At 72.1% G+C, this 56,101-nt stretch carries 47 protein-coding genes and 5 pseudogenes (1 of these 52 cut by a window edge); 23 read left to right on the plus strand and 29 right to left on the minus strand.

Going from position 1 to position 56,101, the window contains the following annotated elements; all coding sequences use genetic code 11:
- Positions 1-122: 122 nt before the first annotated feature.
- Complete coding sequence (locus tag ACIBJF_RS12295) at positions 123-1,043, minus strand: IS3 family transposase (protein ID WP_399173629.1); 921 nt, start codon at positions 1,041-1,043, stop codon at positions 123-125.
- On the minus strand, positions 1,031-1,318 hold the full coding sequence (locus ACIBJF_RS12300; protein WP_365335795.1) for a transposase: 288 nt from the start codon (positions 1,316-1,318) through the stop codon (positions 1,031-1,033). The genes ACIBJF_RS12295 and ACIBJF_RS12300 overlap by 13 nt, the downstream gene beginning before the upstream one ends.
- A 62-nt stretch (positions 1,319-1,380) precedes the next feature.
- On the opposite strand from ACIBJF_RS12300, the pseudogene ACIBJF_RS12305 reads away from it, so the two are divergent.
- A pseudogene (locus tag ACIBJF_RS12305) lies at positions 1,381-2,502 on the plus strand (serine/threonine-protein kinase); the annotation flags it as partial.
- 468 nt (positions 2,503-2,970) lie between these two features.
- Here the strand turns inward: ACIBJF_RS12305 and ACIBJF_RS12310 are convergent.
- The gene (locus tag ACIBJF_RS12310) at positions 2,971-4,008 is read right to left on the minus strand and encodes a rod shape-determining protein (protein WP_399173631.1); all 1,038 of its coding nucleotides are present in this window, start codon (positions 4,006-4,008) and stop codon (positions 2,971-2,973) included.
- 733 nt (positions 4,009-4,741) lie between these two features.
- On the opposite strand from ACIBJF_RS12310, the gene ACIBJF_RS12315 reads away from it, so the two are divergent.
- Complete coding sequence (locus tag ACIBJF_RS12315) at positions 4,742-8,377, plus strand: S8 family serine peptidase (protein WP_399173632.1); 3,636 nt, start codon at positions 4,742-4,744, stop codon at positions 8,375-8,377.
- Here ACIBJF_RS12315 and ACIBJF_RS12320 read toward each other — a convergent pair.
- The 4 genes from ACIBJF_RS12320 to ACIBJF_RS12335 are packed head-to-tail and all read right to left on the minus strand — an operon-like array spanning position 8,352 to position 12,848.
- Entirely contained in the window at positions 8,352-9,722 is a 1,371-nt protein-coding gene (locus tag ACIBJF_RS12320) for a carboxyl transferase domain-containing protein (protein ID WP_399173633.1), read from the minus strand. The genes ACIBJF_RS12315 and ACIBJF_RS12320 overlap by 26 nt on opposite strands.
- Positions 9,715-11,163: an acyl-CoA synthetase gene (locus ACIBJF_RS12325; protein WP_399173635.1), complete on the minus strand. Its 1,449-nt coding sequence runs from the start codon at positions 11,161-11,163 to the stop codon at positions 9,715-9,717. The genes ACIBJF_RS12320 and ACIBJF_RS12325 overlap by 8 nt, the downstream gene beginning before the upstream one ends.
- Positions 11,164-11,204: 41 nt before the next feature.
- Positions 11,205-11,810 (minus strand): O-methyltransferase, encoded by a 606-nt coding sequence (locus ACIBJF_RS12330; RefSeq protein WP_399173636.1) that lies wholly within the window; start codon positions 11,808-11,810, stop codon positions 11,205-11,207.
- A 21-nt stretch (positions 11,811-11,831) separates the two neighbouring features.
- The gene (locus tag ACIBJF_RS12335; RefSeq protein WP_399173815.1) at positions 11,832-12,848 is read right to left on the minus strand and encodes a MerR family transcriptional regulator; all 1,017 of its coding nucleotides are present in this window, start codon (positions 12,846-12,848) and stop codon (positions 11,832-11,834) included.
- Between the two features lie 136 nt (positions 12,849-12,984).
- Between ACIBJF_RS12335 and ACIBJF_RS12340 the strand changes: the two genes are divergently transcribed.
- The gene (locus ACIBJF_RS12340) at positions 12,985-13,854 is read left to right on the plus strand and encodes a RimK family alpha-L-glutamate ligase (RefSeq protein ID WP_399173637.1); all 870 of its coding nucleotides are present in this window, start codon (positions 12,985-12,987) and stop codon (positions 13,852-13,854) included.
- 24 nt (positions 13,855-13,878) lie between these two features.
- Here ACIBJF_RS12340 and ACIBJF_RS12345 read toward each other — a convergent pair whose 3' ends face one another.
- Positions 13,879-14,778 carry a LysR family transcriptional regulator gene (locus ACIBJF_RS12345; protein WP_399173638.1) on the minus strand — a complete coding sequence of 300 codons (900 nt, stop codon included), beginning with the start codon at positions 14,776-14,778 and terminating at the stop codon, positions 13,879-13,881.
- Between the two features lie 93 nt (positions 14,779-14,871).
- Between ACIBJF_RS12345 and ACIBJF_RS12350 the strand changes: the two genes are divergently transcribed.
- Positions 14,872-15,702, plus strand: a complete 831-nt coding sequence (locus tag ACIBJF_RS12350; protein ID WP_399173639.1) for an SDR family NAD(P)-dependent oxidoreductase — start codon at positions 14,872-14,874, stop codon at positions 15,700-15,702.
- Position 15,703: 1 nt separating this feature from the next.
- On the opposite strand, the gene ACIBJF_RS12355 is transcribed toward ACIBJF_RS12350, so the two are convergent.
- On the minus strand, positions 15,704-16,261 hold the full coding sequence (locus ACIBJF_RS12355; RefSeq protein ID WP_399173640.1) for a hypothetical protein: 558 nt from the start codon (positions 16,259-16,261) through the stop codon (positions 15,704-15,706).
- A 164-nt stretch (positions 16,262-16,425) separates the two neighbouring features.
- On the opposite strand from ACIBJF_RS12355, the gene ACIBJF_RS12360 reads away from it, so the two are divergent.
- From ACIBJF_RS12360 to ACIBJF_RS12370, 3 genes are read left to right on the plus strand one after another with little or no spacing between them, the layout of a single operon-like run.
- Positions 16,426-17,199 carry an IclR family transcriptional regulator gene (locus ACIBJF_RS12360; RefSeq protein WP_399173641.1) on the plus strand — a complete coding sequence of 258 codons (774 nt, stop codon included), beginning with the start codon at positions 16,426-16,428 and terminating at the stop codon, positions 17,197-17,199.
- Complete coding sequence (locus ACIBJF_RS12365; protein ID WP_399173642.1) at positions 17,196-18,044, plus strand: SMP-30/gluconolactonase/LRE family protein; 849 nt, start codon at positions 17,196-17,198, stop codon at positions 18,042-18,044. The genes ACIBJF_RS12360 and ACIBJF_RS12365 overlap by 4 nt, the downstream gene beginning before the upstream one ends.
- A gap of 19 nt (positions 18,045-18,063) precedes the next feature.
- Entirely contained in the window at positions 18,064-18,363 is a 300-nt protein-coding gene (locus tag ACIBJF_RS12370; RefSeq protein WP_399173643.1) for a hypothetical protein, read from the plus strand.
- Positions 18,364-18,434: 71 nt separating this feature from the next.
- Here ACIBJF_RS12370 and ACIBJF_RS12375 read toward each other — a convergent pair whose 3' ends face one another.
- From ACIBJF_RS12375 to ACIBJF_RS12385, 3 genes are read right to left on the minus strand one after another with little or no spacing between them, the layout of a single operon-like run.
- Positions 18,435-19,838: an FAD-dependent oxidoreductase gene (locus tag ACIBJF_RS12375; RefSeq protein ID WP_399173644.1), complete on the minus strand. Its 1,404-nt coding sequence runs from the start codon at positions 19,836-19,838 to the stop codon at positions 18,435-18,437.
- The gene (locus ACIBJF_RS12380; RefSeq protein WP_399173646.1) at positions 19,831-21,057 is read right to left on the minus strand and encodes an MAB_1171c family putative transporter; all 1,227 of its coding nucleotides are present in this window, start codon (positions 21,055-21,057) and stop codon (positions 19,831-19,833) included. Before ACIBJF_RS12380 ends, ACIBJF_RS12375 begins: the two co-directional genes overlap by 8 nt.
- Positions 21,054-21,701, minus strand: a complete 648-nt coding sequence (locus tag ACIBJF_RS12385) for a toxin-antitoxin system, toxin component family protein (protein ID WP_399173648.1) — start codon at positions 21,699-21,701, stop codon at positions 21,054-21,056. Before ACIBJF_RS12385 ends, ACIBJF_RS12380 begins: the two co-directional genes overlap by 4 nt.
- 209 nt (positions 21,702-21,910) lie before the next feature.
- On the opposite strand from ACIBJF_RS12385, the pseudogene ACIBJF_RS12390 reads away from it, so the two are divergent.
- From ACIBJF_RS12390 to ACIBJF_RS12400, 3 genes and pseudogenes are all read left to right on the plus strand, one after another.
- Positions 21,911-22,045: pseudogene (locus tag ACIBJF_RS12390) on the plus strand (sugar transporter); the annotation flags it as partial.
- 74 nt (positions 22,046-22,119) lie between these two features.
- Complete coding sequence (locus tag ACIBJF_RS12395) at positions 22,120-22,584, plus strand: arabinan endo-1,5-alpha-L-arabinosidase (RefSeq protein ID WP_399173649.1); 465 nt, start codon at positions 22,120-22,122, stop codon at positions 22,582-22,584.
- Between the two features lie 14 nt (positions 22,585-22,598).
- Positions 22,599-24,118, plus strand: a pseudogene (locus tag ACIBJF_RS12400) (alpha-N-arabinofuranosidase).
- 42 nt (positions 24,119-24,160) lie between these two features.
- On the opposite strand, the gene ACIBJF_RS12405 reads toward ACIBJF_RS12400, so the two are convergent.
- Positions 24,161-27,115, minus strand: coding sequence for a beta-galactosidase (locus ACIBJF_RS12405; protein ID WP_399173650.1), 2,955 nt, complete (start codon positions 27,113-27,115; stop codon positions 24,161-24,163).
- Between the two features lie 76 nt (positions 27,116-27,191).
- Here ACIBJF_RS12405 and ACIBJF_RS12410 point away from each other — a divergent pair, with 76 nt between their 5' ends.
- From ACIBJF_RS12410 to ACIBJF_RS12420, 3 genes and pseudogenes are all read left to right on the plus strand, one after another.
- Complete coding sequence (locus ACIBJF_RS12410) at positions 27,192-27,650, plus strand: Rrf2 family transcriptional regulator (RefSeq protein ID WP_356302865.1); 459 nt, start codon at positions 27,192-27,194, stop codon at positions 27,648-27,650.
- A gap of 128 nt (positions 27,651-27,778) precedes the next feature.
- Complete coding sequence (locus ACIBJF_RS12415) at positions 27,779-28,429, plus strand: DUF4360 domain-containing protein (protein WP_399173651.1); 651 nt, start codon at positions 27,779-27,781, stop codon at positions 28,427-28,429.
- Positions 28,430-28,548: 119 nt separating this feature from the next.
- Positions 28,549-28,967: pseudogene (locus ACIBJF_RS12420) on the plus strand (ATP-binding protein).
- On the opposite strand, the gene ACIBJF_RS12425 reads toward ACIBJF_RS12420, so the two are convergent.
- Genes ACIBJF_RS12425 through ACIBJF_RS12435 form a run of 3 tightly spaced genes read right to left on the minus strand, consistent with a single transcriptional unit; the run spans position 28,952 to position 31,974 of the window.
- A complete protein-coding gene (locus ACIBJF_RS12425; RefSeq protein ID WP_399173652.1) occupies positions 28,952-29,839 on the minus strand; it encodes a hypothetical protein in 888 nt (295 codons plus the stop codon). The pseudogene ACIBJF_RS12420 and the gene ACIBJF_RS12425 sit on opposite strands and share 16 nt — an antisense overlap.
- A gap of 7 nt (positions 29,840-29,846) precedes the next feature.
- Positions 29,847-30,224 (minus strand): hypothetical protein, encoded by a 378-nt coding sequence (locus ACIBJF_RS12430; protein ID WP_399173653.1) that lies wholly within the window; start codon positions 30,222-30,224, stop codon positions 29,847-29,849.
- On the minus strand, positions 30,217-31,974 hold the full coding sequence (locus tag ACIBJF_RS12435) for a hypothetical protein (RefSeq protein ID WP_399173654.1): 1,758 nt from the start codon (positions 31,972-31,974) through the stop codon (positions 30,217-30,219). The genes ACIBJF_RS12430 and ACIBJF_RS12435 overlap by 8 nt, the downstream gene beginning before the upstream one ends.
- Positions 31,975-32,165: 191 nt before the next feature.
- On the opposite strand from ACIBJF_RS12435, the pseudogene ACIBJF_RS12440 reads away from it, so the two are divergent.
- A pseudogene (locus tag ACIBJF_RS12440) lies at positions 32,166-32,870 on the plus strand (arabinan endo-1,5-alpha-L-arabinosidase).
- Positions 32,871-32,895: 25 nt separating this feature from the next.
- Here the strand turns inward: ACIBJF_RS12440 and ACIBJF_RS12445 are convergent.
- The 8 genes from ACIBJF_RS12445 to ACIBJF_RS12480 all read right to left on the minus strand — a co-directional run bounded on the left by ACIBJF_RS12445 (position 32,896) and on the right by ACIBJF_RS12480 (position 43,116).
- Positions 32,896-34,518, minus strand: a complete 1,623-nt coding sequence (locus tag ACIBJF_RS12445) for a pyridoxal phosphate-dependent aminotransferase (RefSeq protein WP_399173655.1) — start codon at positions 34,516-34,518, stop codon at positions 32,896-32,898.
- 120 nt (positions 34,519-34,638) lie between these two features.
- Complete coding sequence (locus ACIBJF_RS12450) at positions 34,639-35,802, minus strand: aldose epimerase family protein (protein WP_399173656.1); 1,164 nt, start codon at positions 35,800-35,802, stop codon at positions 34,639-34,641.
- 57 nt (positions 35,803-35,859) lie between these two features.
- Positions 35,860-37,104, minus strand: a complete 1,245-nt coding sequence (gene mmsB / locus ACIBJF_RS12455; RefSeq protein ID WP_351798066.1) for a multiple monosaccharide ABC transporter permease — start codon at positions 37,102-37,104, stop codon at positions 35,860-35,862.
- Positions 37,101-38,651 (minus strand): multiple monosaccharide ABC transporter ATP-binding protein, encoded by a 1,551-nt coding sequence (gene mmsA, locus ACIBJF_RS12460; protein WP_399173657.1) that lies wholly within the window; start codon positions 38,649-38,651, stop codon positions 37,101-37,103. Before mmsA ends, mmsB begins: the two co-directional genes overlap by 4 nt.
- 46 nt (positions 38,652-38,697) lie before the next feature.
- The gene (chvE, locus tag ACIBJF_RS12465) at positions 38,698-39,807 is read right to left on the minus strand and encodes a multiple monosaccharide ABC transporter substrate-binding protein (RefSeq protein WP_399173658.1); all 1,110 of its coding nucleotides are present in this window, start codon (positions 39,805-39,807) and stop codon (positions 38,698-38,700) included.
- Between the two features lie 37 nt (positions 39,808-39,844).
- Positions 39,845-40,816, minus strand: coding sequence for a hypothetical protein (locus ACIBJF_RS12470; protein ID WP_399173659.1), 972 nt, complete (start codon positions 40,814-40,816; stop codon positions 39,845-39,847).
- 141 nt (positions 40,817-40,957) lie between these two features.
- The gene (locus ACIBJF_RS12475; RefSeq protein WP_399173661.1) at positions 40,958-41,962 is read right to left on the minus strand and encodes a zinc-binding dehydrogenase; all 1,005 of its coding nucleotides are present in this window, start codon (positions 41,960-41,962) and stop codon (positions 40,958-40,960) included.
- Entirely contained in the window at positions 41,959-43,116 is a 1,158-nt protein-coding gene (locus tag ACIBJF_RS12480) for a mandelate racemase/muconate lactonizing enzyme family protein (RefSeq protein WP_399173662.1), read from the minus strand. The genes ACIBJF_RS12475 and ACIBJF_RS12480 overlap by 4 nt, the downstream gene beginning before the upstream one ends.
- A gap of 200 nt (positions 43,117-43,316) precedes the next feature.
- Here ACIBJF_RS12480 and ACIBJF_RS12485 point away from each other — a divergent pair, with 200 nt between their 5' ends.
- Both ACIBJF_RS12485 and ACIBJF_RS12490 read left to right on the plus strand, forming a co-directional pair.
- On the plus strand, positions 43,317-44,282 hold the full coding sequence (locus tag ACIBJF_RS12485; RefSeq protein ID WP_399173663.1) for a hypothetical protein: 966 nt from the start codon (positions 43,317-43,319) through the stop codon (positions 44,280-44,282).
- A gap of 188 nt (positions 44,283-44,470) precedes the next feature.
- Positions 44,471-45,625: a serine hydrolase domain-containing protein gene (locus tag ACIBJF_RS12490; RefSeq protein ID WP_399173664.1), complete on the plus strand. Its 1,155-nt coding sequence runs from the start codon at positions 44,471-44,473 to the stop codon at positions 45,623-45,625.
- 89 nt (positions 45,626-45,714) lie between these two features.
- On the opposite strand, the gene ACIBJF_RS12495 is transcribed toward ACIBJF_RS12490, so the two are convergent.
- Both ACIBJF_RS12495 and ACIBJF_RS12500 read right to left on the minus strand, forming a co-directional pair.
- Positions 45,715-46,134, minus strand: coding sequence for an organic hydroperoxide resistance protein (locus tag ACIBJF_RS12495; protein ID WP_399173665.1), 420 nt, complete (start codon positions 46,132-46,134; stop codon positions 45,715-45,717).
- 109 nt (positions 46,135-46,243) lie between these two features.
- The gene (locus ACIBJF_RS12500; protein ID WP_399173666.1) at positions 46,244-47,242 is read right to left on the minus strand and encodes an NADP-dependent oxidoreductase; all 999 of its coding nucleotides are present in this window, start codon (positions 47,240-47,242) and stop codon (positions 46,244-46,246) included.
- 89 nt (positions 47,243-47,331) lie between these two features.
- On the opposite strand from ACIBJF_RS12500, the gene ACIBJF_RS12505 reads away from it, so the two are divergent.
- From ACIBJF_RS12505 to ACIBJF_RS12515, 3 genes are read left to right on the plus strand one after another with little or no spacing between them, the layout of a single operon-like run.
- On the plus strand, positions 47,332-47,769 hold the full coding sequence (locus ACIBJF_RS12505; protein WP_399173667.1) for a MarR family winged helix-turn-helix transcriptional regulator: 438 nt from the start codon (positions 47,332-47,334) through the stop codon (positions 47,767-47,769).
- 43 nt (positions 47,770-47,812) lie between these two features.
- Positions 47,813-48,640 carry an EI24 domain-containing protein gene (locus ACIBJF_RS12510; RefSeq protein ID WP_399173668.1) on the plus strand — a complete coding sequence of 276 codons (828 nt, stop codon included), beginning with the start codon at positions 47,813-47,815 and terminating at the stop codon, positions 48,638-48,640.
- The gene (locus tag ACIBJF_RS12515; RefSeq protein ID WP_399173669.1) at positions 48,637-49,251 is read left to right on the plus strand and encodes a LysE family translocator; all 615 of its coding nucleotides are present in this window, start codon (positions 48,637-48,639) and stop codon (positions 49,249-49,251) included. Before ACIBJF_RS12510 ends, ACIBJF_RS12515 begins: the two co-directional genes overlap by 4 nt.
- Positions 49,252-49,272: 21 nt before the next feature.
- Here ACIBJF_RS12515 and ACIBJF_RS12520 read toward each other — a convergent pair whose 3' ends face one another.
- Positions 49,273-50,208, minus strand: a complete 936-nt coding sequence (locus ACIBJF_RS12520) for a LysR family transcriptional regulator (RefSeq protein ID WP_399173670.1) — start codon at positions 50,206-50,208, stop codon at positions 49,273-49,275.
- Positions 50,209-50,266: 58 nt separating this feature from the next.
- On the opposite strand from ACIBJF_RS12520, the gene ACIBJF_RS12525 reads away from it, so the two are divergent.
- Together ACIBJF_RS12525 and ACIBJF_RS12530 are read left to right on the plus strand one after the other, a co-directional pair.
- Positions 50,267-51,079 (plus strand): NAD(P)-dependent oxidoreductase, encoded by an 813-nt coding sequence (locus ACIBJF_RS12525; RefSeq protein ID WP_399173671.1) that lies wholly within the window; start codon positions 50,267-50,269, stop codon positions 51,077-51,079.
- A gap of 10 nt (positions 51,080-51,089) precedes the next feature.
- The gene (locus ACIBJF_RS12530) at positions 51,090-51,476 is read left to right on the plus strand and encodes a RidA family protein (RefSeq protein ID WP_399173672.1); all 387 of its coding nucleotides are present in this window, start codon (positions 51,090-51,092) and stop codon (positions 51,474-51,476) included.
- Positions 51,477-51,488: 12 nt separating this feature from the next.
- Here ACIBJF_RS12530 and ACIBJF_RS12535 read toward each other — a convergent pair whose 3' ends face one another.
- Positions 51,489-52,070, minus strand: coding sequence for a TetR/AcrR family transcriptional regulator (locus ACIBJF_RS12535; protein ID WP_399173673.1), 582 nt, complete (start codon positions 52,068-52,070; stop codon positions 51,489-51,491).
- 105 nt (positions 52,071-52,175) lie between these two features.
- Here ACIBJF_RS12535 and ACIBJF_RS12540 point away from each other — a divergent pair, with 105 nt between their 5' ends.
- Together ACIBJF_RS12540 and ACIBJF_RS12545 are read left to right on the plus strand one after the other, a co-directional pair.
- A complete protein-coding gene (locus ACIBJF_RS12540; protein WP_399173674.1) occupies positions 52,176-54,617 on the plus strand; it encodes a beta-glucosidase in 2,442 nt (813 codons plus the stop codon).
- 139 nt (positions 54,618-54,756) lie between these two features.
- Positions 54,757-55,677 (plus strand): hypothetical protein, encoded by a 921-nt coding sequence (locus ACIBJF_RS12545; protein ID WP_399173675.1) that lies wholly within the window; start codon positions 54,757-54,759, stop codon positions 55,675-55,677.
- 21 nt (positions 55,678-55,698) lie between these two features.
- Here the strand turns inward: ACIBJF_RS12545 and ACIBJF_RS12550 are convergent, their stop codons facing one another.
- Positions 55,699-56,101, minus strand: partial view of an aldose epimerase family protein gene (locus ACIBJF_RS12550; RefSeq protein WP_399173676.1) — the 3' portion only. 569 nt of this gene lie beyond the right edge of the window; the window shows 403 of its 972 coding nt (coding positions 570-972); the start codon falls outside the window, past its right edge; its stop codon occupies positions 55,699-55,701.

Here is a 56,101-nt window from a genome sequence, read left to right on the forward strand (position 1 = left end):
CCGACAGCATCGATGACATGCACCGGCTACGGCACGGCGCGATGAGCCGCCTGTTTGCCGGTGTGCGGGCCCCGTCCACGCTGGGGTCGTTTCTGTCAATCCCCTCCGAACGTGGAGACCTTCTATGCAGCCAGCTCTTCGGTGAGGCCGGCTCGGTGGTCGTGTTCGTAGTCGATCGGGCTCTTGAAGCCGCACACGCTGTGTAGCCGCCGCGCGTTGTAGAAGTCGGTGATCCAGGTGGCGATCCTGATGCGGGCCTCGGCGCGGGTGGCGAAGGTGTGCCGGTGGACGTATTCGACCTTGAGCACGCTGTTGAACGCCTCGCTCACGGCATTGTCGAAGCATGATCCGACGCGGCCCATGGACGGGAAGACGCCCAGCCTGCGGCAGGCCCGCCGGAACCTGCGGGAGCCGTACTCGCTTCCGCGATCACTATGAAAAATGACGCCGCGCACGTCGCCGCCGCGGGTGGCCGCGGCCATGTTGAGGGCGGCGACGACCAGGCCGGCGTCGTGACGCTCTCCCATTGCATAGCCGAGCAGGCGGCGGGAGAACAGGTCGATGACCGTGGCCAGATACAACTTGCCCTCGCCGGTCTCGATCTCCGTCATGTCCCCGCACCAGATGAGATCGGGCCCCTCTGCGGTGAAGTCCCGCTTCACGTGGTCCGGTGCGGCGGGCCGTTTGCCCGGCCGGGTCAGCCCCCTGCGTCTGCGGACCCTCCGGGCGATCAGGCCGAGTTCGGCCATGAGTTTGGCGATGGTGTTGACCGACACCCGCCAGCCCTGCCGTATCAGCGTGATCCAGATCTTCGGCGAGCCGTATGTGCCGCCGGACTGGGTAAACACCTCTTTCACCGCCTCGGCCAGCTGCTGCCGGCGGACTTCACGGCCGGTGGGCCGGCGGCTGCGGTGCTTGTAGAACCACGACTCGCTCACGCCCAGGGCGCGGCAGGAGACGCGGTGCGGGATGCCATGCATGGTCCTTTGGTCGCCGATCGCCCCGACGACGGACGCCGGGTCCACCACGGCTACTTCACCCACAGGACCATGCAGCGTTTGAGGACATCACGCTCCATCGCGAGTTCCTTGTTGTCCCGTTTGAGCTGGGCGTTCTCCCGCCGCAGCCGCTCCAGCTCATCATTCCCGCCGCCCGGCGCGGTGCCCGCGCGACGGGCCCGAGATACCCAACTGGCCAGCGTGGTCTCGTTGATCCCCAGATCCTTCGCGACCTCGGCGACGGTCTTGCCGGTCTCGGTGACGATCCGTACGGCCCCCTCGCGGAACTCCGCATCGAACTTCCGTCGCTTCTCTGCCATGACTCCCAACTTCCCCTGCAGTCACGGTCTCTACGCTACGAGGGGAGGGACAGACGCGCGGCGGGCGGGCCGTGGCGGTGAAGGTCGCCAAAGCCGAGCTGGCCGCCGACCCGGTCTTCCGCGAGCGGCTCCGCAGCGAGGTCGAGGCGGCCCGCGCGGTCGGCGGCTTCCACACGGCGCCGGTCGTGGACGCGGACCTCGACGGTGACCCCCTGTGGCTGGCCACGGCCTACATCCCCGGACCGACCCTCGCGGCCCAGTTGGCCGCCGAGGGCGCGAGGGACGAGCCGCGGCTACGGGCGCTGGCCGCCGCGCTCGCCGAGGCACTGGAGTCCATCCACTCCTGCGGTCTGGTGCACCGCGACCTCAAGCCCGGCAACATCGTCATGGCCGCCGACGGCCCGCGCGTCCTCGACTTCGGCATCGCCCGGGCCGTCGAGTCCACCCGGCTCACCGCCACCGGCACTGCCTTCGGCACGCCCGGCTTCCTCGCGCCCGAACAGGCCCTGGGCCACGATGTGACCGGCGCCGCCGACATGTTCGCCCTCGGCGCGGTGCTGGTCGCGGCGGCGGGCGGCAGCGCCTGGGGCAAGGGCACGCCGATGGGGCTGATGTACCGGTCCGTGCACGAACCGCCGAACCTGGCCGCCGTACCCGCCCTGCTCGCCGGCCTGGTCGCGCGCTGCCTGGCGAAGGACCCGGCGGCCCGGCCGACCGCCACCGAACTGCTGGACCTGCTGACCGAGCAGACGCCGCAGGCGGCCCCGGCCCCGGCGCCGTACAGCCCGACCCTGACCGCACCCGCGCAGCCGGCGCCGCCGCGGCCCGCGCCCGTCGCGGCCCCGCTCCCGCCCTACCCGGCCACGCCCCCGCAGCAGGCCGTCCCGGGATTCGGCCCGCCGGTCCCGTACGTCGTGCCGGAGGTCGAACTCGCCGACGGGGAGTCCCGTGTCGTCGTCAACGCCACCGGGGTCGTCCTCGAAGTGGCGGGCGCCGCCGCGGACTTCGAGTGGGCGGAGATCGCGCACGTCGGGCGCGCCCGGCGCGGCCACCATCTCACGGTGGTCGTACGGCTGTGGGACGGCGGTGTGTACGACTGCGAGCTGAACGCCCGGCGGTCGGCCCGGCTCGGCGAGTGGCTGGCCCGGCTCGACCACGTCCTCGGCCGCTACGCCTCCCGGTAGCGTCCCGGCCGGCCTGTTCGCCGACAGCGGTATCCGAAACAGGTGCTTGACCCGTACATGCTTGAACGGCCCCTGTCCTGGGCACGCACCTCCTACCGGCGTCGACAGCCGGGCCGCTTCGGCAGAGGGAGGGCGTCATGGACCGTCGCATCCGGGTACGCGTCATCCGGCGCCCCGCCGCCCCGCGCGACCGGGAGATCGACCGCAGGACGCCGTCGGGACGCATCCTGCCGTACTGACGCAGCTCACCCTCCGTCAGGTGGGGAAGCGCCAGCTCGCCGTGCGGCTCCGGCGCACCTACCGCGCGACGCCGTTCCACGCCGGTCTCGCCGCTCTGCCGATGGCCTTCCCGGTGTGTGATGCCTCCTTCTCCGGCCGGTGCTGCCGACCGGCATGTCCGCCGCTGCCGCCGATCGTGAGCGCGGCACGCGGAAAGGACGACCGATCGCGGCCCTCCCCCGCGGAGCGCTAGGCGGCCAGCGGGTTCAGGACCAGGGGTTCGATCCGGCCCTCCAGCATCGCGCCGAGGCCCTGGGCCGCGCAGATGTCGGGGCGGTCGGCGATGTGCACCGGCATCCCGGTGGCCTCGCGCAGCATCTGGTCGAAGCCGGGCAGCAGCGCCGAGCCGCCGACCATCGTGATCCCGCTGTCGGCGAGGTCGGCGACCAGGTCGGGCGGGCACTCGCGCAGCACCTTGCCGATGCCGTCGAGGACGGCGGTCAGCGGGGTCTGGATCGCGTCCCGCACGGTGGCGGTGTCGACGTGCACGCTGCGGGCGAGCCCGGTGGCCACGTCCCGGCCGTGGATCTCCGTGGTCTCCGGGCCCTGCGCGGTCAGCCCGTTGCAGGACAGGGCCAGTTGCAGCGGCCGTACCGACTGGCTGGGCAGCATCAGCTCGTGCTCGTGCCGCAGGAGCTGCACGATGGCGTGGTCCACGGCCTCACCGCCCACCGGGATCCGCTCGGCCGTGACGATGGACCCGAGCGAGAGGACGGCCACCTGGGTGGCGGCGGCCCCGCACACCATGATCATCGAGGCTTCGGGGCGCTCCACCGGCAGCCCGCACCCCACCGCGGCGGCGATCAGCGTGTCCACCAGCTCGACCCTTCTGGCGCCCAGCCCGACCAGCGTCTCGATGGTCGCCCGCTGGGCCAGCGGATCGGCGTCGTGCGGGGTGCAGGCCGCCGCCCGCAGCCGGAGGTTGCGGCGCAGTTGCCGGCGCGTCTTGTCGCCGAGCAGTTGCCGCAGCATGCGCTGGGCCATCTCGATGTCGACCACCGTGCCGCCGGAGATGGGCCGGACGACCCGGATGTAACCCGGCGTCCGTCCCGTCATCTTCTCCGCGAAATCGCCCACGGCTATGAGCGCCCCGGTACGGGTGTTCACGGCGGCGACCGAGGGCTGGTCGACGACGAGTCCGGCGCCCTTCACGTACACGCGGGTGCGGGCGGCGCCCAGGTCGACGGCGAAGTGGCAGCGGCGCAACTGCTCCAGGCTGACGGTCACGGCGGATCCTCCCGAGTGCGCGGGCCTTGGGCGCCCGCCCGGTCGGCGGGTGTCTTCCTCTCCCTGCATCCTGCGCGCGGGCCGGTGGCGTACGCCTTCTGGAGGGGGCCGGGCGGGGTGCGGCCGAACGGGGGGTTCCCGACGGTAACCCCGTGTGTCGCCTGGTCGGGCGGGGGTCCGCGTGATGCGCGGCTCGCTGCGGAGTGTGCATTCGGGGACGGCCGCGTCACCGGGATCGGTGGCGCCGCCCGCCGGCCGGCGACTGCAGCGCGCGCCCCCGCGGCCGGCTTCGCGGGGAGCCCCGGTTCGACGGGGGTCCGGGCGCAGGGCGCCGTCGCGCAAGACATGCGGGGTGGGGTGGGTCGCCGCGCGTACGCCGTCCGATGCGCCCTCGACGGTGCGCGTGGCCTGGGCGGCCGGTCCGTCACCGCGGGCGACGGGGCGGGTGCCGCCCACCGGATCCGCGGTCTGCGCCACGACCGCGGCACCGTCCTCCGTGGCGGACTCCACCGGCCTGCTCAAGGCGAGGCCCCGGGCTCACTCTCATCTGCCAACTCCACTGCTACGGAAGGAGGCTGATCCCTTCCACGCCTCCCGCCGTGCCGGTCGGCGGTGTTGGCGGGAAGCCGTCACGGCACCTTCCCGCCGGCACCGGTCAACACCCATGCACCACAGGGCACATGACACTCGTCCCAGCACGCGACCCGCTCGAACCACACGAGAAGAGGCGTGGATGACCACAGGACCAGTCAGACGCTCGGCGGCCCTGGTGGCGGTGGGGCTGTTGGGCGCCCTGCTGCCGTACGGCCCGGCCGCCGCCGCCCCGAGGACACCCCTCGCCACGGCGGCCCCGGGCACCCCCGTTCCCCGCTCCGTGGCTCCCGTCACCGTCACCCTCGTCACCGGCGACAAGGTGACCGTCACCGACCTCGGGCACGGGAAGAAGACGGTCACCGTGCAGCGGCCCAAGGGGGCCAACGGAGCCGTGCGGACGCAGCGGAGCGACGGGGAGATCAGCGTCGTACCCGACGAGGCGCTGCCGTATCTGCGGGCCGGGACGCTGGACCGGCGGCTGTTCGACGTGAGCGGGCTGATCCGGCAGGGGCTGACCGACGCCAAGGCCGCCGCGACGCCGCTCATCGTGACCTACGGCAAGGGCGTGCGGGCCGCCACCCCGGCCGGGACCGAGCGGAAGCGGAACCTGCCCAGTCTGCGCGGGGCCGCCGTCGAGGCCGGCAAGGGGCGCGCCTTCTGGCGGTCGTTCACCCACCGCGACGGCGTCGACAAGGTGTGGCTGGACGGCAGGGTGAAGGCCGACATGGCCGAGAGCAACGCCCAGATAGGCACCCAGGCGGCCTGGGACGCGGGGCTCACCGGCAAGGGCGTCACGGTCGCCGTCCTCGACACCGGCGTCGACCTGACCCACCCGGACCTCAAGGACCGGGTCAGCGCCACCAAGAGCTTCATCGACGGCCAGGAGGTCGCCGACCGCAACGGGCACGGCACGCATGTCACCTCCACCGTCGGTGGCAGCGGTGCCGCCTCCGACGGCACGGAGAAGGGGGTCGCGCCCGATGCCACCCTCGCCGTCGGCAAGGTGCTCAGCGACCAGGGCTCGGGCAGCGAGTCGCAGATCATCGCCGGGATGGAGTGGGCGGCACGGGACGTGCACGCCCGGATCGTCTCCATGAGCCTGGGATCGACGGAGGCCAGCGACGGCACCGACCCCATGGCTCAGGCGGTGAACACCCTCTCCGAGGAGACCGGCGCGCTCTTCGTCGTCGCCGCGGGCAACACCGGCGCCCCGTCCTCCATCGGCTCGCCCGGCGCCGCCGACGCCGCCCTCACCGTCGGCGCGGTCGACTCCGCCGACCAGGCGGCCTACTTCACCAGTGCCGGACCCCGCTACGGCGACAACGCCCTCAAGCCCGATCTGTCGGCGCCCGGCGTCGACATCCTCGCCGCCCGCTCCCAACTCACCGACGGCAGCGGCTACTACACCTCGCTGAGCGGTACGTCCATGGCGACCCCGCACGTCGCCGGGGTCGCCGCCCTGCTCGCCCAGGAGCACCCCGACTGGACCGGCACGCAGCTGAAGGACGCGCTGATGTCCAGCTCGAAGCAACTGGACGCGTGGGCCTACCTGTTGGGCGCCGGCCGGGTGAGCGTGCCGGACGCCGTCAAGGCCCGGGTCACCGCCACCGGCAGCGCGGACCTCGGCTTCTGCAGCTGGCCGTACGACGGGAACAAGCCGGTCACCCGTACCGTCACCTACACCAACTCATCCGATCAAGCAGTCGAGTTGAGGCTGTCCGTGACCGGCGCCCCCGACGGGGTCGCCACCCTCGCCGACACCTCCCTCACCGTCCCGGCCCACGGCACCGCCGCCACCACGGTCACCGGTGACGGCTCCAAGGCGCCGGTCGGCGAGACCAGCGGGCAGATCGTGGCCACGAGCCCCTCCGGCGACGTCGTCGCCCACACCGCGTTCGGGCTGGTCAAGGAGGAGGAGCGGTACACGCTCACCGTCCACGTCAAGGACCGCTCCGGCGCGCCCGCCGCCGCCGACCTCACCGTGCAGCGGCTCGCGGCGGGCGAGGACGCCCAGCCTGCCCACGTCGGCGACTCCGGCACGCTCCGGCTGCGCCTGAAGCCCGGCACCTACTCCCTCGCCACCTTCCTCGACGTGCACGGCAGCCACGGCGCCGACTCCCGCGGCCTCGGCTTCCTCGCGGCACCCGAGATCACCCTCGACCACGACCAGGACGTCACCCTCGACGGCCGGACGTTGCGCGAGCTCAAGGCCCACGTCGACCGGCGCACCGAGACCCACCAGCTCCTCATGGAGTACGACCGGCGGGCGAACGGCGCCGACCTCTTCGGCGCGGTCCAGGTGCCCCTCACCTACGACAGCGTCTTCGCCGCCCCCACGGCCGAGGTCACCCAGGGCGGCTTCGAGTACCGGACCGTGTGGCGGCTGGCCAAGCCGCAGCTGGAGGTCAAGGGCGTCGGCGAGGCGACCGTCCAGGCCGGCGGCACGCTGACCGAGGGCCGGACCAGGCTGCCCCTGGTGGACGTCGGCGACGGACCCCTCACCGGTGTCTCCGGCAAGGCGGTCCTCGCACACCTCGCCGACGGCGCCGACCCGGCCGCGCTCGCCCAGGCCGCGCAGGACGCCGGCGCCAGGGCGCTGTTCGTGACGGACGACGCCCCCGGCCGGCTGATGGTCTGGTGGGGCACCGACGACAACGCCGACCGGCCGCTGCAGATCGCCACGGTGAACACGGCGGACGCGGCCCGGCTGCGTGCCGTGCGCGCGGTCGACATGACCGGCACCGCCGACTCGCCGTACGTGTACGACCTGTCCGAGGGGCACCGGGGTGCGATCCCGGACCGGGACCTCACCTACCGGCCGACGGACCGCGAACTGTCCGCCCTCCACGTCAGGTTCCACTCGGCCCGGCCGGTGAGCGGGGGCGAGTTCCGCTACTCGCTCACCGACGCCTTCCCGATCGGCCTGGGCTTCCAGGAGCGGATCCACCTGCCCGCCGAGCGCACCGACTACGTCTCCACCGGCCCCGGCCAGCTGTGGCACGAGTCCGTGGCGATCGGCGACGGCACCCTGGAGGAGCGCAGCGGACTGGTGCGGTACGAGGGTGGTTCGCATCAGGTGCTGAACTGGTTCCGGCCGGTGTGGCACCCGTGGCTCGGCACCGGGCTCGGCTGGGGGCAGCAACGCGCCGGGAACGAGATCCAGTTGAACACCCCCGGCTGGGGCGACTCCGGACCCGACCACACCGGGTTCGGCGACGTGTGGAGCGCGGACAGCGGCATGAGCCAGACCACCGCCGTCTACCTGGACGGCACGCTCGTCGACCAGGGAAACGGCGCCGCCGCGTACGTCTGGGACGCGCCCGCCGACGAGCACACCTACAAGGTCGTCACGGACACCGCGCTCGACGCAGGGCGCTGGCCACTGGGTTCGCGGGGGCACTGCGAGTGGACGTTCCGCTCGGCTGCCACTGCGGAGGACCACTGGACCTTTCTGCCGCTGATCAATCTCGCGTACGACATCGGGACCGACCTCGCCGGGACCGTGCGGGGCGGGCAGCGGGTTCCGGTCGGGCTCGGCGCGGAGTACGTGGCGCAGGCCGCGGGGACCGGCAGGTTGAGCGGGGGCCGGCTGGAGGTGTCGTACGACGACGGAAGTACCTGGCGGACGGTCCCCCTGACGGGCGGAGGAGCCTCCTGGCACGGCACGCTGACCGTGCCGCGCGGCGCGGCCTCCGTTTCGCTGCGGGCCTCGGCCCACGACGACAAGGGCGGGTCCGTGACGCAGGAGATCATCCGGGCGGTGGGGGTGAAGTGACCTTCGGCCGGGGGTGGTGCACGATCCCTTCGATCACCCCCAGCTCCACCAGGTCCTGCGGCCGGATCCGCAACTGCTCGGCGGTCGTCTCCACGTCCTCCTCCCGCCGTTTGAGTATGGCGGCCGCGAGCTCCGGGGCGATCACCGAGAAGTAACTGTCCGGCGTGGCCCAGGTGTTGCCCGGAGCGGACAGTGCCAGGGCCCCGCCGGAGCCGCCCTCGCCGATGACGAGGGTGGTGATCGGGACCCGGGCGGAGGCCACCGCCCCGAAGACCTCCGCGATCGCCGCGCCGGCGCCCTGCCGCTCCGCCTCGGCGTCATTGGCCGCGCCCGGAGTGTCCACCAGCGTCAGCACCGGGATGTCGAGCCGGTCCGCGAGCCGGATCAGCCGGGCGGCGGTGCGGTACCCGGCGGGCCGGGTCGCGGCTCCGGTCTGCGCGGCGAACGCGACGGTACGGCCGTTTCGCTCACCGAACCCGCACAGCATGCCGTCGGTGTCCGTACCCCCGCACCGGTCGCCGCTGATGTCGCGGCGGTGGGTGAAGTAGGCGTCCAGGTAGGCGGCTGCGCGTGGGCGTTCGGGGGAGCGCGCCCGGCGGACGGCCTCCCAGCCGGTGTCGGGCAGGTCAGGGGTGCCGAGGGCCGGTGGCGCGGGGGCTTCCTGCGCCGGGGTGGTGAGCAGCCGGAGCCACTGCCCGAGGGTCTCCCGCAGTTCCCCGGGCCGTACCACCGCGTCCGCCGAGCCCACTGCCACCTGCCCCTCGGCGGTGTAGGCGGCCGGGTCGGCGTCCGCGGGCCGGACCCGGGAACCCGCGAAGCCCACCTGGGCGCCCGGCAGGGCCAGGACGACGTCCGCGCCCGCGCCGAGCGTGGCCCAGCCGCCGCCGGTCGTCGGGTCCCGCACCACCGCGATCTGCGGCAGGCCGGCCTCCCGGGTGAGCGCCGACTGCCGGGCCACCCGCTGGAGCTGGCTCAGTGCGACCATGCCCTCCTGCATCCGGCTGCCCCCGGTCGCGATCAACGGCACGACCGGCAGCCGGTGGGCGCGGGCGTGGGTGTACGCCGCCTCCAGCCGGTCTCCGGTGCGCTCGCCCAGCGAGCCGCCCAGGAAGCCGAACTCGAAGGCGATCAGCACGGCCGGGGTGCCCGCGACGCGCGCGGTGCCGCAGACGACCGACTCCTCCTCGCCGGTGCGTTCGGCGGCACGGGCGCGCGAGGCGTCGTATCCGCGCCAGCCGAGGGGTCCGTCCGGTTTCGGTCGCCCTGCCGGGTAAGGGAGTTCGCCGAAGCTTCCCGGGTCCGCGACCAGGGTCAGGACCTCGCGGGCGGAGCGGCGCTCAGCCATCGGCCAGCGCCCGCTTCATGATCTTCCCCATGTCGTTGCGGGGGAGCGCGTCCAGGTAGCGGACCACGCGGGGCCGCTTGTGCGGTGCGAGGCGGCGGGCCACGTGGTCCGCCAACTCCTCGGCGGCGGGCGGCGTCCGCGGGTCGGCCGGCACGATCCAGGCGACGATCCGCTCGCCCAGGTCCGGGTCCGGCTCCCCGGTGACGGCCGCCTCCCGCACTCCCGGGTGCTCCAGCAACGCGTTCTCGATCTCACCGGCCCCGATCTTGTACCCGCCGCTCTTGATCAGATCCGTGGCCTTGCGCCCGACGATCCGCACATAGCCGTCGGGTTCGCGTACCGCCATGTCACCGGTGCGGAAGAACCCGTCGGCGGTGAACGCGGCCGCCGTGGCGTCGGGCCGGTTCAGATACTCGGTGAACAGGTTCGGCCCGCGCACCTGGATCTCGCCGACGCTCTCCCCGTCGTACGCGGTGATCGGCGTCCCGTCCTCCTCCACGAGCCGCAGCTCGACACCGGGCAGCGGCACGCCCACGGTGCCCGCGCGCGGCTCGCCGTCGGCCCGCACGCTGGTGTTCATCAGCGTCTCCGTCATGCCGTACCGCTCGATCACCCGCCGCCCGGTCGCCGCCGCGATCCGCTCGTGGTCGTGCACGGGCAGCGCGGCCGAACCGGAGACCAGCAGCCGGGCCCGGGTGAGCGCCTCGGCCAGCTCGGGGTCCTCGGGCAGGGCCTCGGCGATGCGGTGGTACATCGTCGGCACCCCGAACAGCATGGTCGCGCCGGCGTTCAGCTCCCGCGCCACGCCCTCGGTGGAGAACCGCCCCAGGTGCCGGACGCCGCCGCCGCGCCGCAGCGGACCGAGGACGCCCAGGACGAGCCCGTGCACATGGAACAGCGGCAGCCCCTGCACCAGCACGTCGTCCGCCGTCCACTGCCAGGCGTCGGCGAGCGCGTCCAGGGTGGTGGCGAGGGCCCGGCGGGGCAGGACGGCACCCTTGGGCGGGCCGGTGGTGCCGGAGGTGTAGACGATCAGCGCCGGGTCCTCGTCGGTGGCCGACTCCTCCGGTACGGCACCGGGCGCGGCGGACGCGTCGACGTCGATCCGCTCCAACCCGCCCAGCACGTCCGGGAGTCGGTCGCCCGGCGCGGCCAGCACCAGCTTCGGCGCGCTGTCGGAGACGATGTGCGCGAGTTCCTTCCCGCCCGACTTCGGGTTCAGCGGCACCGCGGCCGCCCCGGCGAGCAGCACGCCCGTCACGGCGACGGCGGTCTCCAGCTCCGGCGTGGCCCACACGGCCACCCGGCCGGCACCGCCCAGCCGGCCGGCGAGCGCACCGGCGGCCCCGGCCAGCTCGCCGTACGTCAGCGACCGTTCGCCGAACCGCAGGGCGATCGGTTCGCCCGGCCCGTCCGTCAGAGCAGGGAAGAGGGAGGACACGCGGCGCACTCCTAACTGTCGGTCGACCGTCGCCACCCTTCCTACACCAGGAGTCTGCTCCCGACGACCGTGCTCAGACCGGCCGCGAGCCGCAGCTCGGTCGCGCGCAGCGCGGGATGCTCCAGCCAGTGCAGCCGGGCCCGGTCCACCTCGCCGTCGTGCAGCGGCGGCCAGCCGGTCGCCGGGGTGAAGTCGTCCACGACGACCGTGCCGCCGGGCACGAGCAGCGCCTCGACGTCCGCGGGCTCGTCCCCGGGTGCCTTGCCCTGCCCGCCCCCGTCGAGAACGAGCAGGTCGAAGGGCCCGTACTCCTCGATCCGCCGCCAGTCGCCGGCGCACACGGTGACCTCGGCCCGTCCCGCGAACACCCGCGCGGCGGCCCGCGCCCGGTCCGGATCCCGCTCCACGCTGTACAGCCGCACCCCTGGCGCCGCGCCCGAGGCCAGCCAGGCCAGCCCCACCCCGAGCCCGGTCCCGGTCTCCCCGATCCGGACCCGGGCGCCGCCCGCCAGGACCTGCAGCAGACGGCCCTGTTCGGGGCGGCAGGAGTGCGGGAAGCGGTGGGCGCGGGCGGCGGCGAGGGCGTCCGAGACGAGGGCCGGGAGCCCGCCGACTCCCGTGTACGCGTCGGTACCGGTCAGTGCCATGGCACCGCATCCTGCCCTGTCTCAGGCGGCCGCCTCCACGACGTCGGCCACCACGCAGCTGACGTTGTCGGGGCCACCCGCCTCGTTCGCCGCCGTGATGAGCGCCTGCACGGCCTCGCCCGGTACGGCCCACGCGCGCAGCGCCTCCCGTATCCGGGCATCCGGCACCACCTCGGTGAGCCCGTCGGAGCACAGCAGATACCGGTCGCCCTCCCGGACCTCCTGCAACCGCACGTCCGGCACCGGATCCATCCCGCCCGCCAGCGCCTTGAGCAGCAGCAGCGACCGCGCCTCGACCCGGTGGTCCCGGGTCATCCGGATCAACTCCCCGTCCCGCAGCAGATACGCCCGCGAGTCCCCGATGTGGGCCAGCGCGAGCCGCGCCCCCGTCCACAGCAGTGCCGTCAGCGTGGTGCCGACCTCCCGGGTGCCCTCGGCCACGTCGCACACGGCCTCACCCGCGCAGCGCACCGCGTCCTCCAGCACGCCCAGCACACCGTCCGCGGGCAGTTCGTCGGCCTCGTCCAGGAACCGCAGGGCCTCCACCGCGGCACTGCTCGCGGGCGCCCCCGCCGGGCCGAAGCCGTCGGCCACGACGAGCAGCCTGCGGCCCGCGTACACGGCGTCCTGGTTGGCCGGGCGGACGAGCCCGCGATCGGAGTGGGTGGAATAGCGAAGTTCCAGCATGGTGGTGTGGTCCCTTCTCGACTCGTCGGTCAACTGGTCCACGAGGAACGCGGCGAGGTCCCGCCGCACGGCCGTCTCCGCCTCGACCCGCGCCCAGTACGCCCGGATCGCCCGCGCGGCATCACCCGGCTCCAGGGCGCACACCGCGCGGATCTCGGCCAGCGGCATGCCCAGCCGCCGTAGCCAGGCCACGAGCCGGGCCTGCCGGAGCTGCTCGACGGCGTAGTACCGGTAGCCGGTGTCCGGGTCGACCCGGGCGGGCCGCAGCAACTCCAGCTCGTCGTACAACCGCAACGCCTTCGGCGAGAGCCGGCTCGCCTTCGCGAAGGCGCCTATCGTCAGCAGCTCCATGACCACCTCGCGCTCCTCGTCGTCCGCCACCGATGCTGGGGCTTCACCGAAGGTGAAGGTCAACCGCCGTGTTCCGGTTCCCCGGCGGTTGTTAGCGTCTCTGCCGACCGAACCGCCGTACGACAGGGAGTCCGCCGTGCCCAGCATCGCCCTCGCCACCTACGACCCCGGCGCCGCACCCGGCAAGGACACCGACCTGCCGGAGCTGGTGCGGGCGCTCAGGGACGCGGGGGCCGAGGCGGAGGCGCGGTACTGGGACGACCCGGACGCCGACTGGGGCGGCTACGACCTCGTCGTCATCCGGTCCACCTGGGACTACAGCTGGCGGGCCGCGGAGTTCGGGGCCTGGGTGGACCGGGTCGGCGCGCTGACCCGGCTCGCCAATCCGGCGCCCGTGGTGCGCTGGAACACCGACAAGCGCTACCTCGGCGAGCTGGCGGCGGCCGGCGTGCCCACCGTCCCCACGCGCTACATAGCACCGGGCGAGCCGGCCGACCTGCCCGACGACCACGAGTACGTGATCAAGCCGACCTCGGGCGCCGGCGCCCGGTTCGCCGCCCGCTACACGCCCGACCGGCACGAGACGGCGGCAGGGCAGCTCGCCCGGATGCACGCCGAGGGCTTCACCGCGATGGTCCAGCCGTATGTGCGCGGCATCGACGTCAGCGGGGAGCGGGCGCTGCAGTTCTTCGGCGGCCGGCTGCTGCACGCCAGCCGCAAGGGCGCGGTCCTCGCGCCCGGAACGCCGTACGACGCGGAGAAGGTGGCTCACCCGGGTCTGGAGCGGTGGCGGCCGACGGATGCGGAAGTGGCGGTCGCCGAGAAGGCGTTGGGTTCGGTGCCCGGTGGTTCCGAGTTGCTGTATGCGCGGGTGGACCTGGTGGACGGTCAGGACGGTGAGCCTCGGCTGATGGAGCTGGAGCTGGTGGAGCCGAACCTGTTCCTGTGGCTGCATCCGGGGTCGCTGGAGCGGGTCGTGGAGGCGATTGTGGAGACGGCCGAATAAGCGCCTCCTGGGGCTTCAGGGCGCCTAGCGCACCGTCTTCCTGCATGCCTCCGCGTACGCCCGTACCAGCGGTCGGTTCCCGTCCTGCCTCCGCCACGCCAGCACATAGCGGCTCGGGCCGATGCCCCGGACCGGGCGGGTGGTGACGCCGCCGCGGGTGAGCAGGGGGGCGTTGCCCTCGGCGAGCAGGCAGAGGCCCAGGCCCGCGACCAGGGCCTCGTACGTCTCCTCCGCGCCGGAGACCTCCGCGCCGATCCGGGGCGGTCGGCCGGCGCGGGCGTCCAGGGCGAGCCAGTGGTCCCGCAGCCGGCCCGCGCTCTCGGGCAGGGCCAGGAACGGCTCGTCCAGCAGGTCGGCGAAGTCGATCTCGGGACGGGCGGCGAGCGGGTGGGACTCGGGCAGGGCGAGCAGCCGGGGTTCCTCGGCGACCACCGTCCAGGCGTAGCGCTCCTCGTCGGGCAGCGGCAGCCAGACGAAGGCGACGTCCACCGTGCCGTCGGCCAGGCCCGCCGTCGGATCGTCCCAGCTCATCTGGCGCAGCCGGACCATCGTCTCCGGGTGCGCGGCGGTGAAGCGGGAGCGGATGGCCGGCAGCAGCCCGCCCCGGCCCGGACTGGTGCTCATGCCCACGGTCAGCGTGCTGCGCTGGGCCGCCTTGGCCGTCTCCACGGCCGCCGCGCCCGCCTCCCACGCGGCCAGCACCGCGCGCGCGTGCGGCAGCAGCGCCTCGCCCGCGCTCGTCAGCGCCACCCCGTGCCGGTCACGCCGGAACAAGTCCGCCCCCAGCTGCCGCTCCAGCGCCCGGATCTGCTTGCTCAGCGCGGGCTGGGAGACGTACAGCCGCTCGGCGGCGCGCGTGAAGTGCAGTTCCTCGGCGACCGCGACGAAGTAGCGCAGATCGCGGGCGTGGACGTCCATGGTCATAGCCGTTGGTTATCACCGAGGGTCTTGGACGGGCAACGGCGTGCGGCCGCAGGGTTGTTCGTGTCGAACCCGACGGACCCACGGAGAGTTGTGATGAACAAGGTATGGCTGGTGACCGGGGCGAGCAGCGGTTTCGGGCGGGCGATCACCGAGGCGGCGGTCGCCGCCGGTGACGTGGTGATCGGCGCGGCGCGGCGCCCCGAGGCCCTGGGCGACCTGGTGACCGCCCATCCCGACCAGGTGGAGGCGCTGCGGCTGGACGTCACCGACGTGACCGCCGTCGAGGAGGCGGTCCGGGACGTCGTGGCCCGGCACGGGCGGATCGACGTGCTGGTCAACAACGCGGGCCGCACCCACGTCGGCGCGGTCGAGGAGACCACCGACGATGAGCTGCGCGACCTGTTCGACCTGCACTTCTTCGGCCCGGCGGCGCTCGTCCGGGCGGTGCTGCCGCACCTGCAGGAGCGGCGCTCGGGCGCGATCGTGCAGATGAGCAGCATGGGCGGTCAGATGTCCTTCGCGGGCTTCGGGGCGTACAGCGCGACGAAGTTCGCCCTGGAGGGCCTGTCCGAGGCGCTCGCCGACGAGGTGCGGGAGTACGGCGTCAAGGTGCTGATCGTCGAGCCGGGCGCGTTCCGGACCTCACTGTTCGAGGCCGACCGGGCCGGGGCCAGCTTCGACAGCGGGGCGTACGCCAAGGTCGGCGAGACCCGCGGCTTCGTCGCCGGCGGCCACGGCGGCCAGCCCGGCGACCCGGCCAAGGCGGCGGCCCTGATCCTGGCCGCGCTGGACGCGGAGGACACCCCGCTGCGGCTGCCGCTCGGCGACGACGGGGTGAGCGCCGTCCTCGGCCACCTCGACCAGGTCCGCGAGGAGGTCACCGCCTGGGAGAAGCGCACCCGGGCCACCGCTTTCGACGCCTGAGCTACGTCAGTACGGCCGTCCGCTGGAGCAGCCCCCAGGTGAACTCGGCGACCACCTCGTGCCGTACGCCGTCGGGGCCGGGCGCGGTGAAGGCGAGCCCCCACCGGGTCGGCGCGGTGCCCTCCAGCGGGCGGGCCGGGGCGAAGGCGCGGGCGGCCTCGTCCACCGTGCAGGACCAGGGGAGAAGGTCCTCCAGGGTCTCCAGCCTGGGTGCGGGGGCACCCGGAGCCCGCACCAGCCACTCGTTCCACACCGCCCCGCCCGGCCCGACCAGCACCTCGAAGCGCAGGTCGGGCCAGAGCGGCAGGGCCCAGCGCCGGGCCTCGCAGTCGACGTCCCCGAGCCGGCGGGGGAGGACGGATTCCGGCTCGCCCAGGACCGAGCGGTAGCGGGCGGCGGCGGACCGGGACCTCGGCGAGCGGACCATCGCCTGCCAGCGCTTGTTGGTCTCCCGCATCTCGGCGATGGACACCCCGAGCCGGTGCCGGGCGTCCTCGACCAGGTCCGGGTTGTGGTCGGCCATGCGGCGCAGCAGCACCAGCTGGAAGTCGAGATCCATGGCACCCATGGTGCCCGGCGCACCCGGGTGTCCTCCCCGACCCATTGCCCGCGCAACCCTGCATGACTAGCCTGTGTTCGTCATGCCGATCGCCTGTTGATATCTCGAACGCCTCGGCGCCGAGATGCCGAACAGGCGCTTAGACCCAAGGGAGGGGGCCGGACGTGGGACGCCTCGTGCCTGCCGTGACCCGGGCTCTCGACATTCTTGAGCTGTTCCTCGACGGGGACGGGACGCTCTCCGCCCCCGACATCGTGCGCAAGCTCCAGCTGCCGCGCACCACCGTGCACGAACTGGTCACCACGCTCGCCGCACGGTCGTACATCGTGCAAGTGCCGGGACAGCCAGGACGCTACCGGCTCGGCGTACGCCCGTACCAGCTCGGCAGCCGCTACGCCGAGCAGCTCGACCTCGCCGCCGAGGGCCAGCAGGTGGCCCGCTCGGTCGCCGAGACCTGCGACGAGACGGTGCACGTGGCGATCCTCGAGGGCACCGACGTCATCTACATCGCCAAGGTCGACTCCACGCACGCCGTCCGCATGGTCTCGGCCGCCGGCCGCCGGCTCCCCGCCCACTGCACCTCGGTCGGCAAGATGCTGCTGGCCTCGCTGCCGGAGCAGGAGCTCACGGCCCGGATCGCGGACGACGCCGAGCTGACCGCGATGACCCCGAACAGCATCACCGACCCCGCCGCGCTGCGCGGGGCCCTGGCGGAGATCCGGCAGCGGGGCATCGCGGTGGAGAGCCGCGAGTCCAACCCGGACGTCAGCTGTGTGGCCGCTCCGGTGCGCGATCGCACGGGCCAGGTGGTCGCGGCCCTGTCGATCTCGGTCCCCATGATCCGCTGGAGCGACGAGCGCCGGGCGGAGCTGGAGCAGCTGGCGGCGAAGGGCGCGGCGGAGCTGTCGGAGCGGCTGGGCCACCGGAGCGCGGCGTGAGCGCCGGCTACGAGGTCGCCGTACGGGCGGAGGCGGAGCTGGGCGAGGGCCCGACCTGGGACCCGGCGACGGGCCGGCTGACCTGGCTGGACATCCTCGGCATGCGCGTCCACACCTACGACCCGGCCACGGGCCGGCGCACGGTGCGCACGACGGAGCAGCACGTGGGCGCGGCCAAGCCCCGCGCGGGCGGCGGACTGGTCCTCAACCTCCGGGACGGCGTGGGCCTGCTGGGCCCCGACGACACGTTCCGCTGGCTGCACCACGAGCCGGTCGCGGGCCGTCGCGCGAACGACGCCGCGGTGGCGCCCGACGGTTCGTTGTGGGCGGGCACCATGCGGTACGACGAGGCGCCGGGCGGCGGCACGCTGACCCGGCTGACCGGCGACGGCACGGCTCAGACGGTCCTGTCCGACGTCACGGTCAGCAACGGCACGGGCTGGAGCCCGGACGGGCGCCTCATGTACTACGTCGACACCCCCACCCGCCGGGTGGACGTCTTCGACCACGACGGCGAGCGCGTCCACGGCCGCCGCCCGTTCGTCGAGATCGAGGAGGGCGCGGGCTTCCCGGACGGCCTGACGGTCGACGCGGAGGGCTGCGTGTGGGTGGCGCTGTGGGACGGGGACGCGGTACGCCGCTATACGCCTGACGGCGCCCTGGACCGGGTGATCCAGCTGCCGACCCCGCGCACCACGGCCTGCGCCTTCGGCGGCGCCGACCTGACCGACCTGTACATCACGACAGCCCGCGTCGGCCTGCCGGCCCCGCATCCGCTGTCGGGCTCGCTGCTGGTGGTCCCGGGGGCGGGCACGGGGCTGCCCCAACCGGCGTTCCAGGGCTGATCCGGTGGATGAGGAACTCGTGTCGCAACTGGACGACGCGGCCTGGCAATTCGTCGGTCCCCTGCGCCTGAACGACGGCTTCGACCAACTCGCGCTGGACGAGCTGTGCAGGCGGATCGACCGGTTCGGGCATCGGTGGCGGACATCCGACGTCATCCCGAAATCGGCCGCCCTCATCCTCTCGGAGCTGTACCCGGCGATCAGCGCCTGCGCCGACCTCTACTCGGGGGACGAGCGCCGGAGGATGATCGAGGCCGCGGTGCGGGTCGGAGAAAGAGTCACCTACGCCTTGGACCCCACGGGCGAGCCCATGACGTGAGCCTCGCGCCGCACCGGCACCGGACACGACGAGCCCCGGGCCACCCGTCCGGGGCTCGCTCGGCATCCGGCCTAGACGACCCCCGCCGCCTTCCGCTCCTCCGCGGTCAACGGCGGTCCCGCCAAGGGGGGTTGCAGCGGGCCCACCGCCGCCGCCAGCAGCACACCCGGCGTCAGCAGCACCTGTGCCCCGCGCTCCAGGGACGTCACGTCGGTGACCCGGCGGGCGATACGGCCGTTACCCGTCGCGGTGTACATCAGCCGGCCGACGTAGGCGGACAGCAGCCGGTCCCGCACGGTGGGACCGGCTTCCGTCGCGCCGGGGTAGAACACGTCCTGGCCGAGGGCCAGGTCCCAGGCCGCACGCACCGGACGGGCGACCGCACGCTGCACGCGGCGTGCCAGCCCCGGTGTGCCCCAGCCGTGCCGTCGTATCACCTCGCGGAGCAGCACCGCGCTCTGCGCGGCGGCGGACAGGCCATGGCCGTACACCGGGTTGAACACGGCGAGCGCGTCGCCGAGCACGGTGAAGTTCTCGGGCCAGGCCGGCATGCGCTCGTAGAAGTGCCGGCGGTTGACCGTGGAGCGGGTGAGCGACACGTCGGACAGCGGCTCGGCGCGCTCCAGCAGCTCGCCCAGCAGCGGATGCCGCAGCTTCTCCCGGGCGAAGGGGATGAAGTCCTCGTCAGCGGCGGTGGGTTCGCCGCCCCGAGTGCCGGCGAGGGTGACGATCCAGCGGCCGTTCTCGATGGGGAGCAGGAAGCCCGAGCGGCCGGGACCCTCGCCCCGCGGATCGAGTTGCACGTTGACCACCGGGAAGCCCTCCCTCGCCGCTTCCGGGGCGAGGAAGAGCCGGCTCGCGTAGACCAGGCCCGGGTCGATCTCGCGGACCTGCGGCGCGGGCAGCCCGAGGTCCGCCAGCCAGCGCGGGGCCCGGGAGCCGCGCCCGGTGGCGTCGACCACCAGGCCGGCCGGGAGGGTGCGCTCGGCGCCGTCCCGGGTGCGGATCCGTACGCCGGTGACCGCGGCGCCGGTGCCGGTGAGGCCGAGCGCCTCGGTGCCGTCGGCGAGTTCGATCCGCTCGTCGGCGAGGACCTGAGCGCGGATCGTCGCGTCCAGCAGGTCCCGGCCGGCCAGGATCACATGGTGGGACTCCGGCCAGCGCCGGAACCAGCCCTGTGCGGACAGGGCCACCACGCCGGTCGTGAACGGGTGCCGGCGGCCCCCGGCGGCCTTCAGCGCGCCGGTGATCCCCGGCAGCAGTTCCTCCACGGCCCGCACGCCGCCCGACCACAGCATGTGGGCGTGCCGGGCCTGCGGCAGCCCCTTGCGGGGTTCGGGACCCTCGGGCAGGGTGTCGCGCTCGACGACGACGACCCGGTCGGCGGACTCGGCGAGCGCCCGGGCCGCGAGCATGCCGGTGTGGGATCCCCCGAGCACGACGGCTGTTCTGGCGGGGGAGGAGGGTTCACTCATGCGCGGGCACGCTCTCTGCCGGGGCGGCCGCGCGGGCGCGTACCGCCGTGATCTCGTGGGGGTGGCGGAGGGCCTGGGACACGGCCTGGATCTCCTGGAGCAGATACGCCGTGTCGGGTCCGGACGGGGAGCCGGTGCCGTCGGCCCGCGGCGGCCGCTCGCCGCCGGCCGCGTCCAGCAGCGTCACGGCGGCGGCGAGGGCCCTGGCCCGGCCGGGCTCGAAGCCGAGGGCGAGGGCGCCCCGGTACGACCGTTCGCGCAGGTCCTCGTCGAGGTGCCGGGAGAGTTGCAGCAGGGCGTCGCGGATGAAGGTCTCGCGGCGGATCAGGCGCAGTTCGGCGGGGGCGTGCGGGGCGAAGGGCTCGCGCTCGCCCGTGACGGTCCGCGTCAGCTGGTAGAGGGGGCGAAGAGCGCGGTGGCGCAACCGGACGTGCCAGCGCTCGTGCAGGTACTGGCCGACGTGCGGGACGATGAAGCCCACCGCGACCAGGGTGGCGGAGACGCACGCGCCGGCCGGTGCCACGTTGGTGCTCAGCCAGTCCAGGTCGTGGCCGGTCCACCGGGCCACGACGGCGGTGAGCTTGGCCGCGTCGAAGAACAGGTTCGTGGCGTAGCCGACGCCCAGCAGCCGCAGCCCCCAGCGCAGCCAGGCGTCGAGGCCGTCGGTGCGGATCCAGTTCCAGATCAGCCGGGCCGTGATCGAGCAGGCCACGGTGTGCGCGACGAGATAGAGCAGGATCTCCTCGCGCATGAAGGGGGTGTTGGCGTAGTACGTGTCCAGGTCCCGCAGCCGCTCCACGGGCACGTCCGCGAGTGCGAAGAGCACCCACAGGGCGACGACCACGCCCGCGTAGACGGCCACGACCCGGCGGGTCACCCGGCGGGTCCGGGCCGAGTCGGAGCGGCCGTTGCGCCAGGCGATGATCAGCAGCAGCCAGGACGCGCAGAGCGCGGTGAGCAGGGAGTACACCCAGGGCGCGGAGATGTTCGGCACCCCGGTGACCCGGTTGGTCCAGGCGATGGTCCGCGGGGCCGCGAAGACGAACACCGCGCAGGCGAACAGCAGCAGACCGCCGACGGCCCGCAGCATCGGGTCCCGCCACATCCTGATGATGCCGGGCAGCTTGATCACCAGGGCGGCGGTCAGGACGGCCGTGGGGATCCAGAAGGAGACGGAGACCTCGTCGAGGAGTCCGGAGAGACCGAGCGCCAGGGTCACCGCGTGGCTCCCCCCTTCTTCGACGCTCGCCTCGCCTCGTCGCGTCCGCGATAGCCCAGGGTCCGCTGTACGGGGCTGAGGGACCGTTGCACCGGGCCGAGAGGGGTGCCGGAGCCGGTGAGGTGGGGCCGGAACTGGGCGGCCAGGCGGTGCCCGAAGTCGTCCGCCTCGGCCTCGTCGGCCGCCCGGGAGCCATTGCGCGCGGCCACCGTCAGCGGCATGCCCCGCCAGCCGGGTGCGTCGGCGAGCGCCAGGGCCGCCGCGTCGCCGGCCGGCCGGGGGTGCCGGAGCCCGGTGTGCAGATGCCACAACTCGTGTCCCAGGATCACCAGTTGCTGCACGGCCTCGGCCCGCTCCTCCACGATCACCAGGTCGAAGTCGGCGAACTCCAGCCACAGCCCGGTGACCTCGATCTCGTCCGGGAAGCGCTCGAAGCGCACCTCGACCGGCCGTCCACCGCGCAGTCCGCTCATCTCCTCGCACAGCGCCCGGCACAACTCCCCTACGTCGCGGGGCGTTCCGGGCCGGGCGTGGACGGCGGCGGCGAGGTCGCCGGCCAGCTCGCGCATCGCCGAGCCCGGGCGGCCCCGCCGTAGCCGTGCGGCCAGGCGTGTCGCCTGCTCACGCGCGCCCGCGATGCCCATCGCCTCCCCTTCCGCTGGGCAGAGCCTACGCGGCCGGGCGTGTCCCCGTCATGGGATGCGGTGACCGTGGTCCAACAGAAAACCACCTATGAGCTTGTGTCCCACCCATTGACGCGGAAGCGCTTCGAATCTACGGTCCCGTTCGAAGTTACGAGCGTCATTCGAAATACCGAACAACGCCCGAACAATCGGGGACGGCGGGGCAAGGTATGGGACAACCTGGCCTGAATCGCAGGCAACTGCTGGGAGCAGCCGGGGGATTGGCGGTGGCCGCGAGCTTCGGCTTCGCCGCACTCGGCACCGGAGCCGACGCGCTCGCCTCCACCGCGCGCACCACGGCAAGGCGTTCAGCTCCGAGAAGACCGACACCTGGAACGCCATCGACCCTGCGGTCATCGGGGCCGGCGGCAGGCTGTGGATGGCGTTCGGCTCCTACTGGACCGGCATCCGCATGGTCGAACTCGACCCCGGGACCGGCAAGGCGATCCCCGGAGCCGAGGTCCGCCACCTGGCGACCCGCCCCGACGCCCCGTACGCGGTCGAGGGCGCGTCCCTCGTCCACCACGGCCGCTACTACTGCCTCTTCGCCTCGTACGACGCCTGCTGCGCCGGCGTGAACTCGACGTACAAGATCCGCGTGGGCCGTTCCACGTCGGTGACGGGCCCGTACACCGACAGCACGGGCAGGCCGATGCCGGAGGGCGGCGGCGACCTGTTCCCCGCCTCCCACGGCCGCTACATCGGCCCCGGCGGAGAGTCGGCGTTCCGCACGCACGGCACGACGTGGCTGGCGTACCACTACTACGACGCGGATGGCGACGGCACCCCGAAGCCCGGCCTGAACCAACTGAGCCGGCGTTCCGACTGGCCTGTTCCGAAGTGACCCGAAAGGACCCCATGAGCAAGCGCACCGCCCGCTTCACCCTCGACCCCGCCTTCACCGTCGGCCAGGTCAACGCCCGGATCTTCGGGTCCTTCGTGGAACACCTGGGCCGCTGCGTATACACCGGCATCTACGAACCGGACCACCCCACGGCGGACGCCCAGGGCCTGCGCACCGACGTCCTCGACCTCGTACGCGAACTCGGCGTCACCGCCGTCCGCTACCCCGGCGGCAACTTCGTCTCCGGCTACAGGTGGGAGGACTCGGTCGGCCCCGTGGAAGACCGCCCCCGCCGGCTCGACCTCGCCTGGCACTCCACCGAGACCAACCGTTTCGGACTGTCCGAGTACATCGCGTTCCTGAAGAAGCTCGGGCCCGAGGCCGAGCCGATGATGGCCGTCAACCTCGGCACCCGTGGCGTGGTCGAAGCCCTGGAACTCCAGGAGTACGCCAACCACCCCTTTGGCACCGCCCTCTCCGACCTCCGCGCGGCCCACGGCGACAAGGAGCCCTTCGGGATCAGGCTGTGGTGCCTCGGCAACGAGATGGACGGCCCCTGGCAGACGGGCCACAAGACGGCACAGGAGTACGGCCGGCTCGCCGCCGAGACCGCACGGGCCATGCGCCAGGCCGACCCGGGCGTCGAACTCGTCGCCTGCGGCTCCTCCAGCCAGGCGATGCCCACCTTCGCCGAGTGGGAGGCGACCGTCCTGCAGGAGGCGTACGACCTGGTCGACCACATCTCCCTGCACGCCTACTACGAGCCCACCGACGGCGATGTGGACTCCTTCCTCGCCTCGGCCGTCGACATGGAGTCCTTCATCGAGAACGTGGTCGCCACCGCCGACCACATCGGCGCGAAACTCAAGTCCACGAAGAAGATCAACCTCTCCTTCGACGAGTGGAACGTCTGGTACCTCTCCCGCTGGGAGGAGCAGGCGAAGACCTTCGACCAGTCGGACTGGCCCGAGGCGCCCCGGTTGCTGGAGGACAACTACAGCGTCACGGACGCCGTCGTCTTCGGCTCGCTCCTCATCGCCCTGCTCCGCACGCCGACCGCGTCACCGTCGCCTGCCTCGCCCAGCTGGTCAACGTGATCGCCCCGATCATGACCGAGCCGGGTGGCCCGGCCTGGCGGCAGACGACGTTCTTCCCGTTCGCGCAGGCGTCGAAGTACGGCCGGGGCGAGGTCCTCGACGTGCGCGTGGACTCGCCGACGTACGAGACGAAGAAGTACGGCGAGACGGACCTGCTGCACGCCACGGCCGTCCGCGCGGCCGACGGCACGGTCACGGTGTTCGCCGTCAACCGCAGCCGTACGGACGCCCTGCCGCTCGAAGTCGCCCTGAACGGACTGGAGTTGGCGACCGTCACCGAGCACAGCGCGCTCGCGGACGCCGACCCCGACGCCCGCAACACCCTCGACGAGCCCGAGCGGGTCGTCCCGCACCCGGTCGAGGGCACCGCCCTGGCGGGCGGCACCCTCACCGCCGTACTGGAACCGCTGTCCTGGAACGTGATCAGGCTGGCGTGACCTGAACGACGTGACCAGAACGACGTGATCAGACCGGCGTGATCAGACCGGCGTGACCGGCAGTCCGCCGCTTGTCCTGCCGAGCAGCGTCAGGCCCACCCGGCCCGGCCCCGACAGCGTGGTGAACTCCGAAAGGACCGCCAGCGCGAGGGTGTTCGTACCCCGGGTGCGCAGGACGCCGTTCGGCAGGACGAAGGTGTGCTGCGGACCCACGTTGTTGATGTACTGGCCCATGTTCCAGCCGTTGAGGAAGATCTGGGCCCGGTAGGCGCGGTACGGGTCGTCCTCCAGGGTCAGGCCGATCGAGGCGTCGATGTCGGCCGGCACCGACAGCCGGAAGCTCGTCCGGTACCAGGTCACGCCCTGGTACCGGGCGGCGCACGGAAAGGCCGCCCGCTCCCAGTCGTCGTCCCGGAAGCCGGGCAGATGCCAGCCCTCCCGCTCGCCGTACAGGCCGCCGTTGTTCATCGGGCCGCGCACGGGGTCGGGGGCTCCCGCGCCCTGGATCCGCCAGCTCACGCTCGGCGAGGCGCCCTTGAAGGCCGCCGCCGTCAGTCCGCGCGCCACCTTGTGGGTGTCGAGCCCCTTGCCGTCCTGGTCGTGCTGCATGCGCCGCACGAGGACCGACAGCACATGCCGGCCGGGAGAGCGCAGCCGCTCGCGGACGGGGAAGACGGCCGTGTCCGCCCAACTTCCCTTCCGCACGGTGGTGTTCTTGCCGGGCACCGGCATCCGGTGGGTGCCCAGCGGCTCGCCGTCCAGCCAGGCCATCAACAGGCCCTGTGTGCCGGTGCTGTAGGCGAGCGAGACCTCCTGAAGGCCGGTGGCGTCGGTGAAGGAGCCGCGGTACCAGACGTCCCCGTAGTGGAAGCCGTAGTCGTCGGCGAAGAGCACCGGCTGACCATCGGGCACCGGCGTGGTGCTGAACGACGACCTCTTGTCGGCGGTCTTCCAGCCCGAGTCGTCGAAGCCGGGTCCGGCCTCCGGGTTCTCCGTGCGCATCCGCCAGCCGCCCAGCTCGGGCAGCTTCACCTCGGGGACGGCGGGCAGCAGAGAGGTAGTCATCAGGCTGCCGGACACGGTGGTCCGGGTGGGCAGCGTGCGGCCGTTCCACACCAGGGCGTCGATCCCGCGCGGTCCCCACACCTCGATGGTGGTCGTCTCGCCGACGTCACCGGTCAGGTGTACCTCGGTTCCGCGCAGTTCGGCGTGGCGCAGTAGCTCCGGGCCGTACACCAGCAGGGCCCCGGACGGGGTGTCGTACGGGAACAGGCGCACGACGGTGGCGTCGTCGGCGAAGAGCAGCAGCAGCGGGGTCTCGCTCTCGCCCTTCTGCACCAGCACCCGGGTCAGCCCGCCCTCGCCGAGCGGGACGTTCACATGCAGCGAGTCGTCGTCGAGGACCCAGGCGGCCTCCGGGTCGAGCCGCATGACGTTCGGCTCGGCCGGGCAGTTCAGCACCAGTTCGGCCATCTCGTCGCGGCGCCCCGAGAACAGCGCGATGTCCTGCCGGCCGGCCGTCAGGCACAGCACCGGCTCGGCGGTGGAGTACCTCAGCGTCCGCTTGCCCAGCTTCAGCCCGGTCGTGAGCAGCTTGGCGTCCTTGCCGGGCACGGTGACGCGCACCCGGCCCGCGTCGGTCGGCAGATCGGTGGTGACCGCCTCCGTGCCGTCGTTGCGGGCGACATAGACGTGGGCGCCGGTGTCGGGGTTGGTCAGGTGGTAGACCTTCAGCCCCGCGGCCTTCACGTCCGCCGCCCGGTCCAGCTTGGCGAAGTCGGGCACGCGCTGGAGCAGGTGCCCGAGCTGGTGCATCGGCGCGATCTTGGCGGTGACGTTGCGCCCCTCGTCGATGGCGGCGCCGTAGTCGTACGACGTGTAGACGACCGGCGCGGGCAGCCAGCCCCAGGAGGTCCCGCCGAAGGTCATGTAGACGTTGTGCAGGGTGAGCCCGTTGGCGAGGTTGGTCAGATAGAACCGGCGCTCGTACGCGGCGTCCCGGGTGCGCCGGGACTCGGCGTACCCCTTGCCGTCGAACCAGGCCCCGCCCCACGGGTCGAACCAGCCGCCGCCGAACTCGGGCACGAACCCGGGCGTGGACGGCGAGGCACTGGACCCGCCCTTCGCCCCGCCGGGCCCGAACGTCCCCCAGTCCGGCGGGGTCTGCGACGGCGACGGATAGCCGTCGAAGCCGTACAGCCAGCCGCCCTTCTCACCGCCGGTGCCGAACGAGCCGGGCACCCAGTACCCGTTCCTGCCCTTGTCGTTGTGGAACAGCGGGACGTCGATGCCGTCCGCCCGCACCTTCTTGTACAGATGGGACATATAGGCCCGGCCGGTGGGGTCGCCGGCGTGGGCGTCGTACTCGTTCTCGATCTGGTACAGCAGGATCGTGCCGCTGCCCTGGGTGAACAGATGCCGGCGGGCGATCCGGTTCACCTGGGTCAGCCACTCGTCGACGTACGACAGATAGGCCGGGTCGTCGGTCCGGGCCGTCCCCTTCGTCGCCGTCAGCCAGCCGGGGAAGCCGCCGCCGTCCACCTCGGCGTTGATGTACGGGCCGGGCCGCAGGATGACGTACAGGCCCGTCTCGGCGGCCGTGCGCAGGAACAGGTCCAGGTCCCGGACGCCGGTGAAGTCGTAGTGGCCGGGCGCGGGGGAGTGGTAGTTCCAGGCCACGTAGATGCTCACGGCGTTGTACCCGTGGGCCCGCATCTTCTGCAGCACGTCCCGCCACAGGGAGGGACTGGGCAGCCGGAAGGGATGCATCTCGCCGGACCACACCACCAGCCGCCTGCCGTCCACGAGCAGCGAGTAGCGGTCGTAGCCGATGGTGTGCCGGTGGCCGTCGGCGCTCGGCGGGGCGGGTGCCGGGCCGGTCGGCACACTGCGCGCCGCGTACGCCGAGGGCGCCCCGGGGCCGCCGCTGCCGCCCAGGGCGAGCCCGAGCGCGGTCGAGCCGGCCAGGGCACTGAAAGTACGTCTGCTGAGCGCCAAGGTGGATCCTCCCGGGCGATCTTACGGGGCGCGGGTGCAGGCCATTCTCCATGCGGCGACGCCTCACAATGGATCCATGAGGATCTCGGCGCGGGCGGATTACGCGGTACGGGCGGTACTGGAACTGGCCGTACGGCAGGGTAACGGCCCGGTGAAGGCGGAGGAAATCGCCGCCGCCCAGGGCATCCCGCACAAGTTCCTGGAAGGGATCCTGGGCGACCTGAGGCGGGGCGGGATCGTGGACAGCAGGCGGGGCGGAGGCGGCGGGTACCGGCTGGCGCGGGACGCGGCCGAGGTCACGGTCGCCGACGTGATCCGCGCGGTGGACGGCCCGATCGTCTCGGTGCGCGGCGAACGCCCGACGGGCCTCGCCTACACCGGCACCGCGCAGCCCCTCCTTCCGCTGTGGATCGCGCTGCGCGCCAACGTCCGCCGGATCCTGGAGGGCGTCACCCTCGCCGACCTCGCGGCGGACGCGCTGCCGGAGCCCGTCCGGGCGCTGGCGGCGGAACCGGCGGCCTGGGAGAACCCGTAAGGGCGGGTGTGAACGGCCGGTTGTGAATGGCCGGAGTTGCCCCTCCCGGGGATGACGGGGGCTTCCTACGATGCGGAACGCTTCACAGGTTCCACACAGACCCCCCACACCCGACCCCAGGAGAAACGATGGCTGGTGGACTCCTCCTCGGCGGCGCCGTAGCCGCCCTCCTCACCACCGCGCTACCCGCTCAGTCCTCGTCGCCGGTGTTCGACGACCCGCCCCCGGACAAGATCGTCATCGACGTGGCGACGGTGAACGGCTCGGGCTGTCCCGCGGGTACGGCCGCGGTGGCCGTCTCGCCGGACAACACCGCGTTCACGGTGACCTACAGCGAGTACCTGGCCCAGGCCGGCGGCAGCTCCGACCCCACGGCCTTCCGCAAGAACTGCCAGCTCAACCTGGTGGTGCACGTCCCCCAGGGCTTCACCTACGCGATAGCCAGCGCCGACTACCGCGGCTTCCTCTCGCTCCAGCCCGGCGCGAGCGCCACGCAGAAGGCCTCCTACTACTTCCAGGGCTCCTCGCAGACCGTGCCCAAGACCCACCCCTTCAACGGCGCCTACAACGACGACTGGCAGGCCACCGACAGCACCGACTGGGCCCAACTGGTCTGGGCGCCCTGCGGGGTACTGCGCAACTTCAACATCAACACCGAACTGCGGGTGAACGCCGGAACCCAGTCCCCGGGCAAGGTCAGCTTCATGACCATGGACTCCACGGACGGGGACATCAGCACGGTGTACCACCTGGCGTGGAAGGAGTGCCCGGCTTCCTGACGTGCGGGTGGGGGTGGCCCGCGCCCCGGGCCACCCCTTCTCGCGTGAGCGAGCGGGTGCGGGTGAGCCCTCGGTACCTGCACTGACCCGCGGGCCACTGGGCGCGCCCGCGCGTATGCGTGACGAAGTGGGTCCAGGCGGTGGGGGAGAGCGCCCGCCTCGCCCGTCACCTCGCCCTGAACCAGCTGCAGGAATGGGGCGTCCCGCCCGGCAGCGACGCCTCCGACGCGGTCGCGGTGATCGTCACCGAGCTCGCCGCCAACGCCGTCACCCACGGCCGCGTCCCGGGGCGGGACTTCGAGCTGCGGCTGCCCTCGTCACCGGCAGCGTCCGCGTCGAGGTCACCGACACTCGCGCCGAACTGCGTCCGCCCGCCCCCGGAGCCGTACGGACTCCGCGGCCCCTCGGCGAGGACGGCCGCGGCCTCGCACTCGTCGACGCACTCGCCGACCGCTGGGAGGTGACGGACCGCCATCCGGCGCCCGGCAAGACCGTCCGTGCCGAGGTGGATCTGGTACGAGGTCACGGCGAGAAGTGAGCCAGCGCGGTCTCGAGAGTGTCGTGCTGCCGTGGCCAGTCGCTCGCGGGTCCCGCCACCAGCACCGCGTACTGCTCGCCGGTGTCGGTTGCGAAGGCGTGGTCGACGACCTGGCGGCGGGTGCCGTCCGGGCGGTCGTAGGCGTACACCAGCTCGGCCGCGGGCTCGCCCGAGTCCTGGGACACGTCCTGGAGGCTGAGCTGTTTGTAGTTCTTGTTGTTCTTGGCGAGGTTGCGGGAGGTTTCGGCCAGTGCCGCGCGGGGGGTGATGTCCGGCTCCGTGATGGCGAAGACCTGCAGCAGACTGCGACCGTCGGGGGAGTTGTAGAAGACACCGTTCGACTTCTCCTCCCGCTGCCAGCCGTCCGGTACCGCGATGGTGAAGCCGGCGGTGTCCTCCTGGAGGACGTACCCGGGCGGAACCTCGGTAGCTGACGGCGAGTCGGCGGACCGGGCGCCGACCGTGTCCGTGTCCGTGGGCAGGTCGCTGCCCGTCGATCCGCCGAGCGCGCCGCTGCCCGAGGTCGCGGTCTCGGGCGCGCTGACCACGGACGCCGGGCCGGGCCCGGCACCGCCATGCCCCCCGTCGTCCCGCAGTGCCAGCACGCCTCCGGCGATCCCGCCCGACACCGCGGCGACCGTTGCGGCGGCGACGAGGGCCGTCGTGCGCCGCGATCGACGCGTGGGCGCGGGCGGAGACGTCACCGCGTAGGCGAGGTCGTACGGCTCCTCCACGGGTTGCGAGGGGTCGTACGCCGGTACCGGTGGTGGCGGTGGCGTCGGCGGGAGCGGTGTCCCGGCCTCGCCCGCCGTCTCCCAGCGCTGTGTCTCGTCGTTCCAGCGGATGCCGCTGTCCCCCGAAGCCCCGCTCATCTCACCGTCACCCTCCCAGCAGTGCGCTGACGGCCTGTGCGACCGCCGCCCCCGAGGCCGCCATGCCGACCGCCGTGGCCGCGTCCTGCAGCGCGGTGCGCAGTCCGGCCAGCCGCCCCGGGCTCGCCTGACCGGTGTTCTGGATCTCGTCCCGCGTGCCGGTGAGCTGTCTGGTCAGCTCTTCCGTCTGCGGGGTGCTGACGAACGCCCTCAGCTCCTCGCGCAACTTCCCCACCGCTTGAAGCAGTTCCCGCTGCTCGGTGCTCAGCGGCTGCTGCGGGCCCTCGTAGTTGTTCGCCACGCTGCCCTGGCCGAAGGCGAAGGCCCCCTTCGCCGTACCGATGTTGATGTTCTGCGTGCCGCCGCTCGTCGGCTGCTCATTCATTGCCACCCTCCATCCCTCCCGAGCGCCCCGCTTCCCGGTTGTTGGCCACACTGCCGGGCCCCATGGCGAAGGCGCCGCTCGCCTGCTCGATGAGCACTCCGCCGTTGCTGATGTTGACGATCTTCTGCTCGAACTCCTCGGTCTGCCAGCCCGCTTCGCGCAGCGCCTGGCGCACCCCGTTGGCCACCCGGTCCTGAATGGACTTCAGGTAGCGCTGATGGTCCATCTCCTGGAAAAGTGATGCCTCGTCGTCCGAGCCCAGTTCGCGCACCGAGAGCGCCGGGCCGTCCGGCATCGCCCTGCCGATCCCGCGGGACGCCAGCCGGGCCAGCAGGGTGAGCGTCTGCCAGACGGTGACCACGGACTGGCCGGCCGAGTGCGGCATCCGGGTCAGCGCCCACACCGCCTTGCCGAGCGGGTTGGCGTGCAGGTAGTCGTGGGCCACTCGGTAGGCGTCCCGGAACAGCGGCCGTACCGGGCGCAACACGTGCGGCACGATCTCCAGCATCAGCATGCCGCCCTGGGTGTGCACCCGGACGAAGACGGTGGTGACCAGCTCCTCCTCCCAGCCGCCGACCTGCACCCGCAGGAAGTGGCGCCGGGTCTCGCCGCCCTCCTCGACCGCGCGGGCGCGGTGCTGCTCGAACTGCCCGCGGCCGTAGGGCGCGTGCTGTCTGCTGGGCAGCCCGTCCACCGGGAGGAAGACGCATTCGTCGATCTGCAGCTGACGCAGCCGGTCCCGTACGGCGGCCGCGGCCTCGGGGGTGCGGGCGGTGGCGGGCACCCGCAGCGCCTGCAGCAGGGGCTTGATCCGGTCGAGGATCGTCTGGTTGTCCAACGGGTCGGGCGGGTTCGCGCGATCCGTACGCGGCCGCAGTTCCACGGAGAGGGACCAGGTGTCGTACGGCCTGCCCGCCCCGCAGAACGGCTGGTCCGCCCGGTACAGCACCAGCGGTTCGTGCTGCTCGACCCGGATGCGGTCGCGTAGACGGTGGAAGCGGCTGCCCTCGGTGGCCCGCTCGGCCGGGTCGGCGCGGGCGTCGGGGAACCTGGTCCGCGACAGCTCACCGGTCAGCGCACGGGAGACCTGGTGGCGCTCGAAGCCGACGGCCAGCGCCATCACCAGGGGGAAGGCCAGCGCGATGCAGCCTTGGAGGCGGCCGGTCTGGTAGACGCCGTAGATGCCGTCGGTGAAGACCAGCCGGGGGATCACCAGGAGGTTCCAGAAATCGCTGGCCTCCTGCAGCAGGTCGGCGTCCTTCGTGGCGATGGCGTACGGGGTCAGCAGCGCGAAGAGAAAGGACAGCCGCGCGTACCAGCGCATGTACCAGGCCAGATAGCGCCGGTACCAGACGGGTCGTGGGGCGGATCCGCGCACCCTGCCGGCCAGGTACATCAGCACCACCGGCATCAGGAACATCAGGCTCAGCCGGTTGGTGAGCGGCCAGCTGACGCCCCACAGCATCAGAATCCCCACCGCCCAGCCCAGATACATACGCTGGGCGCGCAGCGCGTGGGCCAGCACGCGGGCGGCGTCGAAGCCGAACGAGGGGGCGACGACGCGTTCCTCGTGGACGTACAACTCCTCGATGACCGCGTGCCGGTAGGCCTCGTCGAGGTAGGTGCCGGCGCACAGCAGCCGGGTCGCCTCGCTGGCGTGCGGCGGGGTGCGTCCGACGGCGGCTCCGGACGGCGTGGACCGTCCGTCCGACGGCTCCGGCTGCTGTGGCACCAAGGTCTGCTGCGTCACTGTCTCGTCCCCCGAGGCGTTCGGCCCTACATGCTCAGTGAGTTGACGGGCCAACATCCAAGCATAAGGAGTGACGGGGCGATTACCGAGGGGATAAAAGGTGCGGATAGTGCGGCCGCGGCGAGGGCGTGCCACTGTGCGAACCATTGACGCGCAAGTTGTTCGATTCTACGGTCCCGTCCGAAGCTGCGATCGACGTTCGGGATACCGAACGACAGCTCAACTCCCCCCACCGCCAGGAGGCGGCGTCGGCCTACCCCAACCCCGGCACGGTCACCGGCGGCACCGTCGTCCACGACCCGACGATGATCCGCACCTCGTCCGGCCGCTATCTGCTCTACTCCACGGGCGGCGGCCTGGCGTACAAGACCTCGACCGACCGGATCGCGTTCACGGCTGGCAGCGACGCCTTCTCCACCAAGCCGAGCTGGTGGTCCTCGTACGCTACCGATGCCTGGGCGCCGGACATCTCGTACCACGGCGGGAAGTACCTGATGTACTACGCGGTCTCGACCTTCGGCTCCAACAAGTCTGCGATAGGACTGGCCGGTTCGAGCACCGGCCTGCCCGGCTCCTGGACCGACGTCGCCTCCCGCCCGACCGGCAGCAAGGCGATCGAGGCGCCGTACCTCGTCAAGCGGGGCGGCTAGGTGGGCCGGGCGACCTCCGTGACCGGGCCGTACTACGACAAGAGCGGTGTCGCGATGATGCAGAGCGGGGGGACGCCGGTGCTGGAGTCCCACGGCAGCGTCATCGGCCCCGGCGGCGAGTCCGTCATGGACGACACCGACGGCGACCTGATCGTCTACCACTACTACGACGGCAACGACAACGGCACACCCGAGCAGGGCATCAACTTGCCGGACTGGAGCAGCGGGTGGCCGGTCGCCCACTGATGCCGGGACGACGGCGCGTAGGCGCTCAGGCCCCCGCGGCGTTCGGCCAGCTCTGCGCATTGGGCCACCCCGTGGCCGGGGCCGGGGTCAGGTCGGTCGCCGGTGCCGTCATGCCGCGCACCTGGGCTGCCGTGAGGCCGCCGCGCGCCGGGACGCCGGGGGGAGTGGGGGCGACAGCGACAGCCGCGGCGGGCGCCGGTGCCGGGACGGGCGCCGGGGCCGGGACGGGTGGTGCAGGCGCCGGTACCGGCTGCGGTACCGGCGCCATCGGCTGCTGGGCCGGAGCCGGCATGGGCTGAGCCACCGCGGGCAGGGGCTGCGATGCCGCCGGCAGCGGCGCGGGCGTCGGCTGAGGCGCCGCAGGCAAGGGCTGGGCGGCCGCAACCGCCGGCTGAGGCGCCGCGGGCATCGGCTGAGGCGCCGCGGGCACCCGCATACCGCTGCCGTTGGTCTCGCTGACCAGCCGGTCCACCGCCGCCGTACCCGAGCTGTAGCTGGTCCCGGTGCCCAGCTCGGGTACGGCGGCTCCCCTCCTGGACCCGTAGAGCACCTGCTCCAGGCCGGACACCAGGCGACGCACGTCGACCTGGGGGCGCACCACGAGTCTCAGGAAGCGGCTGGAGGAGCCGATCTTGTTGCCGCACTCGCGGACCAGGATCCGGTGCTCGGTGAGCATCCGGTCCCGGACCACCGTGCCCTCGGCGCCGACGGGGAGGCGGACGAAGAGGAAGTTCCCCTGGGAGGGGTAGACCGTCAGACCGGGCAGCGCTGACAGGTGGCTGGCCATCTCCAGACGGTCGCGGCGGACCTGCTGCAGGCTCTGGGCGTACTCGGGGCCGTGCTCCTTGAGCATGAACACCACGTGCTCGGCGAAGGAGTTGAGGTTCCACTTCGGGAGCATCCCGCGCACCTTCCCCGCGAGCGCCGGGTTGGCGACCAGGTAGCCGAAGCGGATGCCGTGCAGTCCGAAGTTCTTGCCGAGGCTGCGCAGTACCACGACGTTGGGGCGGAGCATGGCCTCCTGCACGACGCTCGGCTCGGCCTCCGCGTCGGCGAACTCCAGGAAGGACTCGTCGACGATCACCAGGTCCAGGTCGGCCATCGCGTCCATGAACTGCACCACCTGCTGCTTGCGCAGATAGCCGCCGTCGGGGTTGTTGGGGTTGCAGATCACCGCCACCCGCGTGCCCCGGGCGCGGATGAAGTCCGCGTACTGGGCCAGGTCCAGCGCGAAGCCGCTCGCCTCCTGGAGCGGGAACATGTCGACCCGCTTGCCGGTCTCCATCGGCTGGTCGGTCCATCGGCCGAAGGTCGGGACGGGGACCGCGAGGGACTCGCGGACCAGGAGGTGGTCGATCCAGGTGATCAGCTCGGTGGAGCCGTTGCCCATCGCCACGCACTGCGGCGGCAGCTGCAGGAGGCCGCACAGCTCGGCGGTGATGGTGTCGGCGCTGCTCGGGTAGTACGTGATGATCTCGCGCAGCCGGGCCGCCAGCTCGTCGTACATGGCCGGGGTGGGGAAGTACGGGTTGCACGGGATGCAGAAGTCCACCGGGCCGGTTCCATCGCCGCCCTCCCGCGTCAGCGCCGCCATGGAGGGGCTGTGCGCGACGGTGCCGCGGAACAACGAGGTGACGTTGCCGGCCAAAGGGACCTCCGTTTCCGGGTGGCCCGTGCGGGGGAGCACGGGCCACCCTTGGATACGGAGGTGACGGCAGTGGCGTTCAACTCGCCCGTGGCGTGAGGCGGTTCACGCCCTGGTGCCGTTTCAGGCGCTGAACTCGTGGATCGTCGTCGTCCGGTAGGTCTGCCCGGGCCGCAGCACGGTCGACGGGAAGTTCGCGTGGTTCGGCGAGTCCGGGAAGTGCTGGGTCTCCAGGCACAGGGCGTCACCCTGGCGGTAGGTGTGGCCGCCGGTGCCGGTGAGGGTGCCGTCGAGGAAGTTGCCGGAGTAGAACTGCAGGCCGGGCTGGTCGGTGGCGATCTTCAGGGTGCGGCCGGAGCGCGGGTCGCGCAGGGTGACCACATGTTCCGGGCGCGCCGTGATGCCCTTGTCCAGGACCCAGTTGTGGTCGTAGCCCTTGGCCTGCACCTGCTGGACGTGCCCGGCGCGGATGTCCCGGCCGATCGGCTTGGCGTGGCGGAAATCGAACGGGGTGCCCGCGACCTTCGCCAGCTCGCCGGTCGGGATCAGGCCCGAGTCGGTGGGGGTGTAGCGGGAGGCGGCGATCTGGAGTTCGTGGTCCTCGATCGTGCCGCTGCCCTCGCCGGCCAGGTTCCAGTAGACGTGGCTGGTGAGGTTGACGATGGTCGCCTTGTCCGTGGTGGCCTCGTAGTCGATGCGCCACTCACCGTGCCGGGTGAGGGTGTACGTCACCTTCGCCTTGAGCGTGCCCGGGTAGCCCATCTCGCCGTCGACGCTGGTGTAGTGCAGGTGGAGGCCGACCTCGGATCCCGCGGCGAACGGCTCGACGTCCCACACGTGCTTGTCGAAGCCCTGCGTGCCGCCGTGGAGGCTGTTCACGCCGTCGTTGACGGAGAGCTGGTAGCTCTTGCCGTCGAGCGTGAACTGGCCCTTGCCGATGCGGTTGCCGTACCGCCCGATCAGGGCGCCGAAGTACGGGCTCTTGGCGACGTAGTCGGCGATGTCGTCGAAGCCCGCGACGATGTTGGCGTAGTGGCCGCGGCGGTCGGGGACCTGAAGGGTCTGGACGATGCCGCCGTAGTTCAGGACCTTCAGCCGCGTGCCGCCGTTCTCCAGCGACCAGCGGTAGATCTTCGTGCCGTCGGCGAGCGTGCCGAACAGTTCCTTCACCGGCTTGCGGCCCCCTGACGAAGCGGACGCGGCCTGGGCGCTGCCCGAGCCGAGGGTGGTGGCGGCGATGCCCGCCGCTGCTGCTCCCGCGATGACCGTGCGTCTGTTCAGTTCCATGGATGCGGCTCCCGAAAGAGGAGGGGCCCCGCCGCGAGCGGCGGGGCCCGATCTGACTTACGAACCGGACTTGCGCTTGTTCCACACGTCGAACCCGACCGCCACCAGCAGGGCGAGGCCCTTGATGACCTGCTGCCAGTCGGTGCCGACGCTGAGGAGGTTCATGCCGTTGTTCAGCACGCCGAGGACGAGACCGCCGATGATGGCGCCGAGGACGGTGCCGACACCGCCGCTCATGGAGGCGCCGCCGATGAACGACGAGGCGATCGCCTCGAGTTCGAAGTTGACGCCCGCCTTCGGCGAGGCCGCGTTCAGCCGGGCGGCGACCACCAGACCCGCCAGGGCCGCGAGCACGCCCATGTTCAGGAAGACGTAGAAGGTGACCTTCTTGTCCTTCACGCCGGACAGCTTGGCGGCCGGCAGGTTGCCGCCGATGGCGTAGATGTGGCGGCCGAAGACCGCGTTGCGCATGACGTAGCCGTACCCGACGACCAGCACGCCCAGGATGATCAGCACGATCGGGGCGCCCTTGTAGCTGGCGAGCAGCAGGGTGAGGACGAGGATCGCCGCCACCAGGGCCGTCAGCTTGAGCAGGAACAGCCGGGTCGGCACGACGTCCAGGGAGAACTCCTGCTGGCGGCGGCGGTCGCGGAACTCCTGCCAGACCACGGCCGCGATCAGCACGAGGCCGAGCAGGAGCGTGAGGTTGTGGTAGTTGGTGTTCGGGCCGACCTCGGGCAGGAAGCCGTTGCCGATCTTCTGCAGGCCGTTGGGGAAGGGGCCGAGGGTCTGGCCCTTGAGGAGGATCTCGGTCAGGCCGCGGAAGAGGAGCATCCCGGCGAGGGTGACGATGAAGGACGGTATGCCGAGATAGGCGATCAGGAAGCCCTGGATCGAGCCGGCCGCCGCGCCCACCAGCAGGCACAGCACCAGCGCGACCGGCCAGGAAACGCCGTGCTGGACGGTCAGTACGGCCGCGAAGGCGCCGACGAACGCGGTCAGCGACCCGACCGAAAGATCGATGTGCCCGGCGATGATCACCAGCATCATGCCGATCGCGAGGATCAGGATGTAGCTGTTCTGCAGCACCAGGTTGGAGACGTTGCGCGGCAGCAGCAGGTCGCCGCCGGTCCAGATCTGGAACAGGACGACGATCAGACCGAGCGCGATCAGCATGCCGTACTGCCGCATGTTGCGGCGCAGACCGCCGAGCACCAGCTGCAGCAGGCCCTCGCCGGCGGTCGATCCGCCCTTGCCCGGCGGTGCCGCGGCCGGGCTCTTGTCGGTGACGTCCGTGCTCATCGCGTTACCTCTTTGTCCTTCGTCATATGGCGCATCAGCACTTCCTGCGTGGCCTCGGCCCGCGGCACCTCACCGGTCAGCCGTCCCGCGGCCATCGTGTAGATGCGGTCGCACATGCCGAGCAGTTCGGGCAGCTCGGAGGAGATGAAGACGACCGCCTTGCCCTGGGCGGCGAGCCGGTCGATGACCGTGTAGATCTCGTACTTGGCGCCCACGTCGATGCCGCGGGTCGGCTCGTCCAGGATCAGCACGTCGGGCCCGGCGAAGATCCACTTGCTGAGGACGACCTTCTGCTGGTTGCCGCCGGACAGCTTGCCCACCGGCTCGAAGACCGTCGGCGCCTTGATGTTCATGGACTTCCTGAAGCCCTCGGCGACCTGCCGCTCCTCGTGCTCGTCCACCACACCGCGCCTGGTCACCTTGTCGAGCGCGGTCAGCGAGATGTTGCGGTTGATGGTGTCGATGAGGTTCAGGCCGTAGTGCTTGCGGTCCTCGGTGACGTAGGCGATGCCGTGCCGGACCGCCTCGGCGACGGTCTTGGTACGGATCTCCCTGCCGTCCTTGAGGACCGTGCCGCCCGCATACCGGCCGTACGTCCGGCCGAAGACGCTCATCGCGAGTTCGGTGCGGCCGGCGCCCATCAGGCCCGCGACGCCGACGATCTCCCCGCGGCGCACCTCGATCGACACGTCGTCGACCACCTTGCGCTGCTGGTCGATGGGGTGGTGCACGGTCCAGTTGCGGATCTCCAGAGCGGGTGCCGCGCCCTCCTCCGGCTGGTGCGGTGTCCGTTCGGGGAAGCGGTGGTCGAGGTCGCGGCCGACCATGCCGGCGATGATCCGCTCCTCGGTGGTCTCCGGCGCCTTCACATCGAGGGTCTCGATGGACCGGCCGTCCCGGATGATCGTCACCGAGTCGGCGACCTTGCGGATCTCGTTGAGCTTGTGGGAGATGATGATCGAGGTGATGCCCTGGTTCTTCAACTCCAGGATGAGATCGAGGAGTTTGCCGCTGTCCTCGTCGTTCAGGGCCGCCGTCGGCTCGTCCAGGATGAGCAGTTTCACCTGCTTGGACAGCGCCTTGGCGATCTCCACGAGCTGCTGCTTGCCCACGCCGATGTCGGCGACGCGGGTCTCCGGGTGCTCGTGCAGTCCCACCCGGCGCAGCAACTCGGTGGCGTGGCGCAGGGTCTCGCGCCAGTTGATGAGCCCGCGCGTGGCGTGCTCGTTGCCGAGGAAGAGGTTCTCCGCGATGGACAGGTGCGGCACCAGGGCCAGTTCCTGGTGGATGATGACGATGCCGCGCTGCTCGCTCGCCCGGATGTCGCGGAACTGGCAGATCTCCCCCTCGAAGAGGATGTCCCCCTCGTAGCTGCCGTGGGGGTGGACGCCGGAGAGCACCTTCATCAGGGTGGACTTTCCGGCGCCGTTCTCCCCGCAGATGGCGTGGACCTCGCCCTGCCGGACGGTCAGGGTGACGTCCGAGAGCGCCTTGACACCGGGAAAGGTCTTGACGATCGAGCGCATTTCCAGGACGGGTCCCGCCATGGTCGTGCCTTCCAATCCGTAGGAATCAGGAGGGATTCGGGGCGGGTTACTTCAGCTCGGACGCGGTGTAGTAGCCGCCGTCGACCAGGACCTGCTGGTAGTTGGTCTTGTCGACGCTGACCGGCTGCAGCAGGTAGGCCGGGACGACCTTGCTGCCGTTGTCGTACGTCTTGGTGTCGTTGACCTGCGGCTTCTTGCCCTTCAGGGCGTCGTCGACCATGGTGGAGGCGACCTTGGCGAGCTGCCGGGTGTCCTTGTAGACGGTCTGCGTCTGCTGACCGGCGATGATCGACTTCACCGAGGCCAGCTCGGCGTCCTGACCGGTGATCACCGGCAGCGGGTTGCTGCCCGAGCCGTAGCCGTCGGACTTCAGCGCGGACAGGATGCCGATGGAGATGCCGTCGTACGGCGAGAGCACCGCGTCGACCCGGCCGCTCTTGTAGGCGGAGGTGAGGATGTCCTCCATGCGCTTCTGCGCGGTGGTGCCGTCCCAGCGCAGGGTGGTGACCTGGTTGAGCTTGGTCTGCCCGGACTTGACGACCAGCTGCTTCTTGTCGATGTACGGCTGCAGCACCTTCATCGCGCCGCCGAAGAAGTACTTGGTGTTGTTGTCGTCGTTGGAGCCGGCGAACAGCTCGATGTTGAACGGGCCCTTCTTGCCGCTGTCCAGGCCGAGCTTGTGCACGATGTAGGTGCCCTGCAGGACGCCGACCTTCTCGTTGTCGAAGGAGGCGTAGTAGTCGACGTTGGGCGTGCCGAGGATCAGCCGGTCGTAGGCGATGACCGGGATGTTCGCGTCCTTGGCCTCCTGGAGCACGTTGTTCAGCGACTTGTTGTCGATCGCCGCGATGATCAGGCCCTTCACGCCCTGCGTGATGAGGTTCTCGATCTGCGAGACCTGGGTGTCGGGGTCGTCCTCGCCGTAGACCAGCTTGGTCTTGTAGCCCTTGGCCTGGAGGTTCTTGACGACGTTGTTGCCGTCGGCGATCCAGCGCTCGGAGGACTTGGTCGGCATGGCGATGCCGATGGTGGCGCCCTTGACGTCGCCCGTCTTCTCCTTGCTGCCGCCCGAGCTGCTCTGCCCGCAGGCGGTCAGGGTCAGGGCGAGCGAGGCGGCTCCGGCTATGGCGGTGAGTGCGGCTCTGCGGTTGCGCATGGTGATCCGTCCTTGTTCGTCTCGTCGTTGAGCGGGGTCACGTGTTGCTGGGGAAGCGGTTCAGCGGTCCGGGCAGCCGCGAGCCGAGCGGCGCCATGTCGCCGTCCGCGCCGTGCCGGGCGAGCAGGTCCAGGGCGAGCCGGCCGCGCCGCACCCGCTCCCGGGCGGTGTCCAGGGTCACGTCCCTGAGGTGGGTGCCCCACGGGTAGATGCCGGGCGCCTTGGACAGACCGAACTTCAGATAGAGCGGGGCGCCGCGCCGGATCAGCTCGGCGACCTCGTACATCCGCACATAGCCGCCCAGGTCGTCGGGGGCCTCGATGTACATGTCCATCGGTGCGGCGGAGACCCGGCGGATCTCGGTGAGGTGGTCCAGCGTCAGATCGCTGGGCACGTTGACGGAGTCGGCGCCGAGCCGCTCGAAGACGGCGTACGAAGCCGGGTTGACGGGGCCGACGAGCGCGGAGACCTTCAGCGTGGTGTCGGCCGGGATGATGCCCTTCTCCCGCGCCCGGTGCAGGGTCCACAGCACGCCCTCGTCGGCGACCAGCAGGCACTTGACGCCCAGCTCGGTGGCCCGTACGGCGTCCTCGACGCAGCCGGCGACGGCGTCGTGGCCCCGGGCGCGCAGTCCGGCCCCCCGCGAGTCGGAGCGCACCGAGCCACCGATGTCCCAGGTGCCGCGCGGACCGGTGAACAGGCAGAGTTCGATGTCGCGTGCGGCGGTGGCCTCGACCATCTCGGTGATCTCGGCGTCGGTGAGCATCCACACGCCGCTGCCCTGGCTGATCCGGTGGATCGGCACATCCAGGCGCGAGGACTCCTTCAGGACGACCGCCAGCGCTTCGGGACCCTCGCACGAGGGGATCTCGGTGCGCCAGCGGCCGCCGCCCGGGAAGCTGTGCGCGGAGGCGTCGGCGGGATCGAGGGCGGGCGCGCCCAGGCCGAGGGCGGTGAGTGCCTGCTCACCGGGTCGGCGGGCCGCCGTGGCGGAAGCGTCGGTCGTCACAAGCTGTCCTTCTTGTTCGGTATTTCGGACGAGGTTCGCGGCTCGGAGCGGACCACGGCCCGGGTGGTGCTGCGAAAAAAACGGCCGTGGTGGTACGCCGGTCAGGGCGCCGTCAGGTCACGCCCTGACCGGCGTACGTCATCAGGGGCGGAGCAGCACCTTGCCCACCTTGGGATCGCCGGCCCCCACCAGCTCGATGGCCTGGGCGAACTCGGTCAGCGGCAGCTCGTGCGTGACCAGCGGCAGCGGGTCGAGCAGCCCGGCGCCGAACACCCGCACGGTGTGCGCCCAGGCGTCCGGCGGCGCTCCGAAGACGGTGTGCACCTCCAGCTGACGTACGACGAGATCGGTCGGGTCGAGCCCGTCCGCGCCCGGCGCCGGGATCCCGGTCAGGACCAGCCGTCCGCCGCGCCGGAGCAGCGAGGCGGCGGTGCGCGCGGCCGACGCGGACCCGGCGGTCTCGATCACCACGTCGAAGCCGGCCGGGAGCTCCTGGTCCTTCAGCCGGAAGCCGGTCGCGCCGAACTGCCGCGACAGCGCCTCCCGGTCGTTCCTGGTCCCCACGACGAGCAGCTCCGCCGGCGAGACCGCGTTCAGGAACTGCACGGCGAACATCCCGAGCGTGCCCGTGCCGACCACCGCGACCCGCTCGCCCGGCAGTGCGTTCGCCTTGATCGCGGCGGCCGCGATACAGGCGGCCGGCTCCAGCAGGGCGGCGGCGGTGAGGTCGGCGTCGTCCGGAAGGACGTGCAGCAGCCGGGCCGGGAGGGTCAGCGTGCCGGCCATGGCGCCCGGCTGGGTGAACCCGGTCTCCTCGTAGCCGTGGGTGCACAGGGTGGTCTCGCCGGCGTGGCAGCGGTCGCAGACCTGGCAGTTGCGAAAGCCCTCGCCGACCACCTTGCGCCCGACGAGTCCCGCCGGCACCCCGGCACCCACCTCGGAGACCGTCCCCGACCACTCGTGCCCGGGGGTGAGCGGGTAACGGACGTATCCCTCGGGCCGGTTGCCCTGGTACACCTCGCGGTCGCTGCCGCAGATGCCGACCGCGTGCACGGCCACCAGCGCCTCGCCGGGACCGGGCTCGCGCGGCGCGTGCTCCTCGACCCGGTGCGTGCCCGGCGCCTCGACGACGACCTGCGCGCTCACTTCGCCCCCTTCGGCTTGCGCTGCTCCCAGCCCTCGGCCCACAGGTCGAACCGGGCCTGCTGCTGCGGGAATTCGGCGGCGGCGTCGACGTCCAGCTCCACGCCCAGACCAGGTGCGTCGGACAGGTGGAAGTACCCGTCCACGACTTGCGGGGCCCCCTTGACCACCTTCTTGATCTCCGCGTCCGCGAAGTCGTTGAAGTGCTCGAGGATCTTGAAGTTCGGCGAGGTGAAACCGACCTGGAGGGAGGCGGCGGTGAGCACGGACCCGCCCACGTTGTGCGGGGCGACCAGCATGTAGTGCGTCTCGGCGGTGGCGGCGAGCTTGCGGGTCTCCCAGATGCCGCCGATGTGGCCGACGTCGGGCTGGATGATGTCCACGGCCTGGCTGTCGAACAGCTCGCGGAACTCGATCCGGTCGTGGATCCGCTCACCGGTGGCGACCGGGATGTCCACCTTGGCCGCGACCTTCTCCAGCGCCTTCAGGTTCTCCGGCGGGACCGGCTCCTCCAGCCAGGCCGGGCGATACGGCGCCAGCTCCCTGGCCAGCCGGACGGCGGTGGCGGGGGAGAAGCGGCCGTGCATCTCCAGCATCAGCTCGGCCTCCGGGCCGATCGCGTCCCGCACGGCCTCGATCAGGGAGACGGCGTACAGGGTCTCCTGGTGGTCCAGCTCGAAGTGCCCGGTGCCGAACGGGTCGATCTTCAGCGCCTTGTAGCCGCGCTCCATCACTCCCTGGGCGGCCTTGTGGTACGCCTCGGGCGTTCGCTCGGTCGTGTACCACCCGTTGGCGTACGCCTTGACCCTGTCCGTCACCTTGCCGCCGAGCAGCTGCCACACCGGCACGCCCAGCGCCTTGCCCTTGATGTCCCAGCAGGCCATCTCGACGACCGCGATGCCGGACATGACGATCTCACCCGCACGGCCGTAGTCGCCGTACTTCATCCGGCGGACGAGGTCCTCGACCGCGAACGGATCCGAGCCGAGAATGTGATTGGCCTGGGCCTCCCGCAAATAGCCGATCAGCGCGTCCGTGTGACCGAGCATCCGGGTCTCGCCGACTCCCGTGATCCCCTCGTCGGTGTGCACCTGGACGTAGGTCAGGTTGCGCCACGGCGTGCCGACCACGTGTGTGCTGATTCCGGTGATGCGCACGGCAGTTGCCCCTCAGCTGTTCGAGATTTCGTCACGCGTTCGAAATGCTGGCGTGACAGTAAGGACGTGGCGGTGGGGGTGTCAATGGGTCGAACAGGTAACGGTTTCGACAAGCCTTTCGAGAATTCTTTCGCTTTCTACGAAACCTTCACAGGGGCGCCTAGGAACGTGACCGACGGGGAATCTAGTCTTCCGGCGTCATGGACTACTGCCACCCGTGCCAACGGCACCTCAACGGCGCCCTGGCCTGCCCCGGGTGCGGAACTCCGGCACGCGCCGCCGCAGCGGAGGCGCCGGCCGAGTACGCGCGCGCGGGCACGGGTGGGACACCGGGGTACGGCGTCCCCCAGCAGCATGGGTCTCAGGAGTACGGGTCTCAGGAGTACGGGTCCCAGCAGTACGGGGCGCCGGAGTACCGCATCCCCCAGCAGTACCAGCCGGCCGGTCCGGAGCGGGTGGCGTGGGCGGAGCAGCGGGAGCCGGGCCGGGACTGGGAGGCCGAGTCCGACGCCGAGGCCGCAGCCGACAGTGACCCCGAGCCCGATTCCTCGGACGAGCCCGACTCCGACTCCGAGCCCGACTCCGAGCCCGGTGGCCGGGCCGCCCGGCGCCGGGCGCGTGGCACCACGGCCGGCCCCGCCGAGGCCGACGCCAGCCGCCGCGACCGCAAGGCCGCCGCGCACCGGCGCCGGCGCCGCCGTACCGTGCTGATCACCGCGGGGTTCGTGCTGGCCGCGGGCAGCCTCGGCCTCGCCGAACTCGGCACGGACGCGCCCTTCTCGCCCTTCTCCAGCGGACAGCCGGACACCGCCCTGGACGCCGCGGCCGACGGCGGCACGTCCTCCGCGTCCCCCGGCGCCACGGCCGACCCGGCCTCCGACACCTCCGGCGCGGCCCCGGGTGCGGCCGGCTCCGCCTCCCCGGACGCCTCCGCGTCCGCCTCCAAGTCCCCGAAGGACAAGGCCTCCAAGTCGCCCGACGCCAAGGACACGGGCAAGGCGTCGCAGACCGCAGCGCCGGGCGCCGGCACCACCCCCCGGGCCCCGGCGCCCACCGCCACCTCCCGGCCCGCCTCCACCCCCACCAGCGCCCCGACGACGTCGGCTCCGTCCCCGACCCCCTCGCCCACCAAGACCTGCACCCGTTTCCTGTGGTGGTGCACCTGAGCGGCGCCCCGCACCGCGCGCCACCCCCGCGCCATCCGCCATCCGGGGCAGTGGTCACACCTCCGGGCGCTCGCGGCGGTTGAGTCGAACGGGTACATCGCGCCGTACCGGTCTCGGGAACGCCCCCAGCGGGAACGGGTGTTGTGCCGAGAGGGAGCAGCGAGCAGCGGCTCGGTTGAGGAGAGCGGATGACGCAGCAGATCACCGTCCAGGGCACGGTCGCCGAGGGGTTCGAGGCGGTGCGTGCGGAGTTCGCCGCGTTCGCCGCCGGGGAACGGGCCGACTACGAGGGCCAGTTGTGCGCGTATCTGCGCGGAAGGCGGGTCGTCGACCTGTGGGCGGGCGCGGAGGCGGACTCGCTGTACGGCGTGTTCTCGTCCACCAAGGGCGCCGCCCATCTGGTGGTCGCGCTCCTGGTGCAGGACGGCACGCTGGAGCTGGACCGCAAAGTGACCTACTACTGGCCCGAGTTCGGCGCCGAGGGCAAGGGCTCCGTCACCCTGAGAGACCTGCTGGCGCACCGGGCGGGCCTGGTCGGGATCGATGCCGGGTTCTCCGCCGATGAGCTGGCCGACGACCGGGCGATGGCCGAACGGCTCGCGGACCAGAAGCCGTTCTGGCGCCCGGGGACGGCGTTCGGCTACCACGCGCTGGTGATCGGGGCGCTCACCGGAGAGGTGGTCCGCCGGGCCACGGGCCGCACGCTCCAGGAGGTCTACGAGGAGCGGGTGCGCGCCCCGTACGGGACGGACTTCTTCCTCGGCCTGCCCGAGTCCCAGGAGCCCCGCTTCCGCCCGGTGCAGCCGATGCTCCCGACGCCCGAGCAGCAGGCCCTGCTGGAGGCCCAGCCGGCCGGTCCGCACACCCTGACCTCGCTCGCCTTCAACACGCATGTCCCGGAGCCGGGCACCCTGACCGAGTACGCCAACTCCCGCCTCGTACGGGCCAAGGGACCGGCGTCGGCGGGCGGCGTCGCCTCCGCGCGCGGGCTCGCCACGATGTACGCGGCGGCGATCAGCGAGCTGGACGACCGGCCGCCGCTGCTGAAGCCGGACACAGTCGCCGAGGTGGGCCAGATCCACTCCGTGGGCTACGACCTGGTGGCCCGCGCCCACAAATCGTTCGGCCTCGGCTTCCAGGCCACCGCCGACATGTGGCACCCGGTCCTGGGCGCCGGCGCCTTCGGCCACAGCGGCGCGGGCGGCTCCCAGGCCTTCGCCGACCCGCGCAGTGGCCTGGCGTACGGCTACACCCGCCGCCGGATGGCGTTTCCGGGCGGGGCGGCACCGGAGAACGACGGGTTGGTCGCGGCGGTACACCGGGCGGCGCTGAAAAGCGTCTGACGGCCGCCGCCCGGAAAGGGGCACCGGTCCGGCAGGAGACCGCACCCCACGTCCAAGGGTGCGGTCCCCGCAGTGCGCAACGACGGGCGTCAGACCAGCGTCACGGTGATGTTCCCCCGAGTCGCCTTCGAGTACGGGCACACCTGGTGAGCCTTCTCGACCAGCTCCCGGGCCACCTCGGCGGACACACCGGGAATGCTCGCCGAGATCTCCACGATGATCCCGAACCCGTCCTCGTTCTTGCCGATGCCGACCTTCGCGGTGACGGTCGACCCGGAGACATCGGCGCCCTCCTGCCGGGCGACGACCCCCAGCGCGCCCTGGAAGCAAGCGGAGTACCCCGCGGCGAACAACTGCTCCGGGTTCGTGCCGGCGCCGCTGCCACCCATCTCCTTGGGCGGGTTGACGACGACGTCGAGTCGGCCGTCGTCCGTGGCGACCCGGCCGTCCCGCCCGTTCTCGGCGGTGGCGACGGCGGTGTACAGGACGTCGGACTGGGTGATGGGCATGCGGTTGTCCTCCTCCTCGGTCCGCCACGACTCGCGCCCACGATCGACGGCGGAATTCGGAAAGAAGTTACCGCATTACGGAAACGGTGGGGAAGGTCTGCCCTGAGCCTCAGAGCTTGACGATCATCTTGCCGATGTTGTCGCCGCGCAGCACCCCGAGGAACGCCTCCAGGGTGTTCTCGACGCCCTCGACGACCGTCTCGCGGTACTTCAGCTCGCCCGAGGCGACCCACGGCCCGACCTTCCGGACGAACTCCGGCTGCAGGTCGTAGTGGTCGCCGACCAGGAAGCCCTCGATGCGGCCGCGGGTCTGGATCAGCCGGGCGAGGTTGCGCGGGCCGGGCGCGGGCTCGGTGTTGTTGTAGACCGAGATCATGCCGCAGACGGCGATCCGGCCGCCCTCGCGGAGCGAGCCGATCGCGGCCTCCAGGTGGTCGCCGCCGACGTTGTCGAAGTAGACGTCGATGCCGTCCGGCGCGGCCTCGCGCAGCTGCTCGGCGACCGGCCCCTTCTTGTAGTTGAACGCCGCGTCGAAGCCGTACTCCTCGACCAGCAGCTTGACCTTGTCGTCGGAACCGGCCGAGCCGATGACCCGCGAGGCGCCCAGGAGCTTGGCGAGCTGGCCGACCTGGCTGCCGACGGCGCCCGCCGCGCCGGACACGAAGACGATGTCGCCCTCCTTGAAGGAGGCGGTGCGCAGCAGGCCGGCATAGGCGGTCAGGCCGGTCATGCCGAGGACGCCGAGGTACGTCGACAGGGGCGCGGCCGCGGGGTCGACCTTGACGGCGTTCTTCGCGTCCATGACCGCGTACTCGCGCCAGCCGAAGAAGTGCAGGACGTGGTCGCCGGTCGCGATCCCCTCGGCGTTGGAGGCGATCACCTCGCCGACCGCGCCGCCCTGCATGACCTTGCCCAGCTCGTAGGGGGCGGCGTACGACTTCGCGGCACTCATTCGGCCGCGCATGTACGGGTCCACGGAGAGGTACTTGTTCCGCACCAGCACCTGGCCCTCGCCAGGGGTCGGGACGGGGGTCTCGACGAGGGCGAAGTCCTCGGGCTTCGGCCAGCCGACGGGACGGCTGATCAGGTGCCACTCACGGTTGGTCATGACAGGGCCTTTCTCAAATACTTCAGAACCTGAAACAACGATGCTCCTGAATATTTCAGGATGTCAAGTAACCGGGTATCCTCAAGACCATGTCCACCCCATCGAAGCCCCGCCGCCCCGACGCCCTGACCATGGAGGTCGTCGAACTGATCGGTGACGTCGTCGCCCGCTTCTACGCGGACTACGAGAAGGCGGCGGGCGAGCACACGCTGACCGGACCGCAGGCCCGGCTGCTCAGCCTGCTCGCGCTGGAGCCGCTGCCCATGCGCAAGCTGGCGCACAAGCTCAAGTGCGAGCCGTCCAACGTGACCGGGATAGTGGACCGCCTGGAGTCCCGGGGGCTGGTCGAGCGCCGCCCGGACCCCGCCGACCGGCGCGTGAAGCTGGCCGCCGCCACGGACGAGGGCGTGTGCACGGCCAAGGACCTGCGCGAGGGCCTCCGCTTCGCCCGCGAGCCCCTCGCCGGACTGTCGGAGGAGGAACGCCGCTCCCTGCGCGACCTGCTGCGCCGGATGCTGGACGCCTGAGAAGGCGGATACCGGCCGCCGGAGAGTCGGTAAAGTCTCCGCCATGCGCGATCTTGGGGTGGGGTTCGGTTATCTGCTGAAGGGCCAGCGCTGGATGACCCGGCACGGCCGGAGCTACGGCTTCGGGCTGCTGCCCGGGCTGATCACCCTGGTCCTCTACGCGGCGGCGCTGGTCGCGCTCGCGGTGTGGGGCGAGGACGCGGTGACCTGGGCGACGCCGTTCGCGGACCACTGGTCCAGCCCTTGGCAGGGCCTGTTCCGGGGCTTTCTGACGGCCGTGCTCTTCGCCCTCGGGCTGCTGCTCGCCGTGCTGACGTTCACGGCCGTCACCCTGCTGATCGGCCAGCCCTTCTACGAGAACCTGTCGGAGAAGGTCGACGCCGAAGCCTCGCCCGACGGCACCGCCCCGCGGTCGGACCTGCCGCTGTGGCGCGAGCTGTGGATCTCGGCCCGGGACAGCCTGCGCGTCCTGGTGCGGGCCGCGCTGTGGGGCGTGCTGCTCTTCGCCCTCGGCTTCCTGCCGTTCGTCGGCCAGACCGCGGTCCCCGTGCTGGGCTTCTTCGTCACCGGCTTCTTCCTCACCGAGGAACTCGCCGCCGTCGCCCTCCAGCGCCGGGGCGTCGAACTGCGCGCCCGGCTCGCCCTGCTCCGCTCCCGCAAGACCCTGGTCTGGGGCTTCGGCACGCCCCTCGGCCTGGCCTTCCTGGTCCCGTTCGTCGCGGTGTTCCTGATGCCGGGCGCGGTCGCGGGCGCCACGCTCCTCGCCCGCGACCTGCTGGGCGAGGAGACCGCGGACGACTTTGCTCCCGATGCTCCCGACGCCCCCGGTCCCGCCGGCGGGCGGCCCGATACGGAGGACGTCAGCCCGTGACCCAGATACTCGCCGTCGCCGTCATCACGGTCCTCGCCGTGATCGCCCCCGGTGCCGACTTCGCCATGATCGTCCGCAACAGCTATCTGTACGGCCGCCGCACCGGTCTGCTCGCCGCCGCGGGCGTCGCCGCCGGCGTCCTGGTCCACGTCACCTACACCCTGCTCGGCGTCGGCCTGCTGATCGCCTCCTCCACCGCCCTGTTCACGGTGATCAAGCTGATCGGCGCGGCCTACCTCGTGTACGTCGGCATCCGCACCTACCGCACCCGCGGCGAGCTGAAGATCGACCTGGAGGACCGCCGCGAGCTGACCCCGTTCGCCGCGCTGCGCACCGGCTTCCTCACCAACGTCCTCAACCCGAAGACGACCCTCTTCGTCGTCTCCACCTTCGCCCAGGTCGTCAGCCCCGCCACCCCGCTGTACCAGCAGGTCGGCTACGGCCTGTTCATGTCGCTCGCCCACCTGCTGTGGTTCGGCGTGGTCGCCACGTTCTTCTCGCAGGCCAGGATGCGGGCCCTGATGCTGCGCGGCCAGAAGATCCTCAACAAGGTCATCGGCTCGGTCCTGGCCGGCCTCGGCGTCAGCCTGGCGCTCGCGCCGTCGCACTGAGCGTCGCCGCCGGGGTCCGGCTCAGCACGGGATCCGCTCCGCCGCCTCCCGCAGCGCCGTGACGAAGGCCCGCGCCGCCGTCGTCGGCGAGTGTCCGCGGACCGTCGCCGCGTACACCGCGCGCGGCGGGGCGTCCTCGGCGTGCACCGGCAGCAGGGCGACGTCCGGCCGTACGGACGCGGCGGCCAGCGCCGGGACCAGGGTCACCCCGAGGCCGGCGGCGACGTACCCCTGCTTGGCGGTCCACTCGGCGACGACGTGCGCGACGCGCGGCCGGAAACCCAGCCGCACGGCCGCGTCGAGGAGGGTGCCCTCGGGCCGGGAACTGCCGGCGATCCAGTCGGCGTCGGCGAGCCGGGCCAGCCGCAGCGGCCCCTCGGCCCGGGCGAGCGGATGTCCGGCGGGCACGGCGACGTACAGGGTCTCGTCGAGGAGATGGTGCAGCTCGTACGCCTCCAGCGGGGCGCGGCCCGTCGTCGAGACGACGGCGAGGTCGAGACGGCCCGCCGTCAGCCGGTCCAGCAGGGCGGGGGAGAGGCCCTCCTCGCGCGCGACGCGGACGCGGGGGTGACGGGCGTGGAAGGCGGCCAGCGCGTGCGGGACGAGCGCCGCGTCGGCGGTGGCGAACGCGCCGAACCGCAGCCGCCCGCCCGCCGCCGCCCGCAGTTCGGCCAGGTCGCGCGCCGCGCCGCGCAGCGACTCGGACACGGCCTCGGCGTACGGCACCAGGGTCCGGCCGGCCTCGGTGAGCCGCACGCCCCGCGGCAGCCGGTCGAAGAGCGGGCCGCCGCCGAGGGCCGACTCCAGCGAGGAGATCTGCCGGGACACCGCGGACTGGGTCCAGCCCAGCGTCCGCGCGGCCACGGTGAACGAGCCGTGCCGGGCGACCTCCAGGAACACCCGCAGCCAGACGGTGGACAGGTCGGGAAGCTCCAGCTCGACATGCGAAGTTGGCATGGCAGCGATGCTAGACATTCGCTTGTCGCACCGCACGGCCGGTCCTAGCGTCGACGGCATGGAGAAGATCGCCTTTCTGGGGCTGGGCCACATGGGCGCCCCGATGGCCCGCCGACTGCTCGCGGCCGGTCATCCGCTCAGCGTCTGGAACCGCACCCCGGCCCGCGCCGAGCCGCTCGTCGCCGACGGGGCCGGGCGCGCCGGGTCACCGGCCCAGGCGGTGCGGGACGCCGACGTCGTGATCACCATGCTCGCCGGACCGGACGCGCTCATCGCCGTGGCCGAAGCCGTCGCGCCGGAGCTGCGGCCGGGTACGGCCTGGGTCGAGATGTCCACCGTCGGGCCGGACGCCGTACGGGAACTGGCCGGCCGGCTGGGGGACGGGGTCACCCTCGTCGACGCGCCGGTCATGGGCAGCACCGACCGGGCCGCCGAGGGCACGCTCGGCATCCTCGCGGGCGGGGACACGGCCGCGGTCGAGCACGTCCTCGCGCACCTCGGCACGGTCACCCGCACCGGCCCGCTCGGCTCGGGGGCGTCCCTCAAGCTCGTCGTCAACACGGCGGTGATCGGCGGTGTCGGCCTCGTCGCCGAGGCGCTGCGGCTCGCCGCCGCGCTGGGGCTGGACGGCGACACCGCCCGTGCGGCGCTGAAGGCGGGGCCGCTCGGCGGCGCGGTCGACCGCGCCTTCGCCGACGGGGCGCTCTTCGCGACCCACCTCGCCGTGAAGGACCTGCGGATCGCCATGGCCGCCGCCGAACTGCCCGTGGCCGCAGCGGTGTCGGAGCAGTTCCGGCAGGCCGCTGCGGACCCCGCACTGGCCCGGGCCGACATCGCCCGAGCCGCCGCCCACCTCATCCGTACCGTCTGAAGGACTCCCCGTGCAGATCACCCTGGGCAACCCCGCCTCCGCACCGCAGCCCCTGAGCCCCTACTACTCCCAGGTGGCCCGGATCGAACACGCCGACGGCAGCGCCCTGTTGTTCCTCTCGGGCCAGATCGCCGAGGGCGCCACCCTGGCCGAGCAGACCCGGGGCGTCTTCGAGACGATCGACGCCCTGCTCAAGGCCCACGGCGCGAGCCTCGCGGACGTCGTCAACATCCGCACGTACCTGACCGACATCGGCAAGCTCGACGAATACGGCACCGTACGACGCCGGTTCCTCACCGGCACCCCGCCGACGAGCATGACCTTCGAAGTACCACGACTGTTCCGCCCGGAGGCCCAGGTGGAGGTGGAGGTCGTGGCGGCCGTACGACCCTACTGAGAGGAACCGCCCTCAGTCCACCGGCTCGCCCAGCAGGCGCAGGAAGTCGCGGAACGCCCCCGGCATGTCCACCGACTCCGGGTCCAGCAGCCACTGGTACTGCAAGCCGTCCATCACCGCGACCAGCAGGGGGGCGGTGCGCTCGGGGGTGAGGCCGTTCGGCAGGCGGTCGCCGTACTCGGTGCGGAGCACCGCCGCCATGGACTCCCGCACCCGCGCGTACCGCTCGGTGAAGTACGAACGCGCCGGATGCCCCTCCGTCACACTCTCGCCGAGCAGCGCCGAGAACGTCTGGATGATCGCCGGCCGCATCGCGTTGTACTCCACCAGCGAGGCGAGCAGATCCACCCGCCACCGCGTGTCCGGCACCGCGTCCCACCGGTCCCGGTCCTGGAGCACGGCCACCAGCAGGGCGTCCTTGGTGGGGAAATAGTGCAGCAGGCCCTGCTGGGTGAGACCGACCCGCTCGGCGACCGCGGCGAGGCTCGCCCCCCGGTAACCGCGCTCGGCGATCACCTCCAGGGCCGCCCCGACGATCTCCGCGCGCCGCTCCTCGCTCCTGACCCTCGCGTTCATGACGTCACCGTACGACATCCCCGCCACTCCAAAGTAACGGCAAGATAACGAAACCTACCGCTCTACAGGTAACGGATGCACGATGGGAGGCACCTGCCCGGACGTCAACGAGGAGGCACCGCGATGGCGGGACCCCAGCCCACCCCGGCCGACACGGCCCGCGAGGCGGTCGTCGAGGCCGCTCTCGGCAAGCTCGACCTGGACGCCAAGGCGCGGCTGCTGGCTGGCCAGGACATGTGGACCCTGCCCGCGCTGCCGGAGATCGGCCTGAAGTCCCTCGTCATGTCCGACGGCCCGATCGGCGTCCGGGGCGTGCGCTGGACCGCCGACGACCCCTCCGTCGCCCTGCCCTCACCGACCGCGCTCGCCGCCACCTGGGACCCCGAACTCGCCCGCCGGGCAGGGGTGCTGCTCGCTCAGGAGGCCCGGCGCAAGGGCGTCCACGTCCTGCTCGCGCCCACCGTCAACCTGCACCGCTCCCCGCTGGGCGGCCGGCACTTCGAGTGCTACAGCGAGGACCCGTACCTGACCGGTGTCATCGGCTCCGGCTATGTCACCGGCGTCCAGTCCGGCGGGGTCGGCACCACCGTCAAGCACTTCGTCGCCAACGACGCCGAGACCGACCGCTTCACCGTCGACAACCTGGTCTCCGAACGCGCCCTGCGCGAGCTGTACCTCGCCCCGTTCGAGGCCATCGTCGAAAACGCCCATCCCTGGGGCATCATGACCGCCTACAACACGGTCAACGGCACGACGATGACCGAGCACCACTACCTGGTCAACGAAGTCCTGCGCGGCGAATGGGGCTTCGACGGGTTCAACGTCTCCGACTGGACGGCAGCCCGGGACACGGTCGGCGCCGTCAACGGCGGTCTGGACGTCGCCATGCCCGGACCGCGCACCGTCTACGGCGAGGCCCTCGCGCAGGCCGTCCGGGACGGCGAGGTCGCCGAGGCCACCGTCGACGCGGCCGTACGGCGCGTGCTGCGCCTCGCCGCCCGCGTGGGCATCCTGGAGGGCGCCGAGCCCGTCGTCACCGAGCTCCCGGAGACCGTCGACGGCATCGCGCTGGCCCGCGAGATCGCCGGCCGCTCCTTCGTCCTCGTCCGCAACGAGCACGACACCCTGCCCCTGAAGCCGAACGGCACGGTGGCCCTGATCGGCGCCGCCGCCCGCGACGCCCGCATCCTCGGCGGCGGCTCGGCCACCGTGTTCCCGGCCCGGATCGTCTCGCCGCTGGACGGCCTCACCGCCGCCCTGCCCGAGGGCACCCTCACCTACGCGGTCGGCGCCGACCCGGCCACCGAACTCGCCGCAGCCGACCGGGGATTCCGCCTGAAGGCCGTCTGCCGCGACGCCGACGGCGAGGTCATCGGTACTCGCTCGGCTCCGAACGGCCTGATCCAGTGGATGGGTTCGGACCTCCCCGAGGGCGTCACCCACGACGCCCTGCACACCGTCGAGCTGACCGGCACCTTCACCCCCCGCGCGACCGGCCCGCACACCTTCGGCGTCAAGGGCAGGGGCGCCTTCACGCTCACCATCGACGGGACGACGTACTACGACGACGTCCAGCGCCCCGACAAGGACGACCCCTTCGAGGCCTTCTTCGGCGCCCCCGTACCCCGCGCCCAGGCCGAACTCACCGCCGGCGAACCGGTCGACGTCTCCCTCACCCACGTCGTCCAGGTCCCCGACGACATCCCCATGAAGGCCGTCACCTTCGCGCTCGCCCACGCCGAGCCGCAGCGCGACGCCGACGAGCTGATCGCCGAGGCCGTCGAGGCGGCGCGGAACGCCGACACGGCCGTCGTCATGGTCGCCACCACCGACCGCGTCGAGTCCGAGGGCTTCGACCGTACGGACCTCAGGCTCCCCGGCCGCCAGGACGACCTGGTCCGCGCGGTCGCCGCCGCCAACCCCGACACCGTGGTCGTGGTCAACTCCGGCTCCCCGGTGGAGCTGCCCTGGCGCGAGGACGTCGCCGCCGTCCTGCTCGGCTGGTTCCCCGGCCAGGAGGGCGGCGCCGCCCTGGCCGACGTCCTCACCGGCGCCCAGGAGCCCGGTGGCCGGCTCCCCACCACCTGGGGCTCCCTCGCCGACGCCCCGGTCACCCAGGTCGTCCCGACCGACGGCGAACTCGCCTACACGGAGGACCTGTTCATCGGCTACCGCGCCTGGGAGCGGGCCGGCCGCACCCCGGCCTACCCCTTCGGCCACGGCCTCGGCTACACCGACTGGACCTACGAGTCCCTGGACGTCGACGGCACCACCGCGCGCGTCCGCCTCCGCAACACGGGCGAGCGGCCCGGCCGCGAGGTCGTCCAGATCTACGTCTCCCCGGCCGAGCCCGACCCCGCCCGCCCGGCCCGCCGGCTCGCCGGCTTCGCCTCCGCCGAGGCCGGCCCCGGCGAGAGCGTCGAGGTGACCGTCGCCCTGCCGCGCCGCGCCTTCGAGGTCTGGGACGAGACGGCGAACACGTGGGCGTGTGTGAAGGGTTCGTACGAGATCGCCGCCGGACGCTCGATCGCGGACCGCAGGCTCACCGCGCCGATTAACGTCTGATCCGGGACAAGTCCCCCACGGGCAGCCCCGGTCCGGTACCTGACAACCGGACCGGGGCTCGTCGCCTCCAGGCCCGTATGGCAGACTCCCGGGCCGCGAAGACCGGAAGACACCGGGCACGGCACGGGGGAGAGACATCGTGTATCCAGGCCAGCAGCCGGGGCCGCACGGCCGGCAGCAGCCGGCGGGACCGTACGGACAGCCGCCGCAGTACCAGCAGCCGTATCCGCAGCAGCCGTATCCGCGACAGCCGTACGCGCCGCAGCAGCCGTACCCGCCTCACCAGCCGTACCCGCCGCAGCCGTACCCGCCTCACCAGCCGCACCCGCCGCAGCAGTCCCCGCAGCCGCCCGCCCAGTACGTCGGCGAGGGCCGGATGCGGCTGGACCCGAACCTCACCCCCGCCCAGCGTGATCTGGCGCTGAAGATACAGGCGAAGTCCAAGCCCATGGCCTACGGCATGGTGCTCGGCATTCCGCTCACCTTCGGCGGAGTCCACTACGGCATCACCCAACAGCCCCTCGGATTCGTCGCGGCGCTCGCCGGACTGGCCCTGCTGGCCTTCGGTGTCTTCTCCCTGATGCAGATGCAGGCCCTCAAGCGGCAGCTGCGGCTCATCACGGCGGACGCCTGGCGTTCCCCGGCCGCGCATCTGCCGGGCGCCCGCAAGGCCGCCACGCAGGCCGCCTATCTCAACGGCCTGCTGGTCCTGCTGTCCCTCGCCGCGACCGGCTACCTGCTCTACAAGGGCGCGGGCTGGGGCGCCTACGGCAACTCGCTGGGCTTCGGCGCGCTGATGCTGGGCGCGGCCCTGCCCTTCGGGATGGCTGTGGCCGCCGTGACGACCATTCCTCAGCTGCTCCAGGTGATCCCGGCCGGGGCGAAGGTCGGGCGGAGCCTGTACTCGATCATCTTCCTGCTGGCCATGACGGCTACGGGGGAAGGGATCAAGGGAGCCTCGATCGGGCCGGTCGTGGGCGGGGGCCTGACGCTGCTGATCTGCGGCGGTGCGATGTCCCTGTTAGGCAAGGCGGCCAAGCGGATGCGGGGGGAGGCGTGAGGGCGCGTCGGCCGCCCGCGGCTAGCAGACCCCGAACCCGTACACCGTCTCCGAGCGGAACACCTCGCCCGGCCTGAGCACCGTGCTCGGAAACTCCGGGCGGTTCGGGGAGTCCGGGAAGTGCTGGGTCTCCAGGGCGATGCCGTCACCCGGGGCGAACGGTTCGCCGAGGTGGTCGGCGGTGTACAGCTGGAGGCCCGGCTCGGTCGTCGCCACGGTCAGGGTGCGGCCGGAGGCCGGGTCGTGGAGCTCGGCGACCTCCTCCGGGGCGGCCGTCACGCCCTTGTCCAAGGCGAAGTTGTGGTCGTAGCCAGAGCCGACCTTGCGGGAGGTGCGGAAGTCGAAGCGGGAGCCGGTGACGTCCTGCAGGGCACCCGTCGGGATCAGGTCCGCGTCGACCAGGGTGTAACGGGAGGCCGCGAGC

This window comes from Streptomyces sp. NPDC050743 (assembly GCF_044456925.1).
Taxonomy (GTDB): Bacteria; Actinomycetota; Actinomycetes; order Streptomycetales; family Streptomycetaceae; genus Streptomyces.

What these genes read in the sequence shown, in the direction of transcription:
- ACIBJF_RS12450 (WP_399173656.1), bottom strand. Translation starts at nt 35,802, where the DNA reads ATGGAACTGAACAGACGCACGGTCATCGCGGGAGCAGCAGCGGCGGGC.
- ACIBJF_RS12330 (WP_399173636.1), bottom strand. Translation starts at nt 11,810, where the DNA reads ATGGCACTGACCGGTACCGACGCGTACACGGGAGTCGGCGGGCTCCCG.
- ACIBJF_RS12510 (WP_399173668.1), top strand. Translation starts at nt 47,813, where the DNA reads ATGCGCGATCTTGGGGTGGGGTTCGGTTATCTGCTGAAGGGCCAGCGC.
- ACIBJF_RS12425 (WP_399173652.1), bottom strand. Translation starts at nt 29,839, where the DNA reads ATGAGCGGGGCTTCGGGGGACAGCGGCATCCGCTGGAACGACGAGACA.
- ACIBJF_RS12395 (WP_399173649.1), top strand. Translation starts at nt 22,120, where the DNA reads ATGGCGTTCGGCTCCTACTGGACCGGCATCCGCATGGTCGAACTCGAC.
- ACIBJF_RS12495 (WP_399173665.1), bottom strand. Translation starts at nt 46,134, where the DNA reads ATGCCCATCACCCAGTCCGACGTCCTGTACACCGCCGTCGCCACCGCC.
- ACIBJF_RS12485 (WP_399173663.1), top strand. Translation starts at nt 43,317, where the DNA reads ATGGACTACTGCCACCCGTGCCAACGGCACCTCAACGGCGCCCTGGCC.
- ACIBJF_RS12345 (WP_399173638.1), bottom strand. Translation starts at nt 14,778, where the DNA reads ATGACCATGGACGTCCACGCCCGCGATCTGCGCTACTTCGTCGCGGTC.
- ACIBJF_RS12430 (WP_399173653.1), bottom strand. Translation starts at nt 30,224, where the DNA reads ATGAATGAGCAGCCGACGAGCGGCGGCACGCAGAACATCAACATCGGT.
- ACIBJF_RS12525 (WP_399173671.1), top strand. Translation starts at nt 50,267, where the DNA reads ATGGAGAAGATCGCCTTTCTGGGGCTGGGCCACATGGGCGCCCCGATG.
- chvE (WP_399173658.1), bottom strand. Translation starts at nt 39,807, where the DNA reads ATGCGCAACCGCAGAGCCGCACTCACCGCCATAGCCGGAGCCGCCTCG.
- mmsB (WP_351798066.1), bottom strand. Translation starts at nt 37,104, where the DNA reads ATGAGCACGGACGTCACCGACAAGAGCCCGGCCGCGGCACCGCCGGGC.
- ACIBJF_RS12320 (WP_399173633.1), bottom strand. Translation starts at nt 9,722, where the DNA reads ATGGCTGAGCGCCGCTCCGCCCGCGAGGTCCTGACCCTGGTCGCGGAC.
- ACIBJF_RS12500 (WP_399173666.1), bottom strand. Translation starts at nt 47,242, where the DNA reads ATGACCAACCGTGAGTGGCACCTGATCAGCCGTCCCGTCGGCTGGCCG.
- ACIBJF_RS12315 (WP_399173632.1), top strand. Translation starts at nt 4,742, where the DNA reads ATGACCACAGGACCAGTCAGACGCTCGGCGGCCCTGGTGGCGGTGGGG.
- ACIBJF_RS12540 (WP_399173674.1), top strand. Translation starts at nt 52,176, where the DNA reads ATGGCGGGACCCCAGCCCACCCCGGCCGACACGGCCCGCGAGGCGGTC.
- ACIBJF_RS12535 (WP_399173673.1), bottom strand. Translation starts at nt 52,070, where the DNA reads ATGTCGTACGGTGACGTCATGAACGCGAGGGTCAGGAGCGAGGAGCGG.
- ACIBJF_RS12415 (WP_399173651.1), top strand. Translation starts at nt 27,779, where the DNA reads ATGGCTGGTGGACTCCTCCTCGGCGGCGCCGTAGCCGCCCTCCTCACC.
- ACIBJF_RS12410 (WP_356302865.1), top strand. Translation starts at nt 27,192, where the DNA reads ATGAGGATCTCGGCGCGGGCGGATTACGCGGTACGGGCGGTACTGGAA.
- ACIBJF_RS12300 (WP_365335795.1), bottom strand. Translation starts at nt 1,318, where the DNA reads ATGGCAGAGAAGCGACGGAAGTTCGATGCGGAGTTCCGCGAGGGGGCC.
- ACIBJF_RS12375 (WP_399173644.1), bottom strand. Translation starts at nt 19,838, where the DNA reads ATGAGTGAACCCTCCTCCCCCGCCAGAACAGCCGTCGTGCTCGGGGGA.
- ACIBJF_RS12355 (WP_399173640.1), bottom strand. Translation starts at nt 16,261, where the DNA reads ATGGATCTCGACTTCCAGCTGGTGCTGCTGCGCCGCATGGCCGACCAC.
- ACIBJF_RS12350 (WP_399173639.1), top strand. Translation starts at nt 14,872, where the DNA reads ATGAACAAGGTATGGCTGGTGACCGGGGCGAGCAGCGGTTTCGGGCGG.
- ACIBJF_RS12385 (WP_399173648.1), bottom strand. Translation starts at nt 21,701, where the DNA reads ATGGGCATCGCGGGCGCGCGTGAGCAGGCGACACGCCTGGCCGCACGG.
- ACIBJF_RS12520 (WP_399173670.1), bottom strand. Translation starts at nt 50,208, where the DNA reads ATGCCAACTTCGCATGTCGAGCTGGAGCTTCCCGACCTGTCCACCGTC.
- ACIBJF_RS12490 (WP_399173664.1), top strand. Translation starts at nt 44,471, where the DNA reads ATGACGCAGCAGATCACCGTCCAGGGCACGGTCGCCGAGGGGTTCGAG.
- mmsA (WP_399173657.1), bottom strand. Translation starts at nt 38,651, where the DNA reads ATGGCGGGACCCGTCCTGGAAATGCGCTCGATCGTCAAGACCTTTCCC.
- ACIBJF_RS12505 (WP_399173667.1), top strand. Translation starts at nt 47,332, where the DNA reads ATGTCCACCCCATCGAAGCCCCGCCGCCCCGACGCCCTGACCATGGAG.
- ACIBJF_RS12335 (WP_399173815.1), bottom strand. Translation starts at nt 12,848, where the DNA reads ATGGAGCTGCTGACGATAGGCGCCTTCGCGAAGGCGAGCCGGCTCTCG.